This window comes from Sphingomonas pseudosanguinis, from assembly GCF_052056765.1.
GTDB classification, from domain to species: domain Bacteria; phylum Pseudomonadota; class Alphaproteobacteria; order Sphingomonadales; family Sphingomonadaceae; genus Sphingomonas; species Sphingomonas pseudosanguinis.
This window is the reverse complement of record NZ_CP189888.1, coordinates 1,282,501-1,337,611: the sequence shown is the minus strand read 5'-3', so window position 1 is coordinate 1,337,611 and position 55,111 is coordinate 1,282,501. Positions and strand designations below refer to the sequence as shown.

General features: G+C 66.4%; 54 protein-coding genes, 3 tRNA genes and 2 rRNA genes (2 of these 59 running past the window's edge). 33 read left to right on the top strand and 26 right to left on the bottom strand.

The annotated features are described in order from the left end of the window. The 4 genes in view from pgl to eda are tightly spaced (at most 22 nt apart) and all read left to right on the top strand, a layout consistent with a single transcriptional unit that may run on beyond the window. A protein-coding gene (gene pgl / locus ACQHGV_RS06085) for a 6-phosphogluconolactonase (protein WP_440979806.1) crosses the window boundary here: on the top strand, positions 1–237 show its final stretch. Its footprint begins 474 nt before the window's first position; the window shows 237 of its 711 coding nt (coding positions 475–711); its start codon lies off the left edge, out of view; it ends in the stop codon at positions 235–237. Beyond that, complete coding sequence (edd, locus tag ACQHGV_RS06080; protein ID WP_440979805.1) at positions 234–2,051, top strand: phosphogluconate dehydratase; 1,818 nt, start codon at positions 234–236, stop codon at positions 2,049–2,051. Before pgl ends, edd begins: the two co-directional genes overlap by 4 nt. A gap of 22 nt (positions 2,052–2,073) precedes the next feature. After that, on the top strand, positions 2,074–3,039 hold the full coding sequence (glk, locus tag ACQHGV_RS06075; protein ID WP_183950687.1) for a glucokinase: 966 nt from the start codon (positions 2,074–2,076) through the stop codon (positions 3,037–3,039). Continuing rightward, positions 3,036–3,653, top strand: a complete 618-nt coding sequence (gene eda, locus ACQHGV_RS06070) for a bifunctional 4-hydroxy-2-oxoglutarate aldolase/2-dehydro-3-deoxy-phosphogluconate aldolase (RefSeq protein WP_440979804.1) — start codon at positions 3,036–3,038, stop codon at positions 3,651–3,653. Before glk ends, eda begins: the two co-directional genes overlap by 4 nt. 44 nt (positions 3,654–3,697) lie before the next feature. On the opposite strand, the gene ACQHGV_RS06065 is transcribed toward eda, so the two are convergent. The 5 genes from ACQHGV_RS06065 to ACQHGV_RS06045 form a co-directional block, all read right to left on the bottom strand. Beyond that, positions 3,698–3,871 carry a hypothetical protein gene (locus ACQHGV_RS06065; protein ID WP_183950685.1) on the bottom strand — a complete coding sequence of 58 codons (174 nt, stop codon included), beginning with the start codon at positions 3,869–3,871 and terminating at the stop codon, positions 3,698–3,700. 223 nt (positions 3,872–4,094) lie between these two features. Next, positions 4,095–4,502: a hypothetical protein gene (locus ACQHGV_RS06060; protein WP_440979803.1), complete on the bottom strand. Its 408-nt coding sequence runs from the start codon at positions 4,500–4,502 to the stop codon at positions 4,095–4,097. Continuing rightward, positions 4,439–4,852: a hypothetical protein gene (locus ACQHGV_RS06055; protein WP_183950683.1), complete on the bottom strand. Its 414-nt coding sequence runs from the start codon at positions 4,850–4,852 to the stop codon at positions 4,439–4,441. Before ACQHGV_RS06055 ends, ACQHGV_RS06060 begins: the two co-directional genes overlap by 64 nt. A gap of 38 nt (positions 4,853–4,890) precedes the next feature. Then, the gene (locus ACQHGV_RS06050) at positions 4,891–5,238 is read right to left on the bottom strand and encodes a hypothetical protein (protein ID WP_183950682.1); all 348 of its coding nucleotides are present in this window, start codon (positions 5,236–5,238) and stop codon (positions 4,891–4,893) included. A 19-nt stretch (positions 5,239–5,257) separates the two neighbouring features. Next, positions 5,258–5,788: a helix-turn-helix domain-containing protein gene (locus tag ACQHGV_RS06045; protein WP_440979802.1), complete on the bottom strand. Its 531-nt coding sequence runs from the start codon at positions 5,786–5,788 to the stop codon at positions 5,258–5,260. A 161-nt stretch (positions 5,789–5,949) separates the two neighbouring features. On the opposite strand from ACQHGV_RS06045, the gene bla reads away from it, so the two are divergent. Then, on the top strand, positions 5,950–6,825 hold the full coding sequence (gene bla, locus ACQHGV_RS06040; protein WP_440979801.1) for a subclass B3 metallo-beta-lactamase: 876 nt from the start codon (positions 5,950–5,952) through the stop codon (positions 6,823–6,825). Between the two features lie 145 nt (positions 6,826–6,970). Here bla and mltG read toward each other — a convergent pair whose 3' ends face one another. The 5 genes from mltG to fabD form a co-directional block, all read right to left on the bottom strand. Further along, on the bottom strand, positions 6,971–7,939 hold the full coding sequence (gene mltG / locus ACQHGV_RS06035; RefSeq protein ID WP_440979800.1) for an endolytic transglycosylase MltG: 969 nt from the start codon (positions 7,937–7,939) through the stop codon (positions 6,971–6,973). 422 nt (positions 7,940–8,361) lie between these two features. Continuing rightward, complete coding sequence (gene fabF / locus ACQHGV_RS06030) at positions 8,362–9,618, bottom strand: beta-ketoacyl-ACP synthase II (RefSeq protein ID WP_440979799.1); 1,257 nt, start codon at positions 9,616–9,618, stop codon at positions 8,362–8,364. A gap of 122 nt (positions 9,619–9,740) precedes the next feature. Beyond that, positions 9,741–9,977 (bottom strand): acyl carrier protein, encoded by a 237-nt coding sequence (locus ACQHGV_RS06025; RefSeq protein ID WP_007403554.1) that lies wholly within the window; start codon positions 9,975–9,977, stop codon positions 9,741–9,743. Positions 9,978–10,108: 131 nt separating this feature from the next. After that, positions 10,109–10,849, bottom strand: a complete 741-nt coding sequence (gene fabG / locus ACQHGV_RS06020) for a 3-oxoacyl-[acyl-carrier-protein] reductase (RefSeq protein WP_440979798.1) — start codon at positions 10,847–10,849, stop codon at positions 10,109–10,111. A 204-nt stretch (positions 10,850–11,053) separates the two neighbouring features. Next, positions 11,054–12,013: an ACP S-malonyltransferase gene (gene fabD, locus ACQHGV_RS06015; protein ID WP_440979797.1), complete on the bottom strand. Its 960-nt coding sequence runs from the start codon at positions 12,011–12,013 to the stop codon at positions 11,054–11,056. Between the two features lie 257 nt (positions 12,014–12,270). Between fabD and rpsF the strand changes: the two genes are divergently transcribed. From rpsF to ACQHGV_RS05995, 4 genes are all read left to right on the top strand, one after another. Further along, the gene (gene rpsF / locus ACQHGV_RS06010) at positions 12,271–12,681 is read left to right on the top strand and encodes a 30S ribosomal protein S6 (RefSeq protein WP_183950674.1); all 411 of its coding nucleotides are present in this window, start codon (positions 12,271–12,273) and stop codon (positions 12,679–12,681) included. Continuing rightward, on the top strand, positions 12,681–12,905 hold the full coding sequence (gene rpsR / locus ACQHGV_RS06005) for a 30S ribosomal protein S18 (RefSeq protein ID WP_007403456.1): 225 nt from the start codon (positions 12,681–12,683) through the stop codon (positions 12,903–12,905). The genes rpsF and rpsR overlap by 1 nt, the downstream gene beginning before the upstream one ends. Positions 12,906–12,918: 13 nt before the next feature. Beyond that, the gene (gene rplI / locus ACQHGV_RS06000; protein WP_183950673.1) at positions 12,919–13,512 is read left to right on the top strand and encodes a 50S ribosomal protein L9; all 594 of its coding nucleotides are present in this window, start codon (positions 12,919–12,921) and stop codon (positions 13,510–13,512) included. A 522-nt stretch (positions 13,513–14,034) separates the two neighbouring features. Beyond that, entirely contained in the window at positions 14,035–15,249 is a 1,215-nt protein-coding gene (locus ACQHGV_RS05995; protein ID WP_440979796.1) for a tetratricopeptide repeat protein, read from the top strand. Positions 15,250–15,265: 16 nt separating this feature from the next. Here the strand turns inward: ACQHGV_RS05995 and mutL are convergent, their stop codons facing one another. Then, positions 15,266–17,053 carry a DNA mismatch repair endonuclease MutL gene (mutL, locus tag ACQHGV_RS05990; RefSeq protein ID WP_440979795.1) on the bottom strand — a complete coding sequence of 596 codons (1,788 nt, stop codon included), beginning with the start codon at positions 17,051–17,053 and terminating at the stop codon, positions 15,266–15,268. A gap of 134 nt (positions 17,054–17,187) precedes the next feature. Here mutL and ACQHGV_RS05985 point away from each other — a divergent pair, with 134 nt between their 5' ends. The 8 genes from ACQHGV_RS05985 to ACQHGV_RS05950 all read left to right on the top strand — a co-directional run bounded on the left by ACQHGV_RS05985 (position 17,188) and on the right by ACQHGV_RS05950 (position 24,126). Further along, entirely contained in the window at positions 17,188–18,228 is a 1,041-nt protein-coding gene (locus ACQHGV_RS05985) for a rod shape-determining protein (protein ID WP_007403442.1), read from the top strand. Positions 18,229–18,252: 24 nt separating this feature from the next. Further along, complete coding sequence (gene mreC / locus ACQHGV_RS05980) at positions 18,253–19,122, top strand: rod shape-determining protein MreC (protein WP_440979794.1); 870 nt, start codon at positions 18,253–18,255, stop codon at positions 19,120–19,122. Continuing rightward, positions 19,119–19,643: a rod shape-determining protein MreD gene (locus tag ACQHGV_RS05975; protein ID WP_409791086.1), complete on the top strand. Its 525-nt coding sequence runs from the start codon at positions 19,119–19,121 to the stop codon at positions 19,641–19,643. Before mreC ends, ACQHGV_RS05975 begins: the two co-directional genes overlap by 4 nt. Positions 19,644–19,645: 2 nt before the next feature. Beyond that, complete coding sequence (mrdA, locus tag ACQHGV_RS05970) at positions 19,646–21,715, top strand: penicillin-binding protein 2 (RefSeq protein WP_440979793.1); 2,070 nt, start codon at positions 19,646–19,648, stop codon at positions 21,713–21,715. Next, entirely contained in the window at positions 21,712–22,824 is a 1,113-nt protein-coding gene (gene rodA / locus ACQHGV_RS05965; protein WP_440979792.1) for a rod shape-determining protein RodA, read from the top strand. The genes mrdA and rodA overlap by 4 nt, the downstream gene beginning before the upstream one ends. Positions 22,825–22,938: 114 nt before the next feature. Further along, positions 22,939–23,014 (top strand) — tRNA-Lys (locus tag ACQHGV_RS05960). Positions 23,015–23,095: 81 nt separating this feature from the next. Further along, positions 23,096–23,458: a DUF6481 family protein gene (locus ACQHGV_RS05955; protein ID WP_183950666.1), complete on the top strand. Its 363-nt coding sequence runs from the start codon at positions 23,096–23,098 to the stop codon at positions 23,456–23,458. After that, positions 23,455–24,126 (top strand): spermidine synthase, encoded by a 672-nt coding sequence (locus ACQHGV_RS05950; RefSeq protein WP_440979791.1) that lies wholly within the window; start codon positions 23,455–23,457, stop codon positions 24,124–24,126. The genes ACQHGV_RS05955 and ACQHGV_RS05950 overlap by 4 nt, the downstream gene beginning before the upstream one ends. Before the next feature lie 215 nt (positions 24,127–24,341). Here ACQHGV_RS05950 and ACQHGV_RS05945 read toward each other — a convergent pair whose 3' ends face one another. Next, the gene (locus ACQHGV_RS05945) at positions 24,342–24,518 is read right to left on the bottom strand and encodes a DUF4169 family protein (protein WP_183950664.1); all 177 of its coding nucleotides are present in this window, start codon (positions 24,516–24,518) and stop codon (positions 24,342–24,344) included. After that, positions 24,518–25,972 (bottom strand): phospholipase D-like domain-containing protein, encoded by a 1,455-nt coding sequence (locus ACQHGV_RS05940; RefSeq protein ID WP_440979790.1) that lies wholly within the window; start codon positions 25,970–25,972, stop codon positions 24,518–24,520. Before ACQHGV_RS05940 ends, ACQHGV_RS05945 begins: the two co-directional genes overlap by 1 nt. A 192-nt stretch (positions 25,973–26,164) precedes the next feature. Here ACQHGV_RS05940 and ACQHGV_RS05935 point away from each other — a divergent pair, with 192 nt between their 5' ends. Further along, positions 26,165–27,607: an NAD-dependent succinate-semialdehyde dehydrogenase gene (locus tag ACQHGV_RS05935; protein WP_440979789.1), complete on the top strand. Its 1,443-nt coding sequence runs from the start codon at positions 26,165–26,167 to the stop codon at positions 27,605–27,607. Between the two features lie 64 nt (positions 27,608–27,671). Here the strand turns inward: ACQHGV_RS05935 and ACQHGV_RS05930 are convergent, their stop codons facing one another. Further along, a complete protein-coding gene (locus tag ACQHGV_RS05930; protein WP_240455990.1) occupies positions 27,672–28,100 on the bottom strand; it encodes a winged helix-turn-helix transcriptional regulator in 429 nt (142 codons plus the stop codon). Positions 28,101–28,150: 50 nt separating this feature from the next. Here ACQHGV_RS05930 and ACQHGV_RS05925 point away from each other — a divergent pair, with 50 nt between their 5' ends. The 3 genes from ACQHGV_RS05925 (at position 28,151) to ACQHGV_RS05915 (ending at position 29,690) form a co-directional block, all read left to right on the top strand. Continuing rightward, the gene (locus tag ACQHGV_RS05925) at positions 28,151–28,759 is read left to right on the top strand and encodes an NAD(P)-dependent oxidoreductase (RefSeq protein ID WP_440979788.1); all 609 of its coding nucleotides are present in this window, start codon (positions 28,151–28,153) and stop codon (positions 28,757–28,759) included. A 144-nt stretch (positions 28,760–28,903) separates the two neighbouring features. After that, positions 28,904–28,979: transfer RNA gene (locus ACQHGV_RS05920), tRNA-Lys, on the top strand. 42 nt (positions 28,980–29,021) lie between these two features. Continuing rightward, complete coding sequence (locus ACQHGV_RS05915) at positions 29,022–29,690, top strand: hypothetical protein (RefSeq protein WP_440979787.1); 669 nt, start codon at positions 29,022–29,024, stop codon at positions 29,688–29,690. Between the two features lies 1 nt (position 29,691). Here ACQHGV_RS05915 and ACQHGV_RS05910 read toward each other — a convergent pair whose 3' ends face one another. Together ACQHGV_RS05910 and ACQHGV_RS05905 are read right to left on the bottom strand one after the other, a co-directional pair. Then, complete coding sequence (locus ACQHGV_RS05910; protein WP_440979786.1) at positions 29,692–31,299, bottom strand: S10 family peptidase; 1,608 nt, start codon at positions 31,297–31,299, stop codon at positions 29,692–29,694. Between the two features lie 390 nt (positions 31,300–31,689). Further along, positions 31,690–34,275 (bottom strand): M1 family metallopeptidase, encoded by a 2,586-nt coding sequence (locus tag ACQHGV_RS05905; RefSeq protein WP_440979785.1) that lies wholly within the window; start codon positions 34,273–34,275, stop codon positions 31,690–31,692. A gap of 161 nt (positions 34,276–34,436) precedes the next feature. On the opposite strand from ACQHGV_RS05905, the gene ACQHGV_RS05900 reads away from it, so the two are divergent. Next, complete coding sequence (locus ACQHGV_RS05900) at positions 34,437–35,396, top strand: NAD(P)H-dependent flavin oxidoreductase (RefSeq protein ID WP_440979784.1); 960 nt, start codon at positions 34,437–34,439, stop codon at positions 35,394–35,396. 13 nt (positions 35,397–35,409) lie between these two features. Here ACQHGV_RS05900 and ACQHGV_RS05895 read toward each other — a convergent pair whose 3' ends face one another. Then, positions 35,410–35,871, bottom strand: a complete 462-nt coding sequence (locus ACQHGV_RS05895; protein ID WP_440979783.1) for a DUF1465 family protein — start codon at positions 35,869–35,871, stop codon at positions 35,410–35,412. Between the two features lie 73 nt (positions 35,872–35,944). Beyond that, positions 35,945–36,142 carry a YdcH family protein gene (locus ACQHGV_RS05890; protein WP_183950655.1) on the bottom strand — a complete coding sequence of 66 codons (198 nt, stop codon included), beginning with the start codon at positions 36,140–36,142 and terminating at the stop codon, positions 35,945–35,947. A 218-nt stretch (positions 36,143–36,360) separates the two neighbouring features. Here ACQHGV_RS05890 and ACQHGV_RS05885 point away from each other — a divergent pair, with 218 nt between their 5' ends. Continuing rightward, positions 36,361–36,516, top strand: a complete 156-nt coding sequence (locus tag ACQHGV_RS05885) for a YdcH family protein (protein WP_183950654.1) — start codon at positions 36,361–36,363, stop codon at positions 36,514–36,516. Between the two features lie 826 nt (positions 36,517–37,342). On the opposite strand, the gene ACQHGV_RS05880 is transcribed toward ACQHGV_RS05885, so the two are convergent. Together ACQHGV_RS05880 and dksA are read right to left on the bottom strand one after the other, a co-directional pair. Further along, complete coding sequence (locus tag ACQHGV_RS05880; RefSeq protein ID WP_183950653.1) at positions 37,343–37,735, bottom strand: PilZ domain-containing protein; 393 nt, start codon at positions 37,733–37,735, stop codon at positions 37,343–37,345. A 158-nt stretch (positions 37,736–37,893) separates the two neighbouring features. Then, positions 37,894–38,355 (bottom strand): RNA polymerase-binding protein DksA, encoded by a 462-nt coding sequence (gene dksA / locus ACQHGV_RS05875; RefSeq protein WP_440979782.1) that lies wholly within the window; start codon positions 38,353–38,355, stop codon positions 37,894–37,896. A 447-nt stretch (positions 38,356–38,802) separates the two neighbouring features. Here dksA and ACQHGV_RS05870 point away from each other — a divergent pair, with 447 nt between their 5' ends. Then, positions 38,803–39,774: a PEP-CTERM sorting domain-containing protein gene (locus ACQHGV_RS05870; RefSeq protein WP_440979781.1), complete on the top strand. Its 972-nt coding sequence runs from the start codon at positions 38,803–38,805 to the stop codon at positions 39,772–39,774. Positions 39,775–39,799: 25 nt separating this feature from the next. On the opposite strand, the gene ACQHGV_RS05865 is transcribed toward ACQHGV_RS05870, so the two are convergent. Next, positions 39,800–40,315 carry a host attachment family protein gene (locus ACQHGV_RS05865; protein ID WP_440979780.1) on the bottom strand — a complete coding sequence of 172 codons (516 nt, stop codon included), beginning with the start codon at positions 40,313–40,315 and terminating at the stop codon, positions 39,800–39,802. A 90-nt stretch (positions 40,316–40,405) separates the two neighbouring features. On the opposite strand from ACQHGV_RS05865, the gene serS reads away from it, so the two are divergent. The 5 genes from serS (at position 40,406) to tyrS (ending at position 45,571) form a co-directional block, all read left to right on the top strand. Continuing rightward, positions 40,406–41,683 carry a serine--tRNA ligase gene (gene serS, locus ACQHGV_RS05860; protein ID WP_440979779.1) on the top strand — a complete coding sequence of 426 codons (1,278 nt, stop codon included), beginning with the start codon at positions 40,406–40,408 and terminating at the stop codon, positions 41,681–41,683. Beyond that, positions 41,683–42,447, top strand: coding sequence for a 5'/3'-nucleotidase SurE (gene surE, locus ACQHGV_RS05855; protein ID WP_440979778.1), 765 nt, complete (start codon positions 41,683–41,685; stop codon positions 42,445–42,447). Before serS ends, surE begins: the two co-directional genes overlap by 1 nt. A 21-nt stretch (positions 42,448–42,468) precedes the next feature. After that, positions 42,469–43,728: a peptidoglycan DD-metalloendopeptidase family protein gene (locus ACQHGV_RS05850; protein ID WP_440979777.1), complete on the top strand. Its 1,260-nt coding sequence runs from the start codon at positions 42,469–42,471 to the stop codon at positions 43,726–43,728. A 75-nt stretch (positions 43,729–43,803) separates the two neighbouring features. Continuing rightward, positions 43,804–44,235 carry a hypothetical protein gene (locus ACQHGV_RS05845; RefSeq protein ID WP_440979776.1) on the top strand — a complete coding sequence of 144 codons (432 nt, stop codon included), beginning with the start codon at positions 43,804–43,806 and terminating at the stop codon, positions 44,233–44,235. A gap of 109 nt (positions 44,236–44,344) precedes the next feature. Next, positions 44,345–45,571, top strand: coding sequence for a tyrosine--tRNA ligase (gene tyrS, locus ACQHGV_RS05840; RefSeq protein WP_440979775.1), 1,227 nt, complete (start codon positions 44,345–44,347; stop codon positions 45,569–45,571). A 50-nt stretch (positions 45,572–45,621) separates the two neighbouring features. Here the strand turns inward: tyrS and ACQHGV_RS05835 are convergent, their stop codons facing one another. Then, positions 45,622–46,299 carry a CDP-alcohol phosphatidyltransferase family protein gene (locus tag ACQHGV_RS05835; protein ID WP_183950646.1) on the bottom strand — a complete coding sequence of 226 codons (678 nt, stop codon included), beginning with the start codon at positions 46,297–46,299 and terminating at the stop codon, positions 45,622–45,624. Between the two features lie 103 nt (positions 46,300–46,402). Then, a complete protein-coding gene (locus ACQHGV_RS05830) occupies positions 46,403–47,335 on the bottom strand; it encodes a sugar kinase (protein ID WP_440979774.1) in 933 nt (310 codons plus the stop codon). 461 nt (positions 47,336–47,796) lie between these two features. Between ACQHGV_RS05830 and uxuA the strand changes: the two genes are divergently transcribed. The 4 genes from uxuA (at position 47,797) to ACQHGV_RS05810 (ending at position 53,090) form a co-directional block, all read left to right on the top strand. After that, complete coding sequence (gene uxuA / locus ACQHGV_RS05825; RefSeq protein ID WP_440979773.1) at positions 47,797–48,981, top strand: mannonate dehydratase; 1,185 nt, start codon at positions 47,797–47,799, stop codon at positions 48,979–48,981. Further along, the gene (uxaC, locus tag ACQHGV_RS05820) at positions 48,978–50,390 is read left to right on the top strand and encodes a glucuronate isomerase (protein ID WP_440979772.1); all 1,413 of its coding nucleotides are present in this window, start codon (positions 48,978–48,980) and stop codon (positions 50,388–50,390) included. Before uxuA ends, uxaC begins: the two co-directional genes overlap by 4 nt. After that, on the top strand, positions 50,387–51,772 hold the full coding sequence (locus tag ACQHGV_RS05815; RefSeq protein ID WP_440979771.1) for a mannitol dehydrogenase family protein: 1,386 nt from the start codon (positions 50,387–50,389) through the stop codon (positions 51,770–51,772). The genes uxaC and ACQHGV_RS05815 overlap by 4 nt, the downstream gene beginning before the upstream one ends. A gap of 544 nt (positions 51,773–52,316) precedes the next feature. Continuing rightward, complete coding sequence (locus ACQHGV_RS05810; protein ID WP_440979770.1) at positions 52,317–53,090, top strand: SDR family oxidoreductase; 774 nt, start codon at positions 52,317–52,319, stop codon at positions 53,088–53,090. Between the two features lie 184 nt (positions 53,091–53,274). On the opposite strand, the gene ACQHGV_RS05805 is transcribed toward ACQHGV_RS05810, so the two are convergent. The 3 genes from ACQHGV_RS05805 to ACQHGV_RS05795 all read right to left on the bottom strand — a co-directional run. Further along, a tRNA-Met gene (locus tag ACQHGV_RS05805) sits at positions 53,275–53,351 on the bottom strand. Positions 53,352–53,466: 115 nt separating this feature from the next. After that, positions 53,467–53,581 (bottom strand): 5S ribosomal RNA (gene rrf / locus ACQHGV_RS05800). A 141-nt stretch (positions 53,582–53,722) separates the two neighbouring features. Next, a 23S ribosomal RNA gene (locus tag ACQHGV_RS05795) occupies positions 53,723–55,111 on the bottom strand; it runs 1,403 nt beyond the window's last position.

The following is a 55,111-nucleotide window of genomic DNA, read 5'->3' as shown; positions in this document are numbered from 1 at the left end:
CGCCGCGCTTTGGGCCTGATGCCCGATCCCCTGCCCCCCGAAGCGCCGGTCGCACGCGTGACGCTCAGCCGGGCGGGCATCGTCTCGGCCCGTTCGATCATGTTCGCCATCTCCGGCCCCGCCAAGAAGAAGGTCCTTGAGGACGCGATCAAGGAAGGCGCCTCCTCCCCCTATCCGGTCGGCCGCGTGCTGGCCGAGGTCGAACTGCCGATCGACATCCACTGGAGCGTGCAATGAGCCTCAACGCCGCCGTCTCTGCCGTCACCGACCGGGTCATCGAACGCTCGCGTCCGGGCCGTCAGGCCTATCTCGACCTGATCGCGCATGAGGCCGAAACGGCGGTGCGCCGCCCCAATCTGGGCTGCGCCAACCTCGCCCATGCCTATGCCGGGACCGAGGAAGACCGCGACGCCATGAAGGCGGATCGCGGCATGAATATCGGCATCGTGTCGGCCTATAACGACATGCTGTCGGCGCACGCCGTCTATTATCGCTACCCCGAACTCATGAAGGTCTGGGCGCGCGAAGTCGGCGCGACCGCGCAGGTGGCGGGCGGCGTGCCCGCCATGTGCGACGGCGTGACGCAAGGCTATGCGGGCATGGAGCTGTCGCTGTTCAGCCGCGACACCATCGCGCTATCCACGGCGGTCGCGCTGAGCCACGGTACCTTCGAGGGGGCGGCACTGCTCGGCATCTGCGACAAGATCGTGCCGGGCCTGCTGATGGGCGCGCTGCGCTTCGGCCATCTGCCGATGATTCTGGTGCCGGGCGGCCCGATGCCTACGGGGTTGCCCAACAAGCAGAAGGCCGCCGTTCGCGAAGCCTTTGCCGAGGGCAAGGCGGGGCGCGAGGAACTGCTCGACGCCGAGATCGCCGCCTATCATTCCAAGGGTACCTGCACCTTCTACGGCACCGCCAACACCAACCAGATGATGATGGAGGTGATGGGCCTGCACATGCCGGGGGCCGCCTTCGTCAATCCGGGCACCAAGCTGCGCCAGGAACTCAGCCGCGCTGCCGTCCACCGGCTGGCTGCGATCGGCCAGCGCGGCGACGATTACCGGCCGCTCGGGCGCTGCGTCGATGAAAAGGCGATCGTCAACGCGGCGGTCGGCCTGCTCGCGACCGGCGGCTCGACCAATCACCTGATCCACCTGCCCGCCATCGCACGCGCGGCGGGGATCATCATCGACTGGGAGGATATGGACCGCCTCTCGGCCGCCGTGCCGCTGATCGCGCGGGTCTATCCCAACGGCTCGGCCGATGTGAACGGGTTCGAGGCGGCGGGCGGCATGCCCTATGTCATTCGCGAACTGCTGTCCGCCGGGCTGCTCCACCGCGACATCCTGACGGTCGCGGGCAAGGACCTGTCCGATTACGGCCAGACGGCGGTGATCGCCGAGGACAAGCTCGCGTGGACCCCGGTCGGCGACAGCGGTGACGAGACGATCCTGCGCCCCGCCGCCGCGCCCTTCTCGGCCGATGGCGGGATGCGCATCCTGTCGGGCAATCTCGGCCGCGCCTGCATCAAGGTGTCGGCGGTCGATCGCGAACGCTGGATTATCGAGGCGCCCGCCCGCGTCTTCTCCGACCAGTCCGAAGTGCAGGCTGCGTTCAAGGCGGGCGAACTGGAACGCGACGTGGTCGTCGTGGTCCGCTTCCAGGGCCCCAAGGCCAATGGCATGCCCGAGCTGCACAAGCTGACCCCGCCGCTGGGCGTGCTCCAGAACCGGGGCTTCAAGGTCGCGCTCGTCACCGATGGCCGCATGTCGGGCGCCAGCGGCAAGGTCCCTTGCGCCATCCATCTTAGCCCCGAGGCAATCGGCGGCGGCGCGATTGGCCTGATCCGCGACGGCGACATCGTTCGCCTCGATGCGGTCGAGGGGACGCTCAACGCGCTGGTCGACCCGGCCGAATGGGCCGCGCGCCAGCAGGCCGAAACGCCTGCTCCGGTGCAGGGCATGGGTCGCGAGTTGTTCGCGCTGTTCCGCCAGGCCGCCGACGAAGCCGAGAAGGGCGCTTCGCCCATTCTCGCGGGCGCTGGCCTGTAAAAAGACAAAGGGGGAGGACATCATGGAAATCGTAGCCGTCGATATCGGTGGCACCCACGCCCGCTTCGCGATCGCCGAGGTCGAGAATGGGCGTGTGGTGAAGCTGGGCGAACCCTGCACCCAGAAGACCGCCGAGCACGCCTCGCTCCAGACCGCCTGGCAGGCGTTCGAGGCGCATCTGGGTCGCCCGCTGCCCAAGGCGGCCTCGCTAGCCATCGCCTCGCCGATCACCGGCGACGTGATCCGCATGACCAACAACCCCTGGGTCATCCGCCCCTCGCTGATCCCGGAACGGCTGGGCGCTGACGTCTACACCGTCATCAACGATTTCGGCGCGGTCGGCCATGCGGTCGCGCAGGTGCCGCAGGAGGACTTCCTCCACATCTGCGGCCCCGAGGAGCCGATGCCCGAACACGGCGTCGTCACCGTCTGCGGCCCCGGCACGGGTCTTGGCGTCGCGCAGGTGCTGATGACGCCCAACCGCTATCACGTCATCGAGACCGAGGGCGGGCATATGGACTATGCCCCGCTCGACGGGATCGAGGATGCGATCCTGAAGCGCCTGCGCCGCACCTATACCCGTGTGTCGTGCGAGCGGATCTGCTCGGGCCCCGGCATCGTCGCCATCTATGAGACGCTGGCCTCGCTGGAGGGTCGCGCGGTGCCCAGCCGCGACGATCGCGAAATCTGGACCGAGGCGCTGGAGGGCACCGACTCGATCGCGCTTGCCGCGCTGGACCGTTTCTGTCTCGCGCTCGGCGCGGTGGCGGGCGACTTCGCGCTGGCGCAGGGGGCCAAGACCGTCGTGATCGCGGGTGGCCTCGGCTACCGGATCAAGGACAAGCTGCTGCGTTCGGGCTTCGACCAGCGCTTCGTCGCCAAAGGCCGCTTCCAGTCGCTGATGGCGCGCATCCCCGTCAAGCTCATCACCCATCCCCAGCCCGGCCTGTTCGGCGCGGCCGCGGCCTTTGCCCAGGAGCATTCATGACCGACATCGCCACCATCATGCACACCAGCGCGGTCATCCCCGTGCTGGTCATCGACGACGCCGCCACCGCCCGTCCGCTCGCCGAAGCGCTGGTCGCGGGCGGTCTGAAGGTGCTGGAGGTGACGCTGCGCACCCCCGCCGCGCTGGAGGCCATGGCCGAGATGAAGAAGGTCCCCGGCGCGATCGTCGGTGCGGGCACCGTCGTCAACGAACGGCAGCTGCGCGACGTGGCGGATGCGGGTGCGGAATTCATCGTCTCGCCGGGCCTGACCGATCGGCTCGGTGCGGCAGTCGTGGAAAGCGGCATCCCTTATCTGCCCGGCATCGCCAATGCGGGCGACATCATGCGCGGGCTGGACCTGGGCCTGACGCACTTCAAGTTCTTCCCGGCCGAGACGAGCGGCGGGCTGAAGGCGCTCAAGGCGCTCGCCGCGCCCTTCTATCAGGCACGCTTCTGCCCGACCGGCGGCATCACCGAAGCCAGCGCCCCCGACTGGCTGGCGTTCGACCGCGTGCTGTGCGTCGGCGGCAGCTGGGTGACGGGCGGTTCGATGGCCGATGTGGAGGCCAAGGCCCGCGCGGCCTCGGCGCTGCGCCCCCAGATCGCGGGCTGATCAAGCTATAGCGGGGGCGTGGCGCCAGGCCATGCCCCCCATTCTCAGCTTTGCAGGCCGACCAATGCGGCGGCGCTGGCAGGGGGTATGCCCTGCCCGGTCAATTCCACCAGCGCCGCATCCAGCCAGATGGCGACACTCGCGGCCCCCATTTCATCCGCCGTCAGCAGCGCGTTCATGATCAGGTCGCGCAAGGTCTGGTGTTGATCGTTCGTCACCCCCGCATCCTAGAGCGGGTGGCGCCACGATCCTAGGGCAGATCGACATTCACTTCATTCCTCCCCTGGAAGGGGAGGTGGCAGGCCGCAGGCCTGACGGAGGGGTGTCCCGGCCTGCGAGGTCGATCAAACATCGCAAGCGGTGACACCCCTCCACCATGCTGCGCATGGTCCCCCTCCCCTTGCAGGGGAGGAATTGAGGGGGACTGAATGTCGATCCGCCCTAGTCCTGTGTCGCGGCGGCGAGTGCCGCGCTCGTCTCACGCGCCCAATCGCGAACCCTTGCCCAACTGCCATCGCTCAGCACCAGGAAGTTGCGACGGCGATCGGTCGAGTCGCTCAGGCGGATCACCAGCCCCTCGTCCACCAGCCGGTTGATCCAGCGCAGACCCGTCGTTTGCGCGGTGCGGGTCGCGACCGAGGCGCTGCTGACCGACAGGCGCTTGCCCTTGGCTTCGGTGACGAACAGGTCGACCATCATGTCCCAGGCCGGATCGCCCATCAGCCCTGCGGGAAACATCCGGCGACGCGCATCCTGCGCCTTCAGATAGACTTCGAGCCATGCGGTCAGGCGATGGGTTTCCGCGCCGCCCGATCGAGCGCGATCCCAACCACCATCGATCCCAGACACGGGATCGCCCAGACCGTGCCCAGCGCGTAATAGATTCTCGGCACGAATTGCGGGACGAACGCCACGGCACAATGGCTGATCGTTGTCAGCATCTGCGCGGCGGCCATCCAGATCGGCCAATAGGAGCGACTGCCCGCCATCAACGCCATGAGCGCCGCCAACAGCCCGGCGTCGATCGCCACCGCCATCGGATGCATGCTGGCGTAGGACGGATGCACCAGATCGTCCACGGCTGTCAGCATGACGGCCAGCATTATGAAGCCCGCGGCCCATCGGCCATCCCTTCCACCAAAAAGGCCCGCATAGATCAGGCTGAATATCGTCAGGACGAGAAAGGTGACCTGCACCATGAGCTATCGATCACCTTTCTCATGCCATGATTGCGCGGTCAGGCGACGATGCGCAGCGGCGGGGTTTCCTGGGCATAGTCCAGCGGGTTGTTCGGGCCGGGGCAACCGAAACCGGTCTCGGCGATGTTGCTGCGCCGCTGGATACCCGTCAGCATCGCCGTCGCCGCCGTCATGCCGCCCCGCGCCGCGACGATGTCGCCCTGGCTCTTGTGGAACACGGACAGGATGCGCTGGCTTTCCTTGGCGGTCACACCGGCATCGGCCACGGCGTTGAGGAACGAGATGGTCAAGGTCGCGGTGCTGCGCAGCGCGTCGTCGAGCTGACGAAAGGCGGACTGGGTATCGCGGGCGACGGCAGCGGCATCATTCGGATCAAGCGTAACCATGGGGCCTCCACAAGGGGCCTCAGCGAAGTGTCCGCAAGGCCCCAATGAAAATGAGCGTCAAACTCGCCACGACGACGACCATGAAACAGGCGGCGCGCAGCATCTCTCGGATACGGTCGACGAGCATCAGTTCGTTTTGGACGCCCCCGACCGGCGGTGGCCTGAGCAATGCGACGATTGCCCGACCGATCCGCCGTGGCCGATTTCCGCGATCGGACGGGGGTTTGGGAAGGCCTTCCAATTCGGATACGAATCGTTCGGATAGGTCGAAAACAGCGGAATCTTCCTCGGGATCGCGGTTCCCGGCGGAGTTTTCGGCCTCGACGGGCGCGGCGACGGGTCGGCCATCGGTCGCCTCGAACTCCACCAGCATCCTGGCCGCCTCGCGCCGATCGCGGGTGCCCAGCTGGATCATGGCCTGTCGGATATAGGTGTCGATCGAAGCGGGGGCCAATTGGACGATCGGTGCGATCTCCTTCGTCCGCAGTCCCCGATGCACGAGGCGCAAACAGGCTTTCTGCTGTTCGCTCAATCCCAAAATCTTGTCCAAGTTCGCTCCCTCGCTCGAGGTTGCAATATCATTCTTCGCTTATGGTTAAACGACCCGATGTGGATTTATCCGTCTGGAATTCTTCCGCAATGGCCCGCAACGGGAATGCTATGCGCCGCCGGCGTCTTGGCGCATGAGGATCGACAGGAGGAACCCCGCCCATGTTCGCGCAGCCCATAGCCCCCTGGTTGATCGCCCCCTGGCTGATCGCCCTCGCCGCCCCAGCCATCCCGCAAGCCGCCGATCCGCTGACCCGGCCGATCGTCACCGACCACGCCGCCGAATGGCTGTCCCCGCGCCCGCCGGTGCGGGTGTTCGGCAAGACCTATCTGGTCGGGTTCGGCGGCCTGAACGTCGCGCTGATCGATACGGGCAAGGGCCTGATCCTGATTGACGGCGCGCTGCCCCAGGGAGCCCCTGCGATCCTCGCCAATGTCCGCAAACTGGGCTTCGCACCGCGCGACATAAAATACATCCTCAGCACCGAGCCGCATTTCGATCATGCCGGCGGCCTGGCCGCGCTGGCGCGCGATACCGGCGCGACGGTGATCGCGAGCGCGCGCGGGGCGGAGGGGTTGCGTACCGGGCGGCTGGCGGCGGACGATCCGCAGATCGGCTATGACAGCCGCTTTCCGGCGGTCCGCGCGGTGCGGGTCGTCCGCGACGGCGAACGCATCACGCTGGGCGATACCAGCGTCATCGCACGCGCGACGCCCGGCCATACGATGGGCAGCATGAGTTGGAACTGGCGCGCCTGCGAAGGCCAGCGGTGCAACGCGATCGTCTTCGCCGCCAGCCTCAACCCGGTGTCGACCGACGATTATCGCTTCTCCGCACCGGCCAACACGGCGGTGGTCGCGGCCTTCGCACGCGGTCAGGCGGCGATGCGCGCCCTGCCCTGCGACATCCTGATCACCGCCCATGCCGATCAGGACGGCGCGACCAGCCGGTTCCTGACGGCGCCCGGCGCCTGCCGGACCTATGCCGCCTCTTCGCAGCGGAAACTCGCCCAGCGGCTCGCCAGCGAGCGACGCTAGACCGCATCCATTTCTCCCCTGCAAGGGAAGGGGTGGATGCGGTCGTTGGGTGAGGCCCCATCTACCGAGCGATGACACCCCTCCTTCAGGCCTTCGGCCTGCCACCTCCCCTTACAGGGGAGGAACAGGAAGGAGTCCTCAGCCCCTACATCTCGCCGCGCTGGCGGCGGATCGCATACCATTTCTGCACATTGGCATTATGCTCGGGCAGCGTGTCGGCGAAGACATGGCCACCCGATCCGTCCGCGACGAAATACAGCGCCTTGCTGTCCGCCGGGTCGAGCACCGCATCGATCGAGGCGCGGCCCGGATTGGCGATCGGCCCGACCGGCAGGCCGGGGCTGGCATAGGTGTTGTAGCCATTCTTGGCGTGCAGTTCCGACCGCAGGATACGGCGGCCGAGCGGGCGGCCCTTGGTGATCGGATAGATGACGGTCGGATCGGCCTGAAGCGGCATGCCGATGCGAAGGCGATTGCCATAGACCGCCGCCACGGTCCGCCGCTCGGACGGCTTGCCCGTTTCCTTCTCGACGATCGAGGCCAGGATGATCGCCTGCTCGGGCGAGGTGACCGCGATGCCGGGCTTCCGCTTCGCCCAGGCCTTCGTGAGATAGTCCTTCATCGCCTTTTGCATCCGCGCCACCACCGAGGCGCGGGTGTCACCCTTCTGATAGGCATAGCTGTCGGGCAGGACCGATCCTTCGGCGGGGACGGGCACATCGCCGGTCAGGCCATCGGCGCGCATCAGTGCGTCATGGACCAGCACCGACGGATAGCCCTCGGGCACGGGGACCAGCCGCTGGCGAACCTTGCCCTCCTGCAACAGGGTCAGGACGTCGGACGCGCTGGCATGTTCGGGAATGGCATATTCGCCCGCCTTGATCGCACCGCCATCGCCGAACAGCCGGGCATAGAGGCGGAAGCGGCCGGCTGAGCGGATCGCACCCGCCTTTTGCAGTTCGTTGGCGGCACGGGCGAGGCTGGCGCCTTCGGGCACGACGACCGCGAGCGGCTTGGCCGCCGGGCCGCTACCTGCCCAGTCATGCGCGACCCAGGCGAAGACGGCGATGCCGATCAGCCCCAGCAGCAACCCGATACAGCCGACCTTGCGCATATCTCACCCGGTTTTTGACTAGGGCGCATGGGCCCGGACAGGAAACAACCCCGGCACCGATCCGGGTCTGCTTGCTTGTTTGGCCGATGACGTGAGCCGAACCATTTTGCAAGCGGACCCGGACGGTGCCGGGGTTGTCATTCAATAAGCCCACTCTCCGTTCGCACTGAGCGACATCGAAGTGCACGCCCTAAACTCACCCCGCATCCCGTGGCCTTCGACTTCGGCGCTACGCGCCGAAGTTTATCCTGAGCGGCTGGCTTGCCAGCCAGCCGAAGGGCTCAGGCCGAACGGCGGGCAGGATGTGGGCGTAGCGTAGAAACGGGGGCGACCCACCACCGTTCAGCCTGAACGCAGTCGAAGGCCACGGGAATTCCCCAGGACACAAGCACCCCGCCCCGCACGAACGGCGGTTGGACCGATCAGATCGCCTTCATCACCAGCGAGGCATTGGTGCCGCCGAAGCCGAACGAGTTGTTCAGCACCGCCTTCACCTCACGCTTCTTGGCCTTATGCGGCACCAGGTCGACGCCCTCGGTGCCCTCATCGGGATTGTCGAGGTTCAGCGTCGGCGGCACGATCTGGTCGCGCAGCGCCAAGATGCAGAAAATGCTCTCCACCGCACCGGCACCGCCCAGAAGATGGCCGATCGCCGACTTGGTGCTCGACATCGACGCCCCCGACAGGTCGTCGCCGAACACGCGCTTGGCGGCGGCCAGCTCGATCGTGTCGGCCATGGTCGAGGTGCCGTGCGCGTTGATATAGTCGATGTCCGACGGCTCCATGCCCGCCTTGCGCAGCGCCATGCGCATCGCATTCTCGGCGCCCTTGCCCTCGGGATGCGGCGCGGTGACGTGATAGGCATCGCCCGACAGACCATAGCCGACGACCTCGGCATAGATCTTCGCGCCGCGCGCCTTGGCGTGCTCATATTCCTCGAGCACGATGACGCCCGCGCCCTCACCCATCACGAAGCCGTCGCGCCCTTTGTCATAAGGGCGGCTCGCCTCGGTCGGACGATCGTTCATGCTCATGTTGAGCGCGCGCGCCTGAGCAAAGCCCGCCACGCCCAGCGGGTTGATGGTGCTTTCCGCACCACCGGCCAGCATGATGTCGGCATCGTCGTCGCGGATCATGCGCGCCGCATCACCGATCGAATGCGCGCCGGTCGAGCAAGCGGTCACGACCGCATGATTCGGCCCCATCAGACCGTATTTGATGCTGACCTGACCCGAGATCAGGTTGATCAGGCGACCATGAACGAAGTGCGGGCTGACCCGGCCGGGGCCGCGCTCATGCAGGTTGACCGATTCGATCTCGATGCCCGGCAGACCGCCGATGCCCGAGCCGATCGACACGCCCGCGCGAAGCTTGGTCGCTTCGTCCATCTCGGTCAGACCGGCATCTTCCAGCGCCTGTCCGGCGGCGTCGATGCCATAGACGATGAACGGATCGACCTGACGCTGGACCTTGTGGTCGACGCGCTTGTCGGGATCGAAGCCATATTCATGATCCTTGGGCTTCACTTCGCACGCGATGGTGCATTTCTGCCCCGTGGTATCGAAGCGGGTGATCGTCCCCGCACCGGACTTGCCGGCGATCAGATTGGCCCAGGCGGTTTCCACGTCCGCGCCCAGCGGCGTGACAAGACCCAGACCAGTTACGACAACGCGCCGCATATTCCACTCCATCTCATACGAAAACGGCTCCCCGCCCGCTATGTCGGGGTCGGGGAGCCGCTTGAAACCTGGCCTTTGGCGGCCTGTTCGGCCCGCATCATCTGCGGGCCGAGGCCCCGGAATTAGGCCTTGTTCTCGTCGATATACGTGATCGCGTCCTTGACGGTCGTGATCTTCTCGGCGGCATCGTCCGGAATCTCGACACCGAACTCTTCCTCGAACGCCATGACGAGCTCGACGATGTCGAGGCTGTCGGCACCGAGGTCGTCGATGAAGCTCGCGTCCTCGGTCACCTTGTCGGCTTCGACGCCGAGATGCTCGACGACGATCTTCTTCACGCGGTCGGCGGTCTCGCTCATGGTAATCCCTTCTCGTAATTCATCGGGGGTTGGTAATTCCTGAACGCACGTAGAACGCGCGCTCTTTTCTGGCAAGCCCGTCCAGCGACGGACTTGGACCAGGATACGCTCATTCGTGGCAAATATGCCTTTTACAGCATCGCCATGCCGCCATTGACGTGCAGCGTCTGGCCGGTGACGTAGCCCGCCTCCTTCGACGCGAGGTATACGACCGCCGCGCCGATGTCCTCGCCCTTGCCCAGATCGCCGGCCGGAATCTTGCCCAGCAGCGCGGCCTTCTGCGCCTCAGGGAGAACGTCGGTCATCGCCGAGCGCATGAAGCCCGGCGCGACGCAGTTTACGGTGACGTTGCGGCTGGCGAGTTCCTGCGCCACCGCCTTCGACATGCCGACGATCCCCGCCTTGGACGCGGCATAGTTCGCCTGGCCCGGATTGCCGGTCGCGCCGACGATCGAGGTGATCGAGATGATGCGGCCGAAGCGCGCCTTCATCATCGGCTTGGCGGCGGCGCGGATCAGGCGGAAGGTCGCCTCCAGGTTGACGCTGATGACCTGATCCCACTCCTCATCCTTCATCCGCATGGTCAGGTTGTCGCGGGTCACGCCCGCATTGTTGACCAGGATGTCGAGTTTGCCGCCCAGCGCCTCGACCGCCTGCGGGATCAGCGCATCGACCGCGGCCGCGTCGGACAGGTTGCACGGCACCGTGACATGATCGCCGCCCAGCTCGGCGCGGAATGCCCCCAGCTTGTCGACATTGGAGCCCGAGAGCGCCAGCTTCGCCCCCTGCGCCGCCAGCGCCCTGGCCACCGCCGAGCCGAGGCCACCCGATGCGCCGGTCACGAGGGCGGTCATTCCTGTAAGATCGAACATTTGAGAATCCTCATGAAGTCGGTTCGCCCGGAGGCGGAAATGCTGGGGCGCTATATCAAGGCGCCCATTCCTCCCCAAGCTCGCTTGGGGAGGGGAACCGCCGCGAAGCGGTGGTGGAGGGGCAGGACGGACCGCCCAAGCCCCTCCACCACGCCCTGCGGGCGCGGTCCCCCTCCCCATCATGCGATGGGGAGGAATTGAAAATCAGAGCTTGGCGAGAAGCCCCTCAATATCGTCCATCGTCACAACGGTGACCGCATCGACGTCCGGAGCGATGCGCTTGACCATGGGGGCGAGCACCTTGCCGCCGAACTCGACGAACTGCGTGACACCCACACCTTCCATCGCCAGCACCGATTCGCGCCAGCGGACCATGCCCGTCACCTGCGCCACCAGCAGCGCGCGGATCGCGCCCGGATCGGCGACCGGCGCCGCCTCGACATTGGCATAGACCGGCACCAGCGGCGCACGGATCGTCGCCTCGGCGAGCGCGGCGTCCATCGCGTCGGCGGCGAGCTGCATCAGCGGGCAGTGGAAGGGCGCCGACACCGGCAGCAGGACGGCACGCTTGGCGCCCAGGTCCTTGGCGAGCGCCACCGCCTTTTCGATCGCGGCGCGATGGCCGGAGATCACGACCTGCGAAGGATCATTGTCGTTAGCGACGGCGCATACCAATTCCTCACCGCCCTCAGCCAGGATCGCATCGACCGCCGCACCCGCGATGGTCTTGGCCTTTTCCAGATCCGCGCCGAGCAGCGCGGCCATCGCCCCCTCACCCACCGGCACCGCCGCCTGCATAGCGCGACCGCGCAGCTTCAGCAGGCGCGCCGTGGTCGGCAGGTCGATCGCATCCGCCGCGCACAGCGCCGTATATTCGCCCAGCGAGTGACCCGCGACGAAATCGGCCTTCTCCGACAGGCGGACGCCGCCCTCCTTCTCCAGCACCCGCAGCGTCGCAATGGCGTTCGCCATGATCGCGGGCTGCGCATTCTCGGTCAGGGTCAGCTCGTCGGCGGGGCCTTCGACCATCAGGCGATAGAGATGCTGGCCCAGCGCCTCGTCGACCTCCTGGAACACCTCGCGGGCGACCGGGCTCGCCTCGGCCAGCGCCTTGCCCATGCCGACGGCCTGGCTGCCCTGGCCCGGAAAGATGAATGCACGCATGTTCGTATCTGCCATGAAACAGTAATAGGATGGCCCGCGCGGTAGAAAGGTCGCCCGCCGCTGGCAAGTGCACGCCCCCTTCCCCGCTTGCCTTTTGCCGCCAAATCGCTATGAGCCAGCGCACCATTGGGCGGGAAGCACCTGCTTCACCCGCCCTCATGCCATTTTGGCGTGACGGTATTGAAGTATGGAAGACAGCCGGAGGGGTGTTCCACATGGGGTGGGCATCAGCGATCGGCCAACATAAGGTAAGCTGCATGGCTCTTTACGAGCACGTGTTCCTTGCGCGCCAGGATCTGGCACAGGCGCAGGTGGACGCGCTGGCGGAAGCCGCCACGAAGATCGTCGAGGACAATCAGGGCAAGGTCGTGAAGACCGAGACCTGGGGCCTGCGTTCGCTGGCGTACAAGATCGCCAAGAACCGCAAGGCGCATTACGTCATGCTCGAAATCGACGCCCCCGCCGGTGTCGTCGCCGAGCTGGAGCGCCAGACCCAGATCAACGAAGACGTGATCCGCTACATGACCGTCAAGGTTGACGGCCATGAGGACGGCCCGTCGGTGATGATGCGCAAGCAGGAGCGCGACCGCGAGCGTCGTGCCGATCGTGGCGAACGCCCCGACCGCGCTGACCGCCCCCGTCGTGATCGTGAAGAGGAAGCCGCATAATGGCCCGCCCGTTTTTCCGTCGCCGCAAGAGCTGCCCCTTCTCTGCGAAGGACGCGCCCCGGATCGACTATAAGGACGTCCGTCTGCTCCAGGGCTTCGTGTCCGAGCGCGGCAAGATCGTGCCTTCGCGCATCACCAGCGTGTCGGCCAAGAAGCAGCGCGAACTGGCCCAGGCCATCAAGCGCGCCCGTCACCTGGGCCTCCTGCCCTACGTCGTGAAGTAAGGAGTCCCATAAGATGGACGTTATTCTGCTTGAGCGCGTCGAGAAGCTCGGCGCCATCGGCGACGTGGTCACGGTGAAGGACGGCTTCGCCCGTAACTTCCTGCTGCCGCGCAAGAAGGCGCTGCGCGCCAACGAAGCCAACAAGAAGGTGTTCGAGGCCAACCGCGCCCGCATCGAAGCCGACAACGCGAACCGTCGCGCCGAGGCCGAGGTCGAGTCGAAGACCTTCGAGAACGCCACCGTCACCCTGATCCGTCAGGCGTCGAACGTCGGCCAGCTGTATGGCTCGGTCGCGGTGCGTGACCTGGTCGAGGCGCTGGTCGCCGATGGCCACAAGGTCAACAAGAGCCAGATCGTGCTCGACCGTCCGATCAAGGCGATCGGCGTGTACGACGTGCGCGTCGCGCTTCACCCGGAAGTGGCCGTGACCGTCAAGGTCAACGTCGCCCGCTCGCCGGAAGAAGCCGAGATGCAGGCGCAGGGCGTCGACGTCATGGCCTCGATGTTCGAGCGTGACGAAGCCGGCTTCACCGAGGATTACGATCCCAACGCAGAGCCCGGCGCCACCGCCGAGGTTCAGCCGGAGCAGGAAGAAGCGCAGGGCTAAGCCCCAGCGCTTCGGCCTGAAGCCGATAAGGAAAGGGCCGTCCGGCATGTCCGGGCGGCCCTTTTTTGCGTCTTGGGAGACGGCAACGTGATGCGCGGCGCGCCGGCCACGCGGAATGGCGTTACGGACAGGCTACGCAGGCGCTGACAACGGCAGCCAGCGGGATGAGCGCGAAGATGATGGCCATGACGTGCTTCATGATCTGACTACCTACCTGTCGATGGTCGATTAAATACACGACCGAGTGTAAAAGTTTCGTTACGGTAAACGCCCGAACGATAAAAATCTCAACTCATCGTCCTATGGGCTCGGCTCACCGTCCGATCAAGTACCGGTTAAACTCGATCAATCGCTTTTGATATGCCGCAGCACGCGCTGGCACCGCGTTCAAAGGGTTGGACATCCCCATTGGGTAAAGCGGGATGACGCCTCGACAACAGGCGGTGATCGGGCTGGGGGCCCATCGGCATGCCCGGAGCCCATGATTGCATTGCGCCCCTATTGAAGCCAGAACGGGGCGGCATGTTCGACGACGTTCCGACCAGGGCTTGGCTTCTTCTCCTCATCGCCATCGTCGCCTGGATGCCTATGCGATATATTGTCCGCCATCTCGCGGCGACGGCCACCCAGCGAGACATTACGCAAGCTCCCGACGATCTCTCATGGCGTTCAACGGCGATGCTCATCAAGAGCGTCGCGGCCGTCATGGCATTGGCGGCCTTTGCCCTTTTCATCTTCACGCCTTCGGCAGAGGCGTTCGCCCGATCGCCCAGTTTCTATCCCTTGTTCCTCCTGGCCGGGGCCGCCCTCGCCATGTGGTCCGTTATCCAGGGTTTCACGACCGGCCGTATCGAACCGTGGATGCGCGGCCTTTCGCGCGAATTCACGCGAGCCGACGATCCCAACCGCTACTGGATGTCGATGGGGTGGAACGCCCTTCTGAGCGGCGGGGTTCTCGTCTTCGGCATACAGACTTTGCTCGACGTCCCCAAACAGGCGCTTCGCGATCACTGTTACGACCGAAGGGATGAATGGGCACCAACGGAGGTAGCCGCGGCCTGCAACACGTTGCTTGACGGGAATGCAGGAGAGGACCGCCCTACCATATTGGCCGCACGGGGCTCGGCCTATTATCGCATGGGGGACTATCGCCGCGCCGAAACCGACTATGCCGCTGCCATTCAGTTAGACCCGAAGGCGGACGCCTTCCATTATAATCTGGGTCTCGTTCACGACCAGCTTGGCGATCGGAAGCGTGCCATTGCCGCTTATAGCGCCGCCATCGCGATCAATGCCGAGAACACCGACGCCTATCGCAATCGCGCGTCCGATTATCTGCAGACCGGCGGGTTCGATGCGGTAATCTCAGATGCCACCATTATTCTCGCCAGCAAGCCCGGCGACTTGCAGGCGCTGGTACTGCGCGGGATCGCCCATGCCTGGAAGAGAGATGCCACGAACGCCGAACGGGACTTCGCAGAAATCCGCAAGATCGATCCCGCGAACCTCGGCATCATCCATGGTGAGAGCATCCTTGCCCTTCAGCGCGGCGATTTACGCGAGGGCGTAAGACTGCTGAGTCTGTCCATCGCTCGCAATTCCCGCAACCTATGGCCACTGTCCATGAGGGCCGAAGCGTATCGCCGCCTGGGCGAATGGGACAAGATGAACGCCGACCTCGCCACCATCCGCCGCCAACAGGAGGCGTCGAAACACCTTAGCCCATCCACGACATAATAAGGGACGCAGCCCCCTACTTCCGCCCGAACAGCTTCTCGATATCACCATGCTGCAGCTTCACCCAGGTCGGGCGGCCATGATTGCACTGGCCCGAATGCGGAGTGACCTCCATTTCGCGCAGCAGCGCGTTCATCTCGGCGACCGAGAGGATGCGGCCCGCGCGGACCGAGCCGTGGCAGGCCATCGTCGCCGCCACATGGTCCAGCCGTTCGCGCAGGGACAGCGCCTGATCGAACGCGGCGAGTTCATCGGCGAGATCGCTGACCAGCCCCTTGGGGTCGCCCTGCCCCAGCAGCGCGGGCGTGGAGCGGACCAGCATCGCGGTCGGGCCGAAGCGTTCGAGGTCCAACCCGAACTCGGCCAGTTCCTCGGCGCGCGCCTCCAGCCGATCGCACGCGGGTTCGTCCAGCTCGACCACTTCGGGGATCAGCATCGCCTGTGACGCCACCCGCCCGCCGGTCAGCGCCGCGCGCATCCGTTCCAGCACCAGCCGTTCGTGCGCGGCATGCTGGTCGACCAGCACCAGCCCGTCCTCGGCCTCGGCGACGATATAGGTCTTGGCGACCTGGCCGCGTGCGACGCCCATCGGATATTGGCGCACTTCGGGCGGCGGCGCGAAGGCCGGCTCGGCGCGGGCGAGCGGCGGGGGCGCGGCGAAGCCGGGGCGCGGGGCGAAGAGCGACTGGCGCTCCATCACCCGGCTCTCGGGCGCGGCATGGCTCCAGTCATCGACGGGCGGCGGCGGCATGGCGGACGCCGGCAGGCTCTCGGCCTGCCACATCGTCAGCGCCGAGTCCGATGGGCGCTGGACGCTGCGATGCCCGGCCTCGTCGAGCGCGCGACGCAGGCCCGAGACGATCATGCCGCGGATCAGCGCAGGGTCGCGGAAGCGGACTTCGGTCTTGGCCGGATGGACGTTCACATCGACTTCGGACGGCGGCATATCAAGGAACAACGCGACGACCGCATGACGATCGCGTGGCAACATCTCGGCATAAGCCCCTCGAATCGCGCCCATCAGCAAGCGGTCACGGACCGGACGGCCATTGACGAACAGATATTGATGGTCCGCGATGCCCCGGTTGAAGGTCGGCAGTCCCGCCACCCCGCCCAGGCTTATCGAATCGCGTACCCAGTCGATCGCCACCGAATTTTCCGCCAGCGCGCGGTCGGTCAGCCCGGCCACCCGCCCCGGCCGCTCCTCACCGCCAGGCACGGTCAGGACGCGGCGGCCGTCATGCTCCAGCGTGAAGGCGATGTCGGGCCGCGCCATCGCCAGGCGGCGGACCATGTCGAGACAGGCGGCATATTCCGAACGCGGCGAGCGCAGGAACTTGCGCCGGGCGGGAACCCGCGCGAACAAGTCCTCCACAACGATCCGGGTGCCCGGCGGCACGGCGGCGGGGCCGTCGCGCAACACATCGCCGTTGTCGACGACGCGGCACCAGCCGTCACGGCCCGCCGGGCGGCTCTCGATCGTCACCCGTGCGACGCTGGCGATCGAGGGGAGCGCCTCACCGCGAAACCCCAGCGTCACGACCGCTTCGATCGCTTCGTCGGGCAATTTGGAGGTGCAATGCCGCTCCAGCGCGAGCGCCATGTCGTCGGCCGACATGCCGCATCCGTCATCGGCCACCTCGATCCGGCCGACCCCGCCCTGGCTAAGAACGATTGCAACGCGGGCGGCGCCCGCATCGATCGAATTTTCGACCAGTTCCTTCAACGCACTGGCGGGCCTTTCCACCACTTCACCGGCCGCGATACGATTGACGAGATGGGGAGGCAGACGCCGTATTGACATGCGGCAAACCCTAGCCCAAGCGACGGCATCCCGCGACCCCGCAAATGACGGTGCAGGTGCCTGTAACGGCTCTTGGCGGCGGTTCGGGATATGAGTTACGCCCACCCGGTCCACCAGACGGAACGAAAGCCTCGATGCCCCTGCCCCGCTTCCTGAAATTCATGTCGCAAGACATGGCGATCGACCTCGGCACCGCCAACACGGTGGTCTATGTCCGCGGACGCGGCATCGTGCTGAACGAGCCGTCCGTCGTCGCGGTCGAGACGATCAACGGCATCAAGAAGGTCAAGGCGGTCGGCGACGACGCCAAGCTGATGATGGGCAAGACCCCGGGCAATATCGAGGCGATCCGTCCGCTTCGCGACGGCGTGATTGCCGACATCGACGTCGCTGAACAGATGATCAAGCACTTCATCCTGAAGGTGCATGGCCCCCGCAAGTTCGCGCGCTGGCCCGAAATCGTGATCTGCGTGCCGTCGGGTTCGACCAAGGTCGAGCGCCGCGCGATCCGCGACGCCGCCTCGAACGCCGGCGCCAGCCAGGTCTTCCTGATCGAGGAGCCGATGGCCGCCGCGATCGGCGCCGACATGCCCGTCACCGAGCCGATCGGCTCGATGGTCGTCGACATCGGCGGCGGCACGACCGAAGTCGCGGTGCTGAGCTTGCGTGGCCTCGCCTACACCACGTCGGTACGTGTCGGCGGCGACAAGATGGACGAGTCGATCGTTTCCTATGTCCGCCGCAACCACAATCTGCTGATCGGCGAAGCCACCGCCGAGCGGATCAAGCAGGAAGTCGGCATCGCGCGTCCGCCGGCGGACGGCATCGGCGTGACGATCCAGATCAAGGGCCGCGACCTCGTCAACGGGGTTCCGAAGGAAATCTCGATCAACCAGGGCCAGATCGCCGAAGCGCTGTCCGAACCGGTGGCGACCATCGTCGAGGGCGTTCGCGTCGCGCTGGAAAACACCGCGCCCGAACTGGCCGCCGACATCGTCGATCAGGGTATCGTCCTGACCGGCGGCGGTGCGCTGCTCGAAGGGCTGGACGAGGTGCTGCGCGACGAGACCGGCCTGCCGGTGACTGTCGCCGAGGACCCGCTGACCTGCGTCGCGCTGGGCACCGGTCGCGCGCTGGAAGACCCGATGTATCGCGGCGTCCTGCTGAACGGCTAACCTCCAGCATAAGGGGACCGGCGCATGGCGCCTGCCCGCGACCGTCGCACCGGGTTTTCGCGACGGCGGCAATATGGAGCTTTCCTGGCCTATGTGCTCGCGGTGGCGGGTGCGGTGGTGGGCGCAGTGCTGCTTGTCGCATCGACCTTCAACCCGCCCGCCTTCGGCGCGCTGCGCATGACGCTGGGCAGCGTGACCGCCCCCATCTCGGGCGCGTTCGTCGCGGTCGGCGACGCCGTCAGCGGCGTACCCGACACCATCGGCCATTATTTCTTCGTGCATGACGAGAATGCGCGGCTGCGCGCCGAGCTGGAGCAATCGCGCAAGCTGCTCCAGACCGCGCGCACCATCGCCTATGACAATCGCCGCCTGCGCCGGTTGCTGGCGATCCGCGACCGCACCGCCGACACCGTCGCCGTCGCCCGGCTGGTCAGCTCGACCGGATCGAGCGGCCGTCGCTTCGCGCTGCTCAATGCCGGTCGCTGGCAAGGCGTGATGCCGGGCATGGGCGTGCGCGGGCCGGAAGGTCTGGTCGGCCGCGTGACCGAGGCCGGTCCGGCGGCGTCCCGCGTGCTGCTGCTGACCGATCCCGAAAGCATTATCCCCGTGCGCCGCACCCGCGACGGCATGCCCGCCATCGCGGTCGGGCGCGGCGACGGCACGCTCGACGTCCGTTCGGTGGCCACCAATGTCCGGCTGGCCAAGGGCGAGCTGTTCGTGACCTCGGGCACGGGCGGGCTGTACGCCCCCAACATCCCCGTCGCCCGTATCCAGACGGCCGGTGGCGATGTGGCGGTCGCCAAGCCGTTCAGCCATCCCGACACGCTCGATTTCGCGATCGTTCAGCGCGCCTTCATGCCGATGCCGCCACCAGCGCCGGCACCCCGGCCGTGACCCTCGACCATTACAACCCCTTCGACCCCGGACTGCCCCCGTCACGCGCCCGCGCGCTGCCCTGGCTGACCGTGATGGCCGGTTCGCTCGTCGCCATCGTGCCGGTGGTGGCGATCGTGCCGTTGCAGCCGCCCGCCGGCCTGCTCATGCTGCTCGCCTGGCGGCTGGTGGCGCGGTTCGCGCTTCGGCTCTGGGCCGCCGCGCCGCTGGGCCTGTTCGACGATCTGCTGTCGGGCCAGCCGCTGGGGTCGGCGATGCTGCTCTGGTCGCTGACCTCGCTCGCCATCGACCTGTTCGAGCATCGGCTCGTGTTCCGCGATTTCTGGCAGGACTGGCTGATCGCCAGCGGTGCCATCGCCTTCTGCCTGATCGCGGGGCGCTTCATCGCGGTGCCGGTCGGTGCGCAGGTCGATGCGCCGCTGATCATCCAGATCGCCATCACCATCCTGCTTTTCCCAATGGCGACGCGGCTGGTGGCATGGATCGATCGCAAACGCGGGCGACATGAGGTAGGGGCCTGAGCATGGATCGCCCCGGCCGGATCATGACCGAGGCCGCGCAGGCCTATAGCTTCTCACGCCGCGCCTTCGTTCTCAGCGCGGCGCAGGGCGCGGTCGGCTTGATGCTGGCCGGTCGTATGGCGTGGCTGTCGATCGCGCAGAACGAGAAGTATAATCTTCTCTCCGAGAGCAACCGCGTCAACACGACGATGATCCCGCCGCGCCGGGGCTGGCTGATCGACCGGCACGGCACGCCGATCGCCAACAACCGCACCGATTTCCGCGTCGACATCATTCCCGACCGGTTGGAGGACAAGGACCGGGTGCTGGGCCTGCTCCGCCAGATCCTGCGGCTGGACGACGAGGCGATGGAGCGCATCCGGCTCGACCTGGAACATGCCGCCGGGTTCCAGCCGGTGCAGGTCGCCGAGCGGCTGGACTGGGACCGGTTCGCCGCGATCAGCGTCCGCCTGCCCGAACTGCCCGGCGTCCAGCCGACGCGGGGCTTCGCCCGCTTCTATCCCGCCGGGCCGGCGGTCGCGCATCTGACCGGCTATGTCGGCACGCCCACCGCCGAACAGTTTAAGGCGACGCGCGACCAGCTGCTCGTCACCCCCGGCTTCAAGCTGGGCAAGGACGGGCTGGAAAAGATGCTGGAGCCGTATCTGCGCGGCAGGCCCGGCGCCAAGCGGGTCGAGGTCACCGCGCGTGGCAAGGTGGTGGCCGAACTCGCCACCCGCCCGGACGTGCCGGGCCGCAATATCCGCCTGACCATCGATGCGGGGCTTCAGGAATATGCCGCGCGCCGGCTGGGCACCAATTCCGGCTCGGCGGTGGTGCTCGACTGCCGCACCGGCGAGACGCTGGCGATGGTGTCGATGCCCGCCTATGACCCCAACAGCTTTTCGGACGGGATCAGCCATCTGGAATGGGCGATGCTGTCGGAAAACGACCATGTGCCCTTGATGAACAAGGTGACGCAGGGCCTTTATCCGCCCGGGTCGACGGTCAAGCCGATGAACGGCCTGGCGCTGCTGGAGGCCGGGGTCGGCGCCAATGACCGGGTGCTGTGCACCGGCGCGATGCGGGTCGGCACCGGCGTCTTCCACTGTCACAAGCGGGGCGGGCACGGTGCGCTCAACCTGAAGGGCGCGATCGAGCAGAGCTGCGACATCTATTTCTACGAGATGATCCGGCGCATGGGCTATGACCGGATCGCGCCGGTCGCGCGCATGGTCGGGCTGGGCCAGAAATTCGACCTGCCGCTCAACACGCAACGTTACGGCACCGTGCCCGATTCGGCATGGAAGCTGAAGAAATACAAGACGAAATGGACCGTGGCCGATGGCCTGAACGCGTCGATCGGCCAGGGTTATGTGCTGGCCAATCCGCTGCAACTGGCGGTGATGGCGGCACGCCTGGCGTCCGGGCGGGCGTTGCAGCCGAGCCTGTTGGCGCATCAGGTCCATCTCGATTCCCCCGCCCTGCCCGTCTCGTCCGAGCATCTGGCGGTGGTGCGCGACGCCATGTTCGGCGTGGTCAATCAGGGCGGCACGGGTGGCGCGGCGCGAATGCTGGTGCCCGGCGTCTCGATCGCGGCCAAGACGGGCACCGCGCAGGTTCGCCGGATCACCATGGCCGAACGGCGCATGGGCGTGCTCAAGAACGGCCAGCTACCCTTCAAGCTGCGCGACCACGCGCTGCTCGTCTGCTTCGCGCCCGCCGACAATCCGCGCTATGCCGCCGCCATCGTGCTGGAGCATAACGGCCATACCGTGCGCAATCTCGACGCGCCGCTGATCGGGCGCGACATCATGACCTATCTGTTCGACCGCGACCGCGCGCTCGCCTCGCTGGCGGAAGGCGAGCCGACCTGGGGCGGCGACATCATGACGCGGATGCGCGCCGAGGAAGCGGCCTATCGCGCCGCGCAAGCGCCCAAGCCCGCCTCCGTCGCGACCAAGACCGATGCGGGGGCCGCCACCGACGCCCCGGCGGTCGAGGCCGCGACCAACGTCGCCGACGCCCAGGCCGAGGCGATGGCGGCAAGCCCCAACGAACCCCGCGCGGACGCGGTGGAGCCCAATCCATGAGCGGTCCGCGCATCATCCCCGAACCGATCGCCCAGCTGCCCTGGCGCGTAATCCTGTTGGTGCTGGCGATCGGCTGTTTCGGACTGGTCGTGCTCTATTCGGCTGCCGGCGGCTCGCTGACCCCCTGGGCCAAGCCGCAGGGCGTGCGCTTCTTTGTGTTGCTGGGCGGATCGCTGCTACTGTCGCGCCTACCGCTCGATCTGTGGCGGCGGATCGCGATACCGGGCTATGCCGTGCTGGTCGTGGCACTCGTACTGGTCGAACTGCTCGGCGCGGTGCGCGGGGGTAGCCAGCGATGGCTGGATGTCGGCTTCATCCGGCTCCAGCCTTCCGAATTGATGAAGCTGTTCATGGTTCTGGGGGCGGCGCGCTTCTACGAACTGATGCCGCCGGCCGAGACGCGGCGCTTCTCCGGCATATGGCCGGTCGCCGCGATGATCGCGGTGCCCGCCGGACTGGTCATGAAGCAGCCCGATCTGGGCACCGCGTTGATGATCTGCGCGGGCGGTGCAACGGTCATGTTCCTGGCGGGCGTACCGCTCCGCCTGTTCATCGGCGGCGCGATGGGGCTGGCGGTGCTGGCCCCGCTGGCGGTCAATTTCGTGCTGCACGATTATCAGCGCAACCGCGTGCTGATCTTCCTCGACCCCGAAAGCGATCCTTTGGGCACCGGCTATCATATCAGCCAGTCGAAGATCGCAATCGGTTCGGGCGGCATCTGGGGCAAGGGGTTCCTGAACGGCACGCAGAGCCATCTCGACTACCTCCCCGAAGGGCATACCGACTTCGTCTTCGCCACCATGGCGGAGGAATGGGGTCTGGTCGGCGGATGTTTCCTGATCCTCGCTTTCCTGCTCGTCATCCGCTGGGGCCTGAACGTCGCGCATGCGGCGCAGAACCGCTTCGCGCGGCTGACCGCCGCCGGGCTGTCCACGACGATCTTCATCTACGTCATGGTCAATCTGATGATGGTGATGGGCCTGGCGCCGGTGGTCGGCATCCCCCTGCCGCTGGTCAGCTATGGCGGGTCGTCGCAGATGACCGTGCTGCTGTGCCTGGGCATCCTGATGGCGATCGACCGCGAAAATCGCCGTTCGACGCGTTGGTAGGGCAAAATCGACGATTTCGGCCAAAAAGCGTTTGCAAAGATCGGCGAGAGTGCTAAAGGCGCGCCTCCCGATCGCGAGGCGGGTCGCAAGACCGATGCTTCGATCGTGGCAAATGGACGCATAGCTCAGTTGGTAGAGCAGCTGACTCTTAATCAGCGGGTCCTTGGTTCGAGCCCAAGTGCGTCCACCAGTTTCTCCAACGGCTCCGCGAACAATCGCGGGGCCGTTGTGCATTGGGGCTATCCGCCCCCTCCAGCGGGATAGATGATTGATGGCAGGCTATAAGGTTCCCGGTTTCTCCGATCGTGCAGCGGCCTCGCGCGAAGCCAAGGCGGCGGCGCTCGAGCGTCTGCGCAACAAGGCCGCGCCCGATCCGGCGGTCGTCGCCGCCCGCGCCGCCGCGCGCGAAGCCAAGGCCGCGGCCGAGGCCGAGCGCCGCGCCGCGCACAAGGCCGCGATCGAGCAGGAAAAGGCCGCTCGCGAGGAAGCCCGCGCCAAGGCGGCCGCCGAAGCCCAGGCCGCTGCCGAAGCCGCCGCGGCCGCCGCGCGCCCACCGGTCGTGCCCACCGCCGCCGAGCTGAAGGCCGCGCGCGACGCGCGTTACGCCGCACGCAAGGCACGCCAGGGCAAATGACCCCGCGCGAGCTGCTGGGCGTTGCCGAGGTGCCCGGCGGCGAGCCGCTGCGACTCTTCCGTCGCGGCGGCGACTTCATGATCGTGCTCGACCGCAACGAGCTGATGAGCACGCGGATGAGCGGCTCAGAGGTGGCGCTCGGCACCATGACCTGCGACCGGCTGGGCGACCGGCCGGCGCCGCATCTGTTGATCGGCGGCTATGGCATGGGCTTCACGCTGCGCGCGGTGCTGGCCCGGCTCGGGCCGAAGGCGCATGTGACGGTGGCCGAGCTGGTGCCGGGCATCATCGAATGGGCGCGCGGTCCCATGGCCGCCCTGACCGACGGATGCCTGGACGACCCGCGCGTGACGCTGGCCATGGGTGATGTCGGCAACGCCATCTATGCCGGGCGTGGCCAGTATGATGCCATCCTGCTTGACGTCGACAACGGCCCGGACGGCCTGACCCGGCCCGCCAATGACGGGCTCTATTCGGCGCGTGGCCTGGACGAGGCGCGGATCGCACTGCGGCCCGGCGGCGTCCTGGCGATCTGGTCGGCGGCGCCGGACCCTGTCTTCACTCGTCGACTGGGTCGGGCGGGTTTCACCGTCGACGAGGTCAAGGTCCGTGCGCGCGAGAATGGAAAGGGCGCGACGCACACGATCTGGTTCGCCACGCCGCGTTGATGTTCGCAAGACATTAAAGCGTGACGACGTCGCATTGAATCAACGCGAGCCTCTCCCCTTCAGGGGAGGGGTCGGGGTGGGGCGTCACCGCAAACGGCCGGCCCGTGGAATCGCCCCACCCCACCTGTCCCACCCGCCAAAGCGGGCGGGGCCCTCCCCTCTCATTATGAGAGGGCGGGAAGTGCGGAACGCCGGAAGGGTGAGGGTAACGGCCCTCAATCCTCCCGCTTCGCGCCGTCGAGCTCCTTGCGCAACCGTTCCTGCTCCGCCGCGTCGCGCTGCTTCTCCGCCTTGGTCCGGCCGAACCGGGCGCGGTTCTCCCCCGCCTGCTGCTCGGCCGCCTTGCGCGCCAGTCCTTTGCGCGCCTGGCGGAAGTTGATGACATCGCCCATCAATGCCGCCGCAGGCGCCGGAACAGCCCCTTGCGCGCGCTGATCGCCTCGAACATCTCGTCGGGACCTTCGGGGTCGAGCACCTCATGGTCGGCCAGCCATTCCTCGACGCTCGACAGGTCGGGGATTTCATAGGGGCGCAGCGTCCGCCCGTCCGCGCCGCGCAGGATTTCGACCGTGGCGATCAGCGAGCCGGTCCGTGCGAAGGTGTCCGCCACCTGCGCCGGCGCGACGCCCAGATGCTCGGCCAGCAGGTCATCGCGGATGGCCGCGATCCGCTCGGCCGCATCGCTGTCCGGTTCGACTGCCAGCGCCAGATCGCATTCGGTGTCGAGCCGCATCGAGCGGTTGTTGAGGTTGGAGGACCCCAGCCGGAACACGCGGTCATCGGCGATCAGGATCTTGGCATGGCAATAGATCGCCTCGCCGCCCGCCGTGAAGGGGTGATAGAGCCGCAGCCGGCCGTGACGGTCGCGCCGCCGCAGCGCCTCGAACAGCCGGGCGCGTGCGGTATCCATCGCGATCGGCTCCAGCCAGCCTTGCGCGGTCAGCGGGTTGATGATGACGAATTCGGGGCCATCCTCTTCATCCAGCCGGCGGGCGATCGCCTCCGCCACCCGGCGCGAGGCGAAATACTGGCTCTCGATATAGACGTGCCGCTCGGCGCGGGCGATCTGCGCCAGGAACAGCGCCTCATTCTCATGAACCGGGGCCTGGTCGTCCATCTCGGGCATGGTCCGCGCGATCGCGACATCCTGATCCAGGAAGTCCGGCTCCAGCCCCTCCGGCCAACAGCTCGCGCCCGGCACGGCCGGGGCCATCGGCTTGCCGCCCGCCGCCCGCCAGCGTTCGCGGAAGAGTTCACCCAGCGCCCGGGTGATCGGGCCCTCGACCGCGCTGATCGCGTCATGCCAGGGCTTATAGGGCTGGCCGCCCGGACGCTTGCGGCCGGGATCGTCGTCGCGGTGCTCGCGCGTGTCCCAGCGATCGCCGGTCATGTCGATGCCGCCGCAAAAGGCAAATTGGTCGTCGATGATGACGATCTTCTGGTGATGCGAGGCGGCGATCGGGTGATGACCGTCGAGCTTGGTATGGATGCGCTTGTGCGCCATCCACTTCATCACCGTGAAGAAAGTGCGCCCCCGGAACAGCGACTTGATCGCGCCGGTGTCCCAGCGGAGCAGGAATATCTCCAGCTCGGGCTGCCGCTGCACCAGCGAGTAGATGAAGTCGCCCAGCGGCTCGTTCGGCGCCTCGTCATGGTCGAGCACGATCCGCGCGTCGAAGTCCCAGCCGATCAGCAGGATTCGCCGCTTGGCGTTCAGCATCGCGCGGCGCGCCAGGCGGAAATAATTCTCCGCATCGACGATCACCGCCATCCTGTCGGCCCGTTCGATCCGCCAACATTCCTGTCCGACCTTCAAGGCTATCTCCCCAATTGCCGGTCGTCTCATGCCCATGCCGTCCCCGGCTGGCAAATGGCGAAACACCAAAGCGGGCAAAACGCGCCATGACGCCCCAAAATTCACCGCTTTTGCCAACTTGCCTCGAACGGACCCCGCTCCGTCCGCCGCCGGCCTTGCATGTCGGGCGCGAAAGGCCGATCTCCCGCGCGCATCATCGCCAGACTATCGGAAAGGACGCGCATGACCGCCCAGCAATTTGACGTGAAGAACGGCCTCTATATCGCCGGCGAATGGCTGGGGCCGGACGGGCGGGAGACGCAGGCGGTGCTGAACCCGGCGACCGGCCAGCCGCTGGGCGACCTGCCGCTGGCGACCAAGGCCGATATGGACCGTGCGCTGGAGGCGGCCGCGCGCGGCTTCGACCAGTGGCGCAAGGTCGCGCCGCAGGAGCGCGCCGCCGTCCTGCATCGCACCGCCGCGCTCGTCCGCGAACGCGCCGAGGAGCTGGCCCGCCTCGCCACGATGGAAGAGGGCAAGCCGATCGTCGAGGCGCGCGGTGAGGTCGCCGCCACCGCCGCGCTGCTCGATTTCCATGCCGGCGAAGCGGTGCGCATCTATGGTCGCGTCCTGCCACGCCCGACCGGCACCCGTTCGCTGGTGCTGCACCAGCCGGTCGGGCCGGTCGCCGCCTTCTGCGCGTGGAACTTCCCCGTCATGAACCCCGTGCGCAAGATTTCTCCGGCAATTGCCGCCGGTTGTTCGGTGATCCTCAAGCCCAGCGAAGAAACGCCGGCCAGCGCCATCGCGATCATGCGCTGTTTCCAGGACGCCGGCCTGCCGGGTGACGTCGCGCAGTTGGTCTTCGGCGTGCCTGACGCGGTCTCGCGCCATCTGCTCGCCTCGCCGGTCACCCGCAAGCTCAGCTTCACCGGCTCGGTGCCGGTGGGCAAGCACCTGCTCAAACTCGCCGCCGACACGGTGATGAAGTCGACCATGGAGCTGGGCGGCCACGGCCCCGTGCTGGTGTTCGACGACTGCGATCTCGACAAGACGCTCGACCTGCTCGTCACCCATAAGTTCCGCAATGCCGGCCAGGTCTGCGTCGCGCCGACCCGCTTCCATGTGCAGGAGGGCATTTACGAGCGCTTCGCCAAGGGCTTTGCCGAGCGCGCCGCCGCGCTGAAGATCGGTGACGGCCTGTCGACGGATACGCAGATGGGGCCGATGGCCAATCCGCGTCGCCCGGAGGCGATCGGTGCGATGATCGAGGATGCGGTCCGTTCGGGCGCGCGTGTCCTGACCGGCGGCGAGGCGAAGGGCCACGGCGAGGGCTTCTTCTTCGCGCCCACCGTGCTGGCCGATGTCTCGCTGGAGGCACAGGCGATGAATGACGAGCCGTTCGGCCCGATCGCGCTCATCCGCCCCTTCGCCACCACCGAGGATGCGATCGCCGAGGCGAACCGCCTGCCCTTCGGCCTGGGCGCCTATTGCTTCACCGAGAATGGCCGCCGCCAGAACCAGCTGGGTGACGAGATCGAAGCCGGCATGGTCGCGATCAACACCGTCCGCCTGAGCTGGGGCGACGCGCCGTTCGGCGGGGTCAAGGAAAGCGGCTATGGTTCGGAGGATGGCCCCGAGGGCATCGCCAACCATATGATCACCAAGGCGGTTCACATCGCCTGACGGGGGTCCTTCCCGTCTTGGGAAGCAGCATGGGGCGTCACCGCCATCGGTGGCGCCCCTTTCGCTATTGGCTACGCGCCCGATAGGCCGCCCGCGCCGCCTCCACCTCCGGCTGATGCGTATCGGCCCAGCGGATCAGCCCGCGCATCGGCTCCAGGAACGAGCGCCCCAGATCGGTCAGCCGATATTCGACGCGCGGCGGCACCTCCGCATAGACGGTGCGCTCGACGAAGCCGTCCTCTTCCAGCCGGCGCAGCGTCCGCGACAGCATCTGTTTCGACACATCGCCTATCCGCCGCAGCAGCGTGTTGAAACGCAACGTCTCCGGCTCCAACGCGGCCAGCACCAATAGCGTCCACTGATCGCCGATCCGGTCGAGCACATCGCGGATCGGACAGCCCCCTTCCCCGGTCAGCAGCGGTGACGGGGCGGTCACATCGCTGTGACCCGGTCCCTCGAAAGTGACGTCTTGTGCGATCGCGGAAGCAGGCATAGCTCGACGGTCTACATAATAGACCACCCAGTCAAGACGAAAGGAACGCCATGAAGATCGCGCTGATCGGAGCCTCGGGCAATGTCGGCTCGCGCCTGCTCAAGGAATTGTCGGATCGCGGCCATGCCATCACCGCCATCGCCCGCCAGCCCGAGCGGATCGCGGACCTGCCGGGCGTCACGGCCGTCGCCGGGGATGCGAGCGCCCCGGCGGCTTTGACCGAAACGCTGCGCGGGCATGACGCGGTCGTCAGCGCCCTGCCCTTCGCGCCGACCGATGCAGCGGGGTTGATCGAAACCGTCCGCGCATCGGGCGTGACCCGCTTCCTGGTCGTGGGCGGCGCCGGCAGCCTGGAGGTCGCGCCCGGCCAGCGGCTGATCGACCAGCCGGGCTTCCCCGAGGAATATAAGCCCGAGGCCCGCGCGGGGGCGGCCTTCCTCGACACGCTGCGCCAGGCCGACGATCTGGAATGGACCTTCCTCTCCCCCTCGGCGATGTTCGTACCCGGCGAGCGGACGGGCCAATTCCGGTTGGGCACGGATACGCTCCTGTCCAACGAACAGGGCAGCAGCATCTCTTATGAAGACTATGCCATCGCGCTGGCCGACGAGATCGCGCAGCCGCGCCATATCCGCCAGCGCTTCACCGTCGGCTATTGAGGTATGAGGCCGGTCGGGATCGGCGCGCGCGATCCCGACCGCAAGAAAAATGTCAAAAACCCTCTTGGCAGGTCGAATAAGCTCCGCTAACAGCGCGCCACCAGCCGGGGACATCGCTTCCCCGCCTTGCCGCAGACCGGCAATGGACGCATAGCTCAGTTGGTAGAGCAGCTGACTCTTAATCAGCGGGTCCTTGGTTCGAGCCCAAGTGCGTCCACCATATATCTTTCTCGTAACGCCTGACCTCGACTAAGCTGTCATCATGATAGCCGACAGCATGGACAAGGCCGCATCCTTTATGGCAACGGTCGACTGGCTCGACGTGATGCGTACGGGAGCCTCAGTCATCACCGCCTACGTCGCGTATGTCGCGCTTCAAAATTGGCGACGGCAGGATAAAGCAAAACGCGAAGCCGAGTTTCTGGATGCGCTCATCGAAGCGACCCATGCCTTCATCGTCGATATGGCCAAGCCCGTTACCATGGTCGAAATGGCGCGCATCGGCATGCGCAGTCATAGTGAGGATTGGGGAACCGAAGACGAAGCCGGAGCCGTCGCTCATGGAGCGATCGCCTATATCAACGCGCGGGGCGAGCAGGACTCCAAACGTCTGTTCGATGCCCTGAACGAGGCGCGGGCGACCGTAATCCGATTGCGATCCCTCGGGACGAAAGGTCAGGTTTTCGCATTTGATGATTACGTCGCCTGTTATCAGGCCATCGTCAACCTTGCCTGGCAGTTTGACAGGATGGAGGCGTTCGCCGGCATGATCGGTTCGTCCACACGGAACTGGCGAAATCCCGATGTCCGGTCGTCGCTCGACAAGATTCTGACGATAACGCCCGATGAGTTGCAGGGGCATTTGACCAGCGGCAATGTCGCTGTCCTGACTTTCGCCCAAGCAACCTACCGGGCGCTCTACCGGCGCTAGCTTACCGCGCCCCCTGCCCCGAAGGCGGCACCGGCGGCGTCGACGACTTCGCGTCGCTGACCGCTTCGTCATACCAGCGTGCCAGATCGGCCTTCATGCTCCGCAGCGCATCGGGGTTCAGATAGGTCATGTGGCCGGCCGGATAATAGGTGAAGCGCAGGTTCGCCTGCTGCGCCGGCTCCAGCATCATGTGGCCCAGGTCATTCTCGGTCCCGAAGAACGGTGTCGCCATGTCGTAATAGCCATTCATCGACAGCACTTTGAGATATGGGTTGGCGCGCATCGCGGCGGCCAGGTCGATCGCGGTGTTGGGATTGTTCTGCGACCCGTCCGGCGCCTTGTGCTTCCAATTCCAGGTCCACCCCGCCGCATCGCGTGCCGACAGGCGGTAGGGCAACTCGGTCTTATAGCCGAGCGTGGATTGCAGATAATCCTGGAAGGACGCGATATAAGCCCCTGAAATCGCATCAGAAGAGGCATCGGTCTCGGGCCGCTCGCCGGCGGCGTCGGTGTCGATGCCCAGATAGCGCGAGTCGAACCGGCCGACCGTGCGCGCCTGCCCGCGCAGCAATTCCTTCTGGAAGCGCGGCAGGTCGATGCGCAGGTTCGCGCGCTTGATGAAGTCGGGCGACAGGCCGATCAGCCGGCTCATCTGTTCGGCGATCTGGTCGCGCTCCTGGGCCGAGATCGACTGGCCCTTGGCGAGCGCCGACATGTACGGCCCGACCGCAAAGGCGCGGGCCTGCGCCACCACGGTCGCGACATCGGCGGGGCGATCGGTCAGGCGGTTGTGATACCAGGCGGTCGCCGCATAGCTGGGCAGGTAATTGAGATAGACCTGATCCAGCCCCGGCTGGCGATAACCGTAATTCATGATCGAACTGAGCAGCACGACGCCGTTCAGCGCCATGCCCCGCTCCTGCAACTGATAGGCCAGCGCGCCCGAGCGCAGCGTACCATAGCTTTCGCCAAGCAGGAATTTGGGGCTCATCCAGCGGCCATATTTGGTCACATAGCGCTGGATCGCGCCGGCGAAGACATCGACATCCTCGTCCACGCCGTAGAATTGCGCCGGCTTCATATCGCCCAAAGGCCGCGAATAGCCCGAGCCGATCGCGTCGAGAAAGACGAGGTCGGTCTTGTCGAGCAGCGAGTCCGGGTTCGGCCCGACATCATAGGGCGCCGGCCGGACGAATTCCGGGCTGGTCGTGCGGATGCGGATCGGCGCGAACGAACCCATGCGCAGCCAGAAGGAGGGCGAGCCCGGCCCGCCATTATACAGGAACGTCACCGGCCGCTTGGTGCCCGGCTTCACGCCATCGAGCGTATAGGCGGTATAGAACATCGAGGCGGTCGGCTTGCCCTCTATGTCCCGCACGGTCAGCGTGCCGGCCGAAGCGATATAGGGATAGCTGCGGCCGTTGATCGTCACGCTGTCGCGGTGGCGGACCTCGCTCTCGTCGATCGGCGCGCGTGCCCAGGCGGCTTCCGCTTCGGCCTTCGCCGCCTCGGCATGCGAGCCGCCCTTCTTGTCGCCATTCTCCTGCGCGGCCAGCGGGGCAGTCAGGGCGGTGGCGGCGAGGAGAAGGACCAACGTGTTACGGATCACGAAAGCGCTCACGATTGAATGACGGGAGCGTCATGGTTCCCGCGTTTCGGCATGCGAGACAAGGGGTTGTGGGGTTTGGGTGGGCGATTTTCCGGGCCACAGAGCGTCAGTGCCACGCAAAGCCCCCCCCTCCGTTCAGCCTAAACGATGTCGAAGGCCACGGGGCCGAGCGGCGGTCCACCCTCACCCTTCCGGCGCTTCGCGCCTCCCTCCCTCTCCCACCGGGAGAGGGAAGGGGCCCGCGCGTCGCAGACGCGTGGGAAGGGTGAGGGTCGGCCATGATACCGCCCCGTGGCCTTCGACTGCGCTCAGGCTGAACGGAGGGAGGGAGGGAGACGGTGGCGACGGCAAAAAAGGCCGGCGGGGCACCTTACCCCGCCAGCCTCCGGATCAACGCGCCAGCCAGGTCTGGACGGCGGGCTTCAACCGATCCGCCACCGCCTTGCGCACCGCGATCTGCGAGATGGAGCGCTTGGCGCCGCCGCGCGATCCTTCGGGCAGGTTGGCGTCGGCAAAGGCCTGGATCTTGCCGGGCATCGCCGGATCGTTCGACCCGGCACCCAGCCCGACGATGAAGGTCGCGCGGTTACTCTCCTCCAGGAAGCTGTCGACCAGCACTTTGTTCGCCACCGCCCAGTCGAACGCCAGATCGGGATGCGCCCCCGCGATCGAACGGAGCAGCGCGGCGCGCTGCGGCGGGGTGAAGGTGTCGGTCTTGAGCAGCCCGAGCGCCCGGCGCGCCGCGCTCTCGTCCTCGGCATAGCCGAGCAGCGAGACATAGCGGTTCTTGACCACCGGGTTGCGCTCCGCCTTGGCCAGATCGAGCAGCTTGTCCCACTCGGCCGGCGTGGCGCGGGTGGCGTAGGTCGACAGGATCGGCTGGCGGATCGCCGCCGGGATCGCCGCCGGGTCCTTGGCCAGCGCCGCGACATAGCCGCGCGCACGGGCGGCGACCATCGCATCGCCGCTGGTGCCCAGCCGACCGATCAGCGCCTCCCGCAGGTTGGACACCGGCGCGCTCTCGCCCGGCTTCGCTTCGAACCCGACCCGGGCTAGCACGGGCGACAGGATCGACGCGACCTTGGCGCGCAGAGGCTTTTCGAGCGGCGTGCCCTCATACAGACCATCCAGGCGACCCAGCTCCGCCGCGACCGTTCCCCATTCCAGCGGGTCGGCATCGGGCTTGACCTGCGCCATCAGGTCGAACCAGCGACCCAGATCCTGATAGCCGCCCGCCGCCAGCGCATAATCGTCGCCCAGCGTGCCCAGCCGGTCCTCGAGCGACAGCCGGGTATAATCGCGCACGATCGCGGCATGGCCGGCATCGTCGTACATCACGCGGGTATAGGACCCCTTGCCGCGATTGAGGACGAGGGTGCCACAGCCGCCGACCTTGACCGGCGCCGGCGCGGTCCCGGTCACGACCGTGCTCGTCTCACCACCGCCGATGGTCGCGACGCGGATCGGCACGTGCCAGGTCTGCGGGGTCTTCGACGCCTCATCCAGACCGAAGCGGCCCTGGCTGAGCATCGCCACCGTCTGCCCGCCTTCGCACCGCGCGCCCGACAGAGTCACGAGCGGCACGCCGCCTTGGAGCGTGAAATCATGCGCGATCGTCGCGATGTTGGTGCCCGACGCCTTGGACAGTTCCTCCCACAGCTGCTCGGTCACGGTGTTCTGGTACTTATACTTGGCCATATAGGACCGGATGCCCTTGCGGAAAATGTCCGAACCCAGGGTGGATTCGAGCATGCCGATGACCGCCTGCCCCTTCAGATAGGTGATGCTGTCGAACGCCTCGCCGATCTGGTCGACCGTCTCGATCTTGCGGATGATCGGATGGGTGGCGCTGGTCGCGTCGATGCCCATCGCCGACTCGCGCTCGCCCGCGATGCTGGCGGCGGCGGCGTTCCAGCTGGGGTTCAGGTCGTTGGTGGCCTTGCCCTCCATCCACGACGCGAAGCCCTCGTTCAGCCACAGATCGTCCCACCAGCGCATGGTGACGAGGTCGCCGAACCACTGATGCGCCATTTCATGCGCGACGACGGTATGGATGCGCTGGCGGTTGCTCTCGGTCATGACCTTGGGGTCGAAGAGCAGCTCGTTCTCGAAATAGAAGATCGCGCCCCAATTCTCCATCGCGCCGAAGAACTGGCTGGAGCCGGGGCCGGCGATCATGTCCATCTTGGGCAGCGGATAGGGCGTGCCGAAATAGTCGTTATAATAGGACAGTAGCTTGGACGCCGAGCCGAGCGCGTAATCGCCCTGGTCTACCACGCCCTTGCGGCTGACGACGCCGATCTCGACGCCGCTGGCGTTCACCGTCTTCCGGTCCAGATCGCCCGAGCCGAAATAGAGCAGATAGCTCGACATGACCGGCGTCTCGCCGAAGCGATAGAGTTGCGTGCCATCGGCCTGCGCCGCGACCGAGGCGACGGGCATGTTGGAGATCGCCATCTGCCCCTTGGGCGCGGTGGCGGACAGGCGGAACTTGGCCTTGAACGCCGGTTCGTCCCACATCGGCGCGAAGCGACGCGCGTCGGGGGCCTCGAACTGGGTGGCGAGCATCCGCGACTGGCTGCCATCGGCATTGCTGTAATCGATCGCGAACAGGCCGTTGGCCGAACGGTTGATCGTGCCGGTCCAGGCGAAGCCGACCTTGTGTCGGCCGACCGATGCCGCCTGCGGCAGGGTGAGGGTCAGCGTCTGCGCGGCCTTGTCCATCGTGAAGGGCACGGGCTTGCCGTCGAAGGTCGCGCGGGTGACCGCGAGTTCGGCGGCGTTCAGCATGATCGTCGTCGTCGCCTGGCGGACATCGACATCGACGGTTTCCTCACCGGAAAAGGTCAGCGCCTTCGCATCGGGGCGGATGGTGATGTCATAGAGGACCGGCGCCACCGTTTGGGGCAATTGGCCCGCCGCGAGAGCAGGGGTCGATACGGTCAGGGCAAGAAGGACCGAAAGGGCGGACTTCATCGGGATCGAGGCCTTTCACGTTGGAATGGCCAAGCTCTACGCCCTCCCCGACCCAATGCAAATGTCACCCATGTCATATTATCCCATGACAAGGGATTGGCGTGCGGATCGACCGATCGCCACAGGCTGGACACGCTTTCCGTTTACGTTATCGTAAAGCCATGAGCATGCCCGCCGCCTTGAGTCGCCTCGCGCTGCCCGTGATCGGGTCGCCGCTGTTCATCATCTCCAATCCCGATCTGGTGATCGCCCAGTGCAAGGCGGGGATCGTCGGCTCCTTCCCTGCCCTCAATGCGCGACCCGCCAGCCTGCTCGACGAATGGCTGCATCGGATCACCGAGGAACTGGCGGCACATGACCGCGCGCATCCCGATCGCCCGGCGGCCCCCTTCGCGGTCAATCAGATCGTCCACCGCTCCAACGACCGTTTAGAGGAGGATCTGGCGACCTGCGCCAAGTGGAAGGTGCCGATCGTCATCACCTCGCTGGGCGCGCGCGAGGATGTGAATGCGGGCGTCCACAACTGGGGTGGCATTACGCTGCACGACGTGATCGACGACCGTTTCGCGCGCAAGGCGGTGGAAAAGGGCGCGGACGGGTTGATCGCGGTGGCGACCGGTGCCGGCGGCCATGCGGGGCGCCTCTCCCCCTTCGCGCTGATCCAGGAAATCCGGCAATGGTTCGACGGTCCGTTGGCGCTGGCCGGTGCGATCGCGACGGGCGACGCCATTCTGGCGGCGCAGGCCATGGGTGCGGACTTCGCCTATATCGGCTCGCCCTTCATCGCGACGGTGGAGGCCAATGCGGCCCTGGCCTATAAGCAGGGCGTGGTCGAGGGTCGGGCGAGCGACATCGTCTATTCCAGCCTGTTCACCGGCGTGCACGGCAATTACCTGCGCGCCTCGATCGTCGCGGCGGGGCTGGACCCCGACAATCTGCCCGACGGCGATGTCGGCACGATGAACTTCGGCGGTGGACAGGCGGCCAAGGCGTGGCGCGATATCTGGGGGGCGGGCCAGGGCATCGGCGCGGTCGATGCAGTCGAACCGGCGGCGGAGCGGATCGCGACGCTTGCCCGTCAATATGAAGCCGCCCGGCGGCGGTTGTCGCTGGGGGCGTGACCTCTGGGCGGCGTTAGAAGAAGCCGCCGAGCCGCGCCTGGAGCATCTGCACCGGGCTGACCGCCGCGACGGGCGCATCGGCCATCTGGTCCAGCCGCTCGACCCGGCGATGCAGGTCCAGGCTGGCGCGGGTCAGCGCGGCGGCGCGTGGCGGAAGGGCGGCGACGACCGCCTCGTCCGACTCGGGCGACGGGCCCAGCCGCCGGACGGAATCGCGCGAGTCGGCCTTGGACAATTCGCCCGCCTCCACCGCGCGCTGGGTCAATATCCATGCGATGACATGCATCAGCCGGGTCGTGACCTTCAGCGACTCGCAGGAAAAGCCGATCCGCGCCGCCGGCTCCAGCACATCGCGATCCTCACGGCCGATCCCGTCGAAATAGCCGCGCGCGGCCTCGGCCAGGCCCATCGCCTCGGTATAGAGACCGTCGATCAGCTTGTGGTGCAAGGGTTCGGGCGTGGGGGAATCGAGCATGAACGATTGGCTCGCATAGCCGGCCGCGACGCGACAAGAGCCGCGATCCACCGCCTGTCCCGATACGACGCGATCAGGCGATGATGTCGGGGATCAACCGGTCCTCAAGCTCCGCCAGCTCGTCCCGCAGCCGCAGCTTGCGCTTTTTCAGGCGCGCGATTTGAAGCTGGTCGGGCGTATTGGACTGAAGCAGCGCGGCGATCGCGTCGTCGAGATCGCGATGCTCGATCCGCAGCGTGTCGATCCGTGCGCGTGCCAGCGTGACGTCCATCCTGCCCCTCCCGATCGAGCCCGATGCTCCTCTAGCAAGCCCCGCCCGATCGCGCGAGAGGGGCCTGGTCAGGTCGCGACGGCGCCCTTCCCTCGCCGATGGCATGTCGTCCCGCCAAATGGCTCAGCTTGTCGAATTGGTCGAAAATCCATGGCGACAACATGCCCGATTGGTGATTTACTTCCTTCCCCTACCAATGGACAGGAGGTTGAAGCCCTATGCATACGGCGCATCAAACGGCCCTGGAAACCAAACACGCGACGCTCGATCGGCGAATCCATGCCGAATCGCAGCGACCGTTGCCGGACACGGCGGTCCTCGCCGACCTCAAGAAGCAGAAGCTGCGACTGAAGGAGGAAATCCAGAACATCTAGCAACGCTTCGCCTCAACGATCGGCGGCCTTATCGCAGGCCAGGGTGACCGAACCATGACGATGGTCGCACGGCCACCACGCCGATCCGCAACCGGCCGCGCGGGCGATCACGCCCGCCGCGGCCTTTTTCATGGGCGATGGATGCGAGACCGGGCCACGGCGCCGATGGTGGCGTTCCCGACGCACCAGGCCGTCGGGTATTTTATGGCTCCCCGAGATTATCGACGTTCCTATCATTCCTCCCCTGCAAGGGGGGTGGCAGGCCGAAGGCCTGACGGAGGGGTGTCCCGCTCAGCGAGGTCGGACTATGGCCGCAGCCGACTTTCCGCCCGGATGGTAGATTGGCTGGATCAGTTTGCTTCCTCTGCTGCTAGACCGGGATGACGTTGTCTGGAATTAACACGAGTCCCTCCCCTTCAGGAGAGGGGTTGGGGTGGGGCATCGCCTCACACCCCCCGCCTGTGGAAGCGCCCCACCCCCGGCCCCTCCCCTGAAGGGGAGGGGTGGGTTCACTTCATGTCATCCTGCTTTAGGCGATCGTTGCAAAACGCTTCGCATCACCCCGGCGCAGGCCGGGGTGGTGCGTGAGGAGCGAGGAAACGCTAATTTCACAACTATCCCCTCCAGGGGAGCGGGTATCCGAACGATAGTAGAGAGGTGTACCCAGCCGTGGATGCGATCCAGCCTCTTGGATCGCGACACCCCTCCGTCAGGCCTTCGGCCTGCCACCTCCCCTTACAGGGGAGGAATAAGATGAATGTCGATCGCGCCTAACGGACTTTGCGCCCCCTCCCATATCGGGGAGGCTGAAAGCCCGCGTTCCGTCTCAGCGGTGGAAGGAGCGCGTGTGCGGGGTCGCGGGTGCCTTGGCATATTCGGGGGTGGTGGTGCCGCCGCCGACCGGCTTGCGAACCAGCTTGGGATCGATCGGGCGGTCGAACGACACACCGACCCGCCCCTGGGTGCACCAGGCGACCCGGCCGGAGACGGGGCCGATGCCGCGCAGATCGAAGGTGATCGCGGTGCCGATCTCGACGGGCGTCGCCAGTTCGGCCATCAACCCGCCCTCGGAGATGTTGCGCACGCGCACCTCACGCGGATGAGCGTCGTCCGCCAGCGTCATGGTGGCCATCAGCAACAGGCTGTCGCGGCGTGGCCGGCTGCCCTGCTGCTCTGTTTCGTTCGGCCCGGTGTCGGGCTCGCGCCTCATCGCGTCCATATCGAGTTCCGTGCGGCCCCGTTCTTCCTCACGCGATCATGCGTTACGCGCGATGGCGTTGCCATTCCATTAATATTGCGGGGGCCGCAAGGCCAATCGACCAATGAAAAACGAGCGGACCGCGCCGCCGGACGACGGGATCGCGGTCCGTTCATGGCTCAGTCGTCGCGCGACACCTTCTCGTTGCGCTCGTGCCGTTCCTGCGCCTCGACCGTCATGGTCGCGATCGGACGCGCTTCCAGGCGACCCAGGCTGATCGGTTCGCCGGTCACCTCGCAATAGCCATATTCGCCCTCGTCGATGCGGCGGAGCGCGGCATCGATCTTGGCGATCAGCTTGCGCTGGCGATCGCGGGTGCGCAGTTCGATCGACCAGTCGGTCTCGCTCGAGGCGCGATCGGTCAGATCAGGCTCGCGCAGCGAATCAACCTGCAGCTGCGACAGGGTTCCCTGCGCCTCCCGCTGGATCGACTCCTTCCAGTCGAGCAGCTTGCGGCGGAAATACGCCTGCTGCTTCAGGCTCATGAACGGTTCGTCCGCGCTGGGACGGTAGTTCTCGTCGAGATCATTGGCCACGTCCGGGCCTGCGGATTCCGTCATGCGATCAAACACCGTCGCCATACCACTCTCCCAAAGGGCCCGTCGGCGCGACATTTCTGCACCGCGTCCTCGGAGCCGCCCCCTGATGGTCGAGAGCGCCTATAGTCGGTGCCACCACTTGCCGCAAGCGACTGGCATTTCGTCGTGATTGTGTTTTTGATAATAATGTTGCGAAGTGAACGGAATATGGACGAACCGTCGGTCGGCAAACGATTTTCCACACCCGAATCTCGAAAACCGAATTCTGCGTCGCCCGGGCGTGTCATCCGCATGACATGATCCTGTTGATGCTGCCCGGTTCCCTGCGATCGGGCGGTTCGCGAATCCCAAAACTGTACGGCCCAGGGGGAATATCGCCCTTGGCCCTTAAAGCTTTTTTGGTCAGTGTGATGACAGGGGAGAAGATGTAGGGAGCCTGGACGCGCCGCTCGGTCGCGCCATTCGGCTGTACCGTGTGAGGAATTGACGATGTCCGTGCGAATGGCCCTGGCGAAGCTGACCGCCTGTGCGGCAGGTGGCGCCGTGATCGGCGGCGGTGCCGTGCACATGGTCGAAAGCCCCAAGCGGCCAGCGGTCCTGAAACAGACCAAGCCCGGCCGGAAGATCGTGCATCGCCGCGTCGCGGCCGTGCCGGTTCGCCGCGTCGTCACCCGGCGGACGGTCACCACCACTCCGCCCCCAACGGTCATCACCGTCACCACCCAGAATCCGCCCGTTCCTGTCCCCCTCCCCGCCGCCGCACCCGCATTCGTCAGCGGCGGCGGTTACGTTCCGGCCGTGATCGGCGGTTGGGGCGGCGGCTGGGGTGGAGGCTTTGGCGGCGGTTTCGGGGGCGGCTTTGGCGGCGGCTTCGGCTTTGGCGGCGGGTCGAACGGCAATATCGTCGTGTCCTCGACCAGCAGCGGCGGATCGAGTTCGACATCCTCGGCCTCGGGCGGATCGGGTGGTTCCTCGACCTCTACGGGCGGATCGTCGACATCGTCCGGCGGATCGTCGACGGGTGGCATCTCCACCTCCACGGGCGGGTCTTCTACCTCGACCGGCGGTTCGTCGACGTCGACGGGTGGCTCCTCCACCTCGACGGGCGGGTCCTCGACCTCGACCGGTGGGGTCAGCAGCACGTCCTCGTCGGGCAATATCTCGTCGACCAGTTCGTCGTCGGGCGACGTCAGCAGCGCGTCGTCGACCTCGTCGGCCTCCTCGACATCATCCGCGTCGTCGAGCGGCTATGGATCGAGCAGCGACGGCTGGTCGTCCAACGGCTCGTCGGCCAGCTCGGCCTCCAGCGCGTCGAGCGCATCCTCGGCCAGCAGTGCCTCGTCCTCGGGCAGCTCGACAGGTGGGCCGCCGACGCCGGTGCCCGCCCCGCCGATGGTCTTGCTGTTCGGCGGCGCCGCAGCGGCGCTCATGATCCGGCGGCGGCTCGCCAGCAAAGCCTGACGCGCCGCCGGCCGGAAAGGCCGCGTTACGCCTTTTGCAGCGCGGCCTCGATGTCCGGCACCGGATGGCCGGTCAGGTCCTTGGCGATCTCGCCGACCAGACGGTCGGTGACCTCCTTGTGATAATGTTTGCGCAGCTCGCCCAGCATCTTGGGCGGCGCGACGATGATCAGCGACTCGAATTCCTGCTTCATCGCGCGGCGCTTTAGCATGTCGGCGGTCTCCGCCGCGAAGCGGTCCTCTTCCTGCTGGTGATAGTCGGTTTCGCCCATCGATCCGCGCGACGCGGCGAATTGCGCGCCCTGTCCGCCGCCGCCGGCCTGGTTCGATCCGCCCTGCGCGATCGGCGGCGCGCCCGCGCCGCTCTGGGTCGAGGAGGCCGCGCCGGCGCTGTCGGTCTTCTGGTCGCGGTCCGCCGGATTGGGATGTTCGACCGCATGCTCGACGACCAGATTGGGATATTCGGCATCGCCCTCGTTGCGGAAGAACAGGCTTTTGCGGCCATCGACGACCAGCACGAAGCTGTTATGCGGCACTTGCATCGCGTATCTCCTTGTCTGTGCGAAAGGGATAACGCGACGGCTTCGCCACGGGTTGCGTGACGGCGGAGCGGAGGCCATAGCCTCGCCCCCATGCATGACATTCGCCTGATCGGGGCCGACCCCGCCGCCTTTGACGCCGCCCTAGCCAAGCGCGGTGCCGCGCCGCAGTCGGCCATGCTGATCGCGATCGACGAACGCCGCCGCGCGATCAATACCGAGACGCAAGCCGTCCAGACCCGCCGCAACGACCTGTCCAAGCAGATCGGCCAGGCCAAGGCCGCGCGGGACGAGGCGCGCGCGCAGGCGCTGATGGAGGAAGTCGCCGGCCTGAAGGCCCGCCTGCCCGAACTGGAAGAGCAGGAGCGCGTCGTCGAGGCCGAGCTGAACACCGCGCTCGCCGCCATTCCCAACCTGCCCGCCGCCGATGTGCCGCAGGGCGCGGACGAGAATGACAATGTGCTGGTCCATCAAAAGGGTGAGCCGGCAACCTTCGCGTTCGAGGCGCGCGAGCATGACGTGATCGCGCCCGCTCTGGGCATGGATTTCGATACCGGCGTCGCGCTGTCGGGCGCGCGCTTCACGCTGCTGCGCGGGGCGATGGCGCGGCTGTCGCGCGCGCTCGGCCAGTTCATGCTCGACCGCATGACCGAGCAGCATGGCTTCGAGTTGGTGCAGCCGCCGCTGCTGGTCCGCGACGAGGCGGCATTCGGGACCGGCCAGCTGCCCAAATTCGCCGAGGATTTGTTCCGCACCACCGATGGCCGCTGGCTGATCCCGACGGCCGAGGTGTCGCTCACCAATATCGTGCGTGAGGCGATCCTGAGCGAACAGGAACTGCCGCTGCGCTTCACCGCGCTGACCCCCTGTTTCCGCTCGGAAGCGGGTGCCGCCGGACGCGACACGCGCGGGCTGATCCGCCAGCATCAGTTCGACAAGGTCGAGATGGTGTCGATCACCACCCCCGAGCAATCGGATGCCGAGCATGAGCGGATGACCGCCGCCGCCGAGGGCGTGCTGGAGGCACTAGGCCTGCCCTATCGCCGGATGCTGTTGTGCACCGGCGATATGGGTTTCTCGGCGGCGCGCACCTATGACCTGGAGGTCTGGCTGCCCGGACAGGCGCGCTACCGCGAGATTTCGTCCTGCTCGACCTGCACCGATTTCCAGGCACGGCGGATGATGGCGCGCTATCGCCCCGCGGAAGGCAAGGGCACGCGCTTCGTCCATACGCTCAACGGCTCGGGTCTGGCGGTCGGCCGGACGCTGGTCGCGGTGATCGAGAATTATCAGCAGGCCGATGGCTCGGTCGTCGTGCCCGAGGCCCTGCGTCCCTATCTGGGCGGGCAGGCGGTGCTGGAGCCGCGCTGATGCGCATCCTGCTGACCAACGACGACGGCTATCACGCACCGGGCCTCGCTGCCTTGGAGCGGATCGCGGCGACGCTATCGGACGATGTCTGGATCGTCGCGCCGGCGGAGGATCAGTCGGGGACCAGCCGCTCGCTGACGCTGACCCGGCCGATGCGGCTGCGCCAGTTCGGCGAGCGGCGCTTTTCGGTCACGGGTACGCCGACCGATTCGGTGCTGATGGCGCTTGGCGAGGTCATGGCCGACCGGAAGCCCGATCTGATCCTGTCAGGCGTCAATCGCGGCGCCAATCTGGGTGAGGACGTGTTCTATTCCGGGACGGTCGCCGCCGCGATGGAAGGCGCGATGGCGGGCATCCGTTCGATCGCGCTGAGCCAGCGCTACGCCCGACAGGCGGTCGGCGACGGCGTGTCGTTCGCCACGGCGGAGGCTTGGGGCGAGCGGGTGCTGCGTCCGCTCCTCGATATGGAGTTCGGCCCCCGTACGCTCGTCAACATCAACTTCCCGCCGGTGGAGCCGGAGGCGGTGAAGGGCATCCGCATCGCACGCCAGGGTCTGCGCGACTATGGCCGCGCCACCTTCGAACGGCGAAGCGATCCGCGCGGGTACGACTATTACTGGCTGGCGCTCGGTCGCCTGCCGCACCAGCCCGGCCATGACACCGATCTGGACGCGATCGCCGAGGATTGCATCGCGGTGACGCCGCTGCATCTCGATCTTACGCATGACGCATCTCTTGCTATGCTCGACGCGGCCTATCGCTGAATGAGCCAAGGGGTACGGGGCGTGGAACGGAAGCTGGGGATTATCGGCATCGGGATGCTGGTCACGGGGTGCATCCCCAATATGGAGCCGCCCGCCGGCTCCACCGCGCCCGCCCCGCCAATCGTCCAGCCGACCCCCGCCCCCGTCACGCCGCGAGCGACGCCGTCGCGTCCGCTGCCCACGCGCGCCACCCCGGTCACGCCCGCCCCGACGGCGCGCGACACGACACGCCCGGCGATCCGCCGCTCGGTCCCCGTGACGGCGACCCGGCCGGTGGCACGCCCCCCGGTCACCCGGCCTCCAGAGGCCCGCCCCCCAGCGACCCGCGCCATGGTCGAGGCGGCACCGCAAAAGCCGGTCGCGACGTTGCCAGCCCCCCGCCCCTCCTGGGAAATTCGGCCGGTCACGCCCGACGCGCGCGCCATTGCCGGCTCGACCTACACCGTCCGCCCCGGCGACACGCTGCGCAGCATTGCCGACCAGACGGGCGCCGGGACCGAGGCGATCGCGCGCGCCAATGCGCTGCCGCCGCCCTATATGGTGCGGATCGGTCAGAAGCTGATCATCCCAGGCGGGCGCTTCCACCTCGTCCGCCCCGGTGAGACCGGTATCGCGATCGCGCGCGCCTATGGCGTTCCCTGGTCGCAGATCGTCGACGCCAACGCGCTGACCGAACCCTATGTGCTGCGCGCGGGCCAGCGGGTCCTGATCCCCGGCGGCACGGTCGGCGCGCCCGCCAGCACCGCCGCCGAGCGGGCCGCCGCCTTCTCGCTCAACATCGACGACATCCTGACCGGCGGCGAACCGGCGCTGGCGAGCAACCAGGCCCCCGCCAAGCCCAGCACCACACCGTCGCGCGTCCTGCCGCCGACCGCCGTCGTCGCGGCGCCGGCGCGGCTCAGCTCGGGCTTCGTCTGGCCGGTCGAGGGCCGCGTGGTGAAGCGCTTCGGCGCAGGCTCCAGTGGCGAGCGCAATGACGGCATCAAGATCGCGACGCCGATCGGCACTCCGGTCAAGGCCACGGCGGACGGCGTCGTCGCCTATGTCGGCGACGGCATCGCCGCGCTCGGCGGGCTGGTGATCGTCAAGCATGGCGACCGCTGGACCAGCGTCTATGGCCATGCCTCCAAGCTGCTCGTCCAGCGCGGCCAGGCGGTCAAGCGCGGCCAGACGCTGGCCCTGTCGGGACAAAGCGGCTTTGCCGACCGGCCCGAGGTGCATTTCGAGCTGCGGCGGGGCCGCACGCCGGTCGATCCGCTGAGCCAGCTTCCGCGTCGCTGACCCCCGTTAAGGAACGCGACAGCGCCTTGCCGGTTAAATGCCGGCATGGGGCCGCTGCCCCGAAGGAGTTGGCGTATGAAGAAATTCCTGCATGTCTTTGCCATTCTGGGCCTTTCGGTCGCCGGCGTGGCTACCACCACCGCGCTCCCCGTATCGGCGGCGCAGGCCCAGTCCTGGCGCGACGGACCGCGTTACGACCGCGATCGGGATCGCCGCGACTGGCGTGACGAGCGGCGCGACCGCCGCGACTGGCGCGACGATCGTCGAGGCGACCGGGGCGACTGGCGTGGTGAGCGTCGCGGATGGCGCGACGATCGTGGCTGGCGCGGTAATGGTTGGCAGGCGCGCCGCGATGCGCGGGTCGCGCGCGAATATGACCGCGCACGCCACAACCCGGGCTATGTCGATCCCCGCTCGCAGGGCGACTATACCAACTATACCGGCCGGGGTTCGGGCTACCGCCCCTGCACCTATGTCGAGCGTGGCGGGCGCACCGTCTGCCGCTAAGCCCTGGCCAGGGCCGTAACGAAGGAGCGCGGGTGGTCCGTCCACCCGCGCTCCATTTGTATCGGCGGAGGGTGACGAACGCGGAACGGCGGTGTAACGGATCGCCATCATGACGTACCAGTCCGACCTGCTTCGCACCCTGGATGACCGGGGCTACGTCCACCAGATGACCGACGCCGCCGCGCTCGACCGGCTGGCCGCAGGCGGCGTGGTCCCCGGCTATATCGGCTTCGATCCTACCGCCCCGTCGCTGCATGTCGGTAGCCTGGTGCAGATCATGCTCCTGCGCCGGATGCAACAGACCGGGCACAAGCCGATCGTGCTCATGGGCGGCGGCACCGGCAAGATCGGCGATCCCAGCTTCAAGGACGAGGCGCGCAAGCTGCTGGGCGAAGACGGGATCAAGGCCAATGTGGCCTCGATCAAGCGTATCTTCGAACGCTTCCTGACTTTCGGCGACGGTCCCACCGATGCGGTGATGGTCGACAATGCCGACTGGCTCGACGCGCTGGAATATATCCCCTTCCTGCGTGAGGTAGGGCAGCATTTCTCGGTCAACCGGATGCTGTCGTTCGACTCGGTGAAGCTGCGCCTCGACCGCGAGCAGTCGCTCAGCTTCCTCGAATTCAACTATATGATCCTCCAGGCCTATGACTTCCGCGAGCTGGCGCAGCGCCATGGCTGCCGCCTGCAGATGGGCGGGTCCGACCAGTGGGGCAACATCGTCAACGGTATCGAGCTGGCCCGCCGCATGGACGGGACCGAAGTGTTCGGCGTCACCACCCCGCTGATCACCACGGCGGACGGCGGCAAGATGGGCAAGACCATGGCCGGCGCGGTCTGGCTGCACGAGGACCAGTTGCCGCATTTCGATTACTGGCAGTTCTGGCGCAACACCGACGACCGCGACGTCGGCCGCTTCCTGCGCCTGTTCACCGACCTGCCGCTGGACGAGATCGCGCGCCTTGAGACGCTGGAAGGTGCCGAGATCAACGAGGCCAAGAAAATCCTGGCGAATGAGGCGACCGCGATGTGCCGGGGCCGCGCCGCCGCCGACGAAGCCGCCGAGACGGCACGCCGGACGTTCGAGGAAGGCGCCGCCGGCGCCGCGCTGCCGAGCTTTGCGGTGGCGGGCGGATCGATCGGGATCGTCGATGCGCTGATCGGACTGGGCTTCGCCAAGTCGAAGGGCGAGGCGCGCCGCCTGATCGCGGGCGGCGGTGCGCGCATCGATGGCGAGAAGGTGGCGGATGAGAGCGCCGTCATCGCCATCGGCGCAGAGCCGGTGAAGCTGTCCTCGGGCAAGAAGCATCACGGTCTGCTGACCGCGGGCTGAGCCGCTGATCGCCTCGACCGGTCGTCGTCATCGACGACGACCGGCATGGGTCAACGCCGGTCGGTCACCGCCAGCTGCTTGGCGACCGCGAAGGTCTGGATGACGAACAGTAGGATCAGGCCGCCGCCGATCCCGCCGATCAAGATGTCGAAGCCCGAGACGTTGCCGATCAGGTCCTTGGTCGGATCATCGAACATCATCGCGACCGTCAACAGCATCAGGAACAGGCGAAGCTCGGTCGGCCCCGCCGCCATATAGGACAGCCGCAGTTCGCCGATCACCCGCGCGGCGAGGAAGGCGTGCATCGACATCAGGAAATAGCCGGCCAGCGCGATCAGCGCGACGTTCATGCCGACAAAGGGCGACAGGCCGATGCCCAGCACGATCATCAGATTGGCCAGCCCGTCGCAGCTGTGATCGAGGAAATAGCCATAGGATGGCCGCTCGATCTTGCGATAGCGCGCCAGACTGCCGTCGAGCGAGTCGCCGAACCACTGCACCGCATAACCGGCCAGCGCCAGCAACAGCCAGCCCGGCCCCATATTGCTGGCGACATAGCCGACAAAGACCAGCGCGGCCCCGGCCATGCCGATCGCGGTCAGCCGGTCGGGGGTCATGGCGGCGGGCATCCTGGCGCACAGCCAGTTCAAGATCCGACGTTCGGTGGTTGCGAGCCAGTTCTGCTGAATGCGGTCAAGCGGCTGCGGCGTTTGTAACCGTTGTGTCATAGGCCGTTATGCAGCAAGCTCCGTCATTGCGCAACGGGTTGAAAACACGCGCCTCTGCCATTGATCGCATGGGATAGCCCGTTTGGCGACGGGCGCCGGCCCCTCATTCTGGACGCGAATAGGGTGCCTCCGCATCGCGGTCGGGCACCGCGCCGCGCCGCCGGATCACCCAGCCCGCCAGACGATGGCCCGCCGCCGCCGCCTCGACCGGCGGCACGCCCGCCATCCGTGCCAGCAGATAGGCCGCGTTGAAGGCGTCGCCCGCGCCGCTCGTATCGATGGGAACCAGCGATGCGACGGGCGCGACGACCTGCCCCCCGGTCAACCGGCAGCCGGCCGCACCCATCTTCACCACCATCTCCTGTGCGCCCGCCGCGCGCCAATGCGCCTCGACCGCCGCCGCATCCGGCTCGCCGCTCAGCAGGGCTTCGTCCTCGGCGGTCGGCAGCCCGATCGTCGCACAGCCGATCGCCGCGTCACGCCAATGCGCGGCCTCCGCGGGATCGCGCCACAAAGTGGGCCGGTAATTGCCGTCGAACGCCACGGTCCGTCCCGCCGCCCGCAATTGCCGCGCTACATCGAGCAGCGCATGGCGCCCGTCCTCGGGCAGGACGGCCAGACTGATGAGCGAGAAATAGAACAGGTCCGCCGCCATCGCGCGCGGCAGCAGCGTGGCGGCATCGGGCAATTCGAAGAAGCGCCGCGCCGCGCTATCGCTGCGCCAATAGGCGAAGCTGCGCTCGCCCGACGCATCGGTCCGGATCGCGTAGAGGCCGGGCATCCGACTGGGATCGCGCAGCACCATCGACACGTCGAGACCGTCATCCGCCCAGGCACGGAGCAGATCGTCGCTGAAGGGATCGGTCCCGAGCGCGGTGGCATAGGCGACCTCCGCCCCCGAACGCGCCATGTGCAACGCCGTGTTGAGCGTGTCCCCGCCATAGCTCAGCCGCCAGCCCTGGCCGCGCGCCGTGCCGCCCATCGCGCCGCCACCGGACAGTTCGATCATGCCCTCGCCGATGATGACTGCCCGCATCCCATCTCTCCTTGTCGTACCTGGCCTTGTCTAACCATGCCGTGCGGGATTGGCCAGCATGGTGCAATTGGTAAGATAGGATGGTGAGACATCCAGGCGCGCACCGAGCCCCGCGAAGCCCCAGCGAATAGCCAGCCGGCACCGACACGCCCATTATTCCTCCCCTGCAAGGGGAGGTGGCAGGCCGTAGGCCTGACGGAGGGGTGTCCCGGTACGAGATGTTGTACCGCCCCCTCACGGACCGGGGACATCCCTCCACTATCCTGCGGATGGTCCCCCTCCCCTTACAGGGGAGGAAAGGAAGTATGCCCGCCAAGACGTCGATTCGGTCACGTTGCCATTAAGGAAAATTGGTTGGACCAGATGACAGCAGAAAGAATATCGGTCATACCAATTTTGCATCTGGCGGGCGTCCTGCTCCGCCCCGATCGGTTCATACCCATCTACAGGATTTGTCGCCCATGCCCTCCAGACTAATGACCCAGGCGATGCGCTGGTTCGGCCCCAGCGATCCTGTGCCCCTGGCGCATATCCGGCAGGCGGGCGCGACCGAGGTGGTCACTGCGCTCCATCACCTGCCCAACGGCGTGGTCTGGCCGCGCGCCGAAATCGCCGCGCACCGCGTGCTCATCGAGGCGGCGGGGCTCGCCTGGACCACGGTGGAGAGTGTGCCGGTGCACGAGGCGATCAAGACCGCCGGCCCGGAGCGCGACGAGCTGTTCGACAACTACGCGGCGACGCTGCGCCATCTGGCGGCCGAGGGCATCACCACCGTCACTTATAACTTCATGCCATTGCTCGACTGGACCCGCACCGACCTCGCCTGGGAATTGCCTGATGGCGCGCGCGCGCTGCGCTTCGAGCTGGAGGCGGTGGCGGCCTATGACATCCATATCCTGCGTCGCCCCGGTGCGGCCGGCGATTATACGCCGGAGACGATCGAGGCCGCCGCGCGCCGCCACGCCGCGATGGACGATGACGCCCGCCGGCATCTGGAACGTACGATCATCGCCGGCCTGCCCGGCAGCGAGGAGAGCTTCACCTCCGCCCAATTCCTGGCGGCGATCCAGACCTATGCCGATACCGGCCCCGAGCGGCTGCGCGCCAACCATATCGCCTTTCTGGAGGCGATGTGCCCGGTGGCCGAGGAGTGCGGTATCCAGCTGGTGGTCCATCCCGATGATCCCCCCTTCCCCATTTTCGGCCTGCCGCGCATGGTCAGCACCGAGGCGGATGTGACCGCGTTGTTCGATGCGGTGCCGAGTGCGGCCAACGGCCTGTGCTTCTGCACCGGTTCGTTCGGGGTCCGTGCGGACAACGACCTGCCCGGCATGGTCCAGCGGCTGGGATCGCGGATCGGCTTCTTCCATTTGCGCAGCGTCCAACGCGAGCCGAACGGTGCCTTTCACGAGGCGGCGCATCTGGAAGGGAGCGCGGATATGGTCGAAGTGGTGGACGAGATCGTCCGGCTTCAGCAACGCGAGGATCGTTCGATCGTCATGCGCCCCGATCACGGCCATCAGATGATCGACGACCTGACCAAGGTCACCAATCCCGGCTATTCGCTGCTCGGGCGGATGCGCGGACTGGCCGAATTGCGCGGGCTGGAACGCGGGCTGCTGCATGGAAAGGCGAATGGACGATGACGCGACCACTGGAACTCCACCCCGACCGGCTGTTCCCCGCCGATCCGGACACCCGTGCCATCGCCCGCACGCTCTATGCCGGCATCCGCGACCTGCCGATCGTCAGCCCGCACGGCCATACCGATCCGCGCTGGTTCGCGACCGATGCGCCGTGGGAAAATGCGACCACCCTGCTGCTCGCGCCCGATCATTATGTCTTCCGGATGCTCTATTCGCAGGGCGTCTCGCTCGACGCGCTCGCGATCCCGCATCGCGGCGGCACCCCGGCGACCGATCCCCGCGCCGCCTGGCGCACCTTCGCGACGCATTACGACCTGTTTCGCGGCACGCCGACGCGGATGTGGCTCGACCATGTCTTTGCCGAGGTGTTCGGCATCGATGTCCGGCTGGAGGCCGACACCGCCGATCATTATTACGATATGATCAACGCGCAGCTTGCCACCGACGCCTTTCGTCCGCGCGCGCTGTTCGACCGGTTCCGTATCGACTTCCTCGCCACGACCGAGGGGGCGCAGGACAGCCTCGACCCGCATCATGCGATCCGCGCCTCGGGCTGGGGCGGCCGGGTCGTCACCACCTATCGCCCCGACGGCGTGATCGATGTCGAGCATGAGCAGTTCGCCGGCGCGCTGGAGACGTTCGCCGCGTTGACGGGCGAGGATGTCCATAGCTGGTCGGGCTATCTCGCCGCGCACGCCAAGCGTCGCGCCGATTTCCGTGCGGCCGGTGCGACCGCGACCGATCATGGCCACCCGACCGCGCGCACCGCCAATCTGTCGCAGGCGGAGTGCGAGGCGCTGTTCGCCCGGATCGTCGGTGGCCGCTGGGACGCGGCCGATGCCGAGCTGTTCCGCGCGCAGATGCTGACCGAGATGGCGAAGATGAGCGTCGAGGACGGCATGGTGATGCAGATCCATCCCGGATCGTTCCGCAACCACAATGCCGGCTTGTTCGCCAGCCATGGTCGCGACAAGGGCGCCGACATTCCGGTGCGCACCGAATATGTCCAAGCGCTGAAACCCATGCTCGACGTGGTTGGCAACGAACGCGACCTGACCATCATCCTCTTCACGCTGGACGAAAGCGTCTATGCGCGCGAGCTGGCGCCGCTGGCGGGCCATTATCCCTGCCTGAAGCTCGGCCCCGCCTGGTGGTTCCATGACAGTCCGGAGGGGATGCGCCGGTTCCGCGAGATGACGACCGAGACCGCCGGGTTCCGCAACACGGTCGGCTTCAACGACGACACCCGCGCCTTCCTCTCGATTCCCGCGCGACATGACGTCGCGCGGCGGGTCGACTGCGCGTTCCTCGCGCGGCTTGTCGCCGAGCACCGGATCGAGGATTGGGAAGCCGCCGAACTGGCGCAGGAATTGACCAGCACGCTGGTCCGAAAGGCGTACCGGATATGAGACTGTCTTCCGCCGCCCTGGCGCAGCTTCGCCCCGATGTCACACGCCCGGCCTATGACCGCGACGCCCAGGCGACCGGCATCGTCCATCTGGGCATCGGCGCCTTTCACCGCGCGCATCAGGCGGTCTTTACCGACGACGCCATGGCGGCGGGCGACCGCGACTGGGCGATCACCGGCGTATCGCTCCGCTCGCCCCAGGTGCGCGACGCGATGGTGCCGCAGGACGGGCTCTATTCGGTCACCACGCGTGGCGGTCCTTCGGGCGACGAGACCCGGATCATCGGCGCGGTCCGCGATGTCATCGTCGTGCCCGAAAACCCCGGCGCGCTGGCCGCGACGCTGGCGGCGGCCTCAACCCGGATCGTGACGCTGACCGTCACCGAAAAGGGCTATCTGCGCGGCCCCGATGGTCGGCTCGACCTCGACGCGGCACATCGGGGGCAGACGATCTACACAATCCTCGCCGCCGCGATGCGCGCGCGGCGGCTGGGCGGCATTGGCGGGCTGACCATCCTGTCCTGCGACAATCTGGCGGACAATGGCCGGGTACTGGGCGAGCTGCTCCAGGCCTATTGCGAGCGCCATGCACCCGAGGAGGCGGCTTGGTTCGCCAGCGAGTGTGCCTGCCCCTCGACGATGGTCGATCGTATCGTACCTGCGACGCAAGAATCGGATTATGCCTCGGCCGCCGAACGGCTGGGGCTTCGTGACGAGGCGGCGGTGGTCACCGAGCCGTTCCGCCAATGGGTGATCGAGGATCGCTTCGCCACCCCCCGCCCGGGCTGGGACCGGGTAGGCGCGGAGCTGGTCGGCGATGTGCGTCCCTATGAGACCGCCAAGCTGCGGATGCTGAACGGCGCGCATTCGGCGCTGGCCTATCTCGGGCTGGCGGCAGGGCACAGCTATGTCCATCAGGCGGTCGCCGATCCCGCACTGTTCCCGCTGGTCGAGCGGCTGATGCGGGTGGAGGCGGCGCGCACGATCGCCGCCGCGCCCGATCAAGACCTCGACGCTTATGCTGATGCGCTGCTCGCCCGGTTCCGCAACACCGCCCTGCCGCACCGGCTGGCCCAGATCGCCATGGACGGATCGCAGAAGATCGGCCAGCGCTGGCTGGAAAGCCTGACCGTCAACCGTGCGCGCGGGCAGGATTGCCCGGCGACGCTGACGGCGCTCGCGGCGTGGATCATCCATGTGCGCGGTGACAACGGGCGGGTCGACGATCCGATGGCCAAGCAACTACACGCCATCTGGAAGGCGGCGGGCCGTGACGGCATCGCGGCGGCGCTGTTCGGTGCCGGTGGCCTGTTCGCATCCCACTGGACCGCGTCAGAGCAGGACCTGCAGGTGCTGACGGACCTGATAGCCGCACGGCGGTGATGAGCCCTCCGCTTCCCTTGGATGAGCGGCGGAACTTGGCTCTGCCCGTCTGCAAAAAGCCGTGGCGTCCAGATCGAACGCGGCCAGCATCGCAAAGAGCGGATCATAGCGCCACGCCTCCGCGCGCGGCCCGATCGACAGCGTGCATGAGATGCCGCCAACCCAAGCCTGTGGTCCCGCCATGCTAACGGCAGCGCCGACCATGCGGCTGTTGAGCAGGTCGGCTCAAAGCGCGATTACCACGCCTGCCGGCATTTGCGCCCACGCCGGACAGTGTGATGCCCGCAAAGGCCATCCGCAAAGCCAAGATGGGACGAAAGTCGAACGTCTGCGAAGTCAGCCCGACACCCCTTCGCCGTTTCAGGCAAGTCGGTTGGCAAGAAGCGGCCTTACCATCTGAAAGGGCGGAACGAATAGAGCGTCGCTCTGATTGCCCCTGAGCAAAGGATCAAGCGCGATCGTCCGGCGTTTGGCTGCTTCGAAGTTCTTGATCCGGCTCCACCTTTGCCGAGCCGATCAGGGCTTACGACTTGGAGAACCACCTATGAAAACCCATGGCAATACGATCCTGATGACCGGCGGCGGCAGCGGGATCGGCGAGGCACTTGCCCACCGCTTTCACGATCGCGGCGATACGGTCATCATCGCCGGCCGCCGGCAAGAGGCCCTGGACCGCGCGGCCAAGGGGCGTGAACGAATTCACACCGCCGTGCTGGACGTCGAGGACATCGCTGCCGTCGACGCCTTCGCAAAAAAGATTATCGCCGACTTTCCCGCTTTGAACATACTGTTCAACAATGCCGGGATCATGAAGTTCGAGGACCTGACCGGCCGCCGCGACCTGTCCGATGCCGAAGCCACGCTCGCCATCAACGTCCTCGGCCCGATCCGCTTGACCAACGCGCTGATCGATCACCTTGTCGACCAGCCGGATGCGGCGATTGTCAACGTTACCTCCGGCTTGGCCTTCGTACCGCTGGTAGCCGCACCGACCTATTCGGCGACCAAGGCGGCGATTCACTCCTACACCGTGTCGCTGCGAACCCAGTTGGAAGGCAAGGTCGAAGTCATCGAACTGGCCCCGCCGGGTGTGCAGACCGACCTGACGCCGGGCCAAGCCAACCGCCCCGGCTATATGCCGCTCGACGCCTTCGCCGATGCGGTCGCCGCGCAATTGGCCCAGCACCCGACCCCGTCGGAGATACTGGTCGATGAGGTCATGGATTTCCGTCAAGCCGAACGCCGGGGCAAATTCGACGAAACGCTCGAAATGCTGACCAAGCGCGCGGCCGAGCAGCGCAAGGCCGGCGGCAACTAACGCATGTCGCATCCCTGACGTGGCCGTTCGCTGGTATTGATATGCCACCAGTGTTCGGCCCGTGTGACGTGAGACCGCGACCGTAACTGGGCGCAGCGGGACACGCCAGCCGAACGCAGGAGAGCCCCGGAGCGGTGAAGCTACGGGGCTGTTACGACTGCGGCTGTGTTTGCGTGTGGGGGGATGGTTGCGGGGGCAGGATTTGAACCTGCGGCCTTCAGGTTATGAGCCTGACGAGCTACCGGGCTGCTCCACCCCGCGTTAGCTGAGCCGCACGGCGGCACGCTTCACGCGTGGTGTCGTGGGGCTTAGCGCTCCGGGCTGAGACGCCCGAGGAGACGATGTGAATGGGTTTTGTGTGTTCGCGGACTGTAATGCCTGGCGACGCCCTACTCTTCCACTGCTTGAGCAGTAGTACCATTGGCGCAGTCGGGTTTCACGGCCGAGTTCGGGATGGGATCGGGTGGGACACCGACGCTATGGCCACCAGGCAATAGAGTCCGCGAATACTGATCCCCATCAGGTGGTACCTGGTGGGGAAATGGGGGTTAAAATCGATGCGTGCACTGGCTGGATTTGCTGACCAGACCCTCAGTCTATCAGCCCAGGGCTGATGGTGGGGGTGTGGAGCTCTCAAGCGCGAATAGGACAATTAGTATCGGTTAGCTCCATGCGTTACCGCACTTCCACATCCGATCTATCGAGGTCGTGGTCTTCGACCGTCCTGAGAAATCTTATCTTGAGGGAGGCTTCCCGCTTAGATGCTTTCAGCGGTTATCCCGTCCGTACATAGCTACCCTGCTGCGCCGTTGGCACGACGACAGGTACACCAGAGGTACGTTCAACCCGGTCCTCTCGTACTAGGGTCAACTCCTCTCAAATTTCGACGCCCACGGCAGATAGGGACCAAACTGTCTCGCGACGTTCTGAACCCAGCTCACGTACCACTTTAATTGGCGAACAGCCAAACCCTTGGGACCTGCTCCAGCCCCAGGATGTGATGAGCCGACATCGAGGTGCCAAACAACCCCGTCGATATGAGCTCTTGGGGGTTATCAGCCTGTTATCCCCGGCGTACCTTTTATCCGTTGAGCGATGGCCCTTCCACGAGGGACCACCGGATCACTATGACCGACTTTCGTCTCTGCTCGACTTGTCAGTCTCGCAGTCAGGCTGGCTTATGCCATTGCACTCTAACAGACGGTTTCCAACCGTCCTGAGCCAACCTTCGCGCGCCTCCGTTACTCTTTAGGAGGCGACCGCCCCAGTCAAACTACCCGCCACAGAGGGTCCCTGTACCGGTTTCACGGTACGAGGTTAGACATTAAACAACAACAGGGTGGTATTTCACCTATGGCTCCACATCGGCTGGCGCCAATGCTTCAAAGCCTCCCACCTATGCTACACAGTTCTTGTCCAATGCCACTCTGAAGCTGCAGTAAAGGTGCACGGGGTCTTTCCGTCTAACCGCGGGTACTCCGCATCTTCACGGAGAATTCAATTTCGCTGAGCATGTCCTGGAGACAGTGGGGAAGTCGTTACGCCATTCGTGCAGGTCGGAACTTACCCGACAAGGAATTTCGCTACCTTAGGACCGTTATAGTTACGGCCGCCGTTTACCTGGGCTTCATTTCAGAGCTTGCACTCCTCCACTTAACCTTCAGGCACCGGGCAGGCGTCAGGCCCTATACGTCGTCTTGAAGCCGACTTAGCAGAGCCCTGTGTTTTTGCTAAACAGTCGCTACCCCCTGGCCTGTGCCCCCCATAAGTGCTTGCGCATATATGGGGCCTCCTTCTTCCGAAGGTACGGAGGCAATTTGCCGAGTTCCTTCAGGACACTTCTCTCAAGCGCCTTGGTATACTCTACCTGACCACCTGTGTCGGTTTCGGGTACGGTCTATACGGTGGGGCTATTTCCCGGGACCTCTTCGAGGCACGTCCAATCCGATAAGGACGTACAACACACGAGATCCGTCACACACCACCAGGCCCACGAATATTAACGTGGTTCCCATCGACTA

Bases quoted from the DNA above. Each gene is read 5' to 3' on its own strand.
- ACQHGV_RS05905 (WP_440979785.1), bottom strand. From the start codon at position 34,275: ATGAAGTCCGCCCTTTCGGTCCTTCTTGCCCTGACCGTATCGACCCCT.
- ACQHGV_RS05995 (WP_440979796.1), top strand. From the start codon at position 14,035: ATGTTCGACGACGTTCCGACCAGGGCTTGGCTTCTTCTCCTCATCGCC.
- ACQHGV_RS05895 (WP_440979783.1), bottom strand. From the start codon at position 35,871: ATGCTCGATTCCCCCACGCCCGAACCCTTGCACCACAAGCTGATCGAC.
- ACQHGV_RS05955 (WP_183950666.1), top strand. From the start codon at position 23,096: ATGGCAGGCTATAAGGTTCCCGGTTTCTCCGATCGTGCAGCGGCCTCG.
- ACQHGV_RS05915 (WP_440979787.1), top strand. From the start codon at position 29,022: ATGATAGCCGACAGCATGGACAAGGCCGCATCCTTTATGGCAACGGTC.
- ACQHGV_RS05950 (WP_440979791.1), top strand. From the start codon at position 23,455: ATGACCCCGCGCGAGCTGCTGGGCGTTGCCGAGGTGCCCGGCGGCGAG.
- ACQHGV_RS05985 (WP_007403442.1), top strand. From the start codon at position 17,188: ATGCCCCTGCCCCGCTTCCTGAAATTCATGTCGCAAGACATGGCGATC.
- bla (WP_440979801.1), top strand. From the start codon at position 5,950: ATGTTCGCGCAGCCCATAGCCCCCTGGTTGATCGCCCCCTGGCTGATC.
- ACQHGV_RS05900 (WP_440979784.1), top strand. From the start codon at position 34,437: ATGAGCATGCCCGCCGCCTTGAGTCGCCTCGCGCTGCCCGTGATCGGG.
- edd (WP_440979805.1), top strand. From the start codon at position 234: ATGAGCCTCAACGCCGCCGTCTCTGCCGTCACCGACCGGGTCATCGAA.
- glk (WP_183950687.1), top strand. From the start codon at position 2,074: ATGGAAATCGTAGCCGTCGATATCGGTGGCACCCACGCCCGCTTCGCG.
- ACQHGV_RS06025 (WP_007403554.1), bottom strand. From the start codon at position 9,977: ATGAGCGAGACCGCCGACCGCGTGAAGAAGATCGTCGTCGAGCATCTC.
- rpsF (WP_183950674.1), top strand. From the start codon at position 12,271: ATGGCTCTTTACGAGCACGTGTTCCTTGCGCGCCAGGATCTGGCACAG.
- mreC (WP_440979794.1), top strand. From the start codon at position 18,253: ATGGCGCCTGCCCGCGACCGTCGCACCGGGTTTTCGCGACGGCGGCAA.
- ACQHGV_RS05890 (WP_183950655.1), bottom strand. From the start codon at position 36,142: ATGGACGTCACGCTGGCACGCGCACGGATCGACACGCTGCGGATCGAG.
- eda (WP_440979804.1), top strand. From the start codon at position 3,036: ATGACCGACATCGCCACCATCATGCACACCAGCGCGGTCATCCCCGTG.
- ACQHGV_RS05865 (WP_440979780.1), bottom strand. From the start codon at position 40,315: ATGCAAGTGCCGCATAACAGCTTCGTGCTGGTCGTCGATGGCCGCAAA.
- uxuA (WP_440979773.1), top strand. From the start codon at position 47,797: ATGCCCTCCAGACTAATGACCCAGGCGATGCGCTGGTTCGGCCCCAGC.
- ACQHGV_RS05945 (WP_183950664.1), bottom strand. From the start codon at position 24,518: ATGGGCGATGTCATCAACTTCCGCCAGGCGCGCAAAGGACTGGCGCGC.
- mutL (WP_440979795.1), bottom strand. From the start codon at position 17,053: ATGTCAATACGGCGTCTGCCTCCCCATCTCGTCAATCGTATCGCGGCC.
- ACQHGV_RS05810 (WP_440979770.1), top strand. From the start codon at position 52,317: ATGAAAACCCATGGCAATACGATCCTGATGACCGGCGGCGGCAGCGGG.
- rodA (WP_440979792.1), top strand. From the start codon at position 21,712: ATGAGCGGTCCGCGCATCATCCCCGAACCGATCGCCCAGCTGCCCTGG.
- ACQHGV_RS05885 (WP_183950654.1), top strand. From the start codon at position 36,361: ATGCATACGGCGCATCAAACGGCCCTGGAAACCAAACACGCGACGCTC.
- fabF (WP_440979799.1), bottom strand. From the start codon at position 9,618: ATGCGGCGCGTTGTCGTAACTGGTCTGGGTCTTGTCACGCCGCTGGGC.
- fabG (WP_440979798.1), bottom strand. From the start codon at position 10,849: ATGTTCGATCTTACAGGAATGACCGCCCTCGTGACCGGCGCATCGGGT.
- tyrS (WP_440979775.1), top strand. From the start codon at position 44,345: ATGACGTACCAGTCCGACCTGCTTCGCACCCTGGATGACCGGGGCTAC.
- fabD (WP_440979797.1), bottom strand. From the start codon at position 12,013: ATGCGTGCATTCATCTTTCCGGGCCAGGGCAGCCAGGCCGTCGGCATG.
- ACQHGV_RS05830 (WP_440979774.1), bottom strand. From the start codon at position 47,335: ATGCGGGCAGTCATCATCGGCGAGGGCATGATCGAACTGTCCGGTGGC.
- ACQHGV_RS05880 (WP_183950653.1), bottom strand. From the start codon at position 37,735: ATGGACGCGATGAGGCGCGAGCCCGACACCGGGCCGAACGAAACAGAG.
- mrdA (WP_440979793.1), top strand. From the start codon at position 19,646: ATGGATCGCCCCGGCCGGATCATGACCGAGGCCGCGCAGGCCTATAGC.
- ACQHGV_RS05930 (WP_240455990.1), bottom strand. From the start codon at position 28,100: ATGCCTGCTTCCGCGATCGCACAAGACGTCACTTTCGAGGGACCGGGT.
- ACQHGV_RS05940 (WP_440979790.1), bottom strand. From the start codon at position 25,972: ATGAGACGACCGGCAATTGGGGAGATAGCCTTGAAGGTCGGACAGGAA.
- ACQHGV_RS05815 (WP_440979771.1), top strand. From the start codon at position 50,387: ATGAGACTGTCTTCCGCCGCCCTGGCGCAGCTTCGCCCCGATGTCACA.
- ACQHGV_RS06055 (WP_183950683.1), bottom strand. From the start codon at position 4,852: ATGGTGCAGGTCACCTTTCTCGTCCTGACGATATTCAGCCTGATCTAT.
- ACQHGV_RS05845 (WP_440979776.1), top strand. From the start codon at position 43,804: ATGAAGAAATTCCTGCATGTCTTTGCCATTCTGGGCCTTTCGGTCGCC.
- uxaC (WP_440979772.1), top strand. From the start codon at position 48,978: ATGACGCGACCACTGGAACTCCACCCCGACCGGCTGTTCCCCGCCGAT.
- rpsR (WP_007403456.1), top strand. From the start codon at position 12,681: ATGGCCCGCCCGTTTTTCCGTCGCCGCAAGAGCTGCCCCTTCTCTGCG.
- dksA (WP_440979782.1), bottom strand. From the start codon at position 38,355: ATGGCGACGGTGTTTGATCGCATGACGGAATCCGCAGGCCCGGACGTG.
- rplI (WP_183950673.1), top strand. From the start codon at position 12,919: ATGGACGTTATTCTGCTTGAGCGCGTCGAGAAGCTCGGCGCCATCGGC.
- surE (WP_440979778.1), top strand. From the start codon at position 41,683: ATGCGCATCCTGCTGACCAACGACGACGGCTATCACGCACCGGGCCTC.
- ACQHGV_RS06050 (WP_183950682.1), bottom strand. From the start codon at position 5,238: ATGGTTACGCTTGATCCGAATGATGCCGCTGCCGTCGCCCGCGATACC.
- ACQHGV_RS05935 (WP_440979789.1), top strand. From the start codon at position 26,165: ATGACCGCCCAGCAATTTGACGTGAAGAACGGCCTCTATATCGCCGGC.
- ACQHGV_RS05870 (WP_440979781.1), top strand. From the start codon at position 38,803: ATGTCCGTGCGAATGGCCCTGGCGAAGCTGACCGCCTGTGCGGCAGGT.
- ACQHGV_RS05925 (WP_440979788.1), top strand. From the start codon at position 28,151: ATGAAGATCGCGCTGATCGGAGCCTCGGGCAATGTCGGCTCGCGCCTG.
- mltG (WP_440979800.1), bottom strand. From the start codon at position 7,939: ATGCGCAAGGTCGGCTGTATCGGGTTGCTGCTGGGGCTGATCGGCATC.
- ACQHGV_RS05835 (WP_183950646.1), bottom strand. From the start codon at position 46,299: ATGACACAACGGTTACAAACGCCGCAGCCGCTTGACCGCATTCAGCAG.
- serS (WP_440979779.1), top strand. From the start codon at position 40,406: ATGCATGACATTCGCCTGATCGGGGCCGACCCCGCCGCCTTTGACGCC.